57 protein-coding genes (1 of these 57 running past the window's edge) are annotated in these 57,373 nt (G+C 49.9%); 27 read left to right on the forward strand and 30 right to left on the reverse strand.

The features are described from left to right. Nucleotides 1–846 precede the first annotated feature (846 nt). Nucleotides 847–2,859 carry a hypothetical protein gene (locus CD05_RS0115315; RefSeq protein WP_028511218.1) on the reverse strand — a complete coding sequence of 671 codons (2,013 nt, stop codon included), beginning with the start codon at nt 2,857–2,859 and terminating at the stop codon, nt 847–849. A gap of 391 nt (nt 2,860–3,250) precedes the next feature. On the opposite strand from CD05_RS0115315, the gene CD05_RS0115320 reads away from it, so the two are divergent. The 3 genes from CD05_RS0115320 to CD05_RS19040 are packed head-to-tail and all read left to right on the forward strand — an operon-like array spanning nt 3,251 to nt 8,806. After that, entirely contained in the window at nt 3,251–6,955 is a 3,705-nt protein-coding gene (locus CD05_RS0115320) for a cache domain-containing protein (protein WP_028511219.1), read from the forward strand. Then, on the forward strand, nt 6,952–7,329 hold the full coding sequence (locus CD05_RS0115325) for a response regulator (RefSeq protein WP_028511220.1): 378 nt from the start codon (nt 6,952–6,954) through the stop codon (nt 7,327–7,329). The genes CD05_RS0115320 and CD05_RS0115325 overlap by 4 nt, the downstream gene beginning before the upstream one ends. 16 nt (nt 7,330–7,345) lie before the next feature. Next, the gene (locus CD05_RS19040) at nt 7,346–8,806 is read left to right on the forward strand and encodes an HD domain-containing phosphohydrolase (protein WP_037323082.1); all 1,461 of its coding nucleotides are present in this window, start codon (nt 7,346–7,348) and stop codon (nt 8,804–8,806) included. Nucleotides 8,807–9,015: 209 nt separating this feature from the next. Here the strand turns inward: CD05_RS19040 and CD05_RS0115335 are convergent, their stop codons facing one another. From CD05_RS0115335 to CD05_RS0115380, 10 genes are all read right to left on the reverse strand, one after another. After that, nucleotides 9,016–9,864, reverse strand: a complete 849-nt coding sequence (locus CD05_RS0115335; RefSeq protein ID WP_084262220.1) for a metallophosphoesterase — start codon at nt 9,862–9,864, stop codon at nt 9,016–9,018. Between the two features lie 17 nt (nt 9,865–9,881). Then, nucleotides 9,882–10,730, reverse strand: coding sequence for a DUF6363 domain-containing protein (locus tag CD05_RS0115340; RefSeq protein WP_028511222.1), 849 nt, complete (start codon nt 10,728–10,730; stop codon nt 9,882–9,884). Between the two features lie 295 nt (nt 10,731–11,025). After that, nucleotides 11,026–12,279: a folylpolyglutamate synthase/dihydrofolate synthase family protein gene (locus CD05_RS0115345; protein ID WP_028511223.1), complete on the reverse strand. Its 1,254-nt coding sequence runs from the start codon at nt 12,277–12,279 to the stop codon at nt 11,026–11,028. Between the two features lie 142 nt (nt 12,280–12,421). Then, entirely contained in the window at nt 12,422–12,874 is a 453-nt protein-coding gene (locus CD05_RS19045) for a hypothetical protein (RefSeq protein ID WP_051589070.1), read from the reverse strand. A gap of 21 nt (nt 12,875–12,895) precedes the next feature. Continuing rightward, complete coding sequence (locus tag CD05_RS0115355; protein WP_028511224.1) at nt 12,896–13,411, reverse strand: hypothetical protein; 516 nt, start codon at nt 13,409–13,411, stop codon at nt 12,896–12,898. Continuing rightward, nucleotides 13,408–13,926, reverse strand: coding sequence for a MotA/TolQ/ExbB proton channel family protein (locus CD05_RS0115360; RefSeq protein ID WP_028511225.1), 519 nt, complete (start codon nt 13,924–13,926; stop codon nt 13,408–13,410). The genes CD05_RS0115355 and CD05_RS0115360 overlap by 4 nt, the downstream gene beginning before the upstream one ends. Before the next feature lie 122 nt (nt 13,927–14,048). Next, on the reverse strand, nt 14,049–15,260 hold the full coding sequence (locus CD05_RS0115365) for a dockerin type I repeat-containing protein (RefSeq protein WP_028511226.1): 1,212 nt from the start codon (nt 15,258–15,260) through the stop codon (nt 14,049–14,051). A gap of 21 nt (nt 15,261–15,281) precedes the next feature. After that, the gene (locus tag CD05_RS0115370; protein ID WP_028511227.1) at nt 15,282–17,174 is read right to left on the reverse strand and encodes a dockerin type I domain-containing protein; all 1,893 of its coding nucleotides are present in this window, start codon (nt 17,172–17,174) and stop codon (nt 15,282–15,284) included. Between the two features lie 33 nt (nt 17,175–17,207). Next, nucleotides 17,208–19,034, reverse strand: a complete 1,827-nt coding sequence (locus CD05_RS0115375; RefSeq protein WP_084262222.1) for a dockerin type I domain-containing protein — start codon at nt 19,032–19,034, stop codon at nt 17,208–17,210. Nucleotides 19,035–19,066: 32 nt separating this feature from the next. Beyond that, nucleotides 19,067–19,561: a hypothetical protein gene (locus tag CD05_RS0115380; protein WP_028511229.1), complete on the reverse strand. Its 495-nt coding sequence runs from the start codon at nt 19,559–19,561 to the stop codon at nt 19,067–19,069. A gap of 204 nt (nt 19,562–19,765) precedes the next feature. Between CD05_RS0115380 and CD05_RS0115385 the strand changes: the two genes are divergently transcribed. Together CD05_RS0115385 and uvrC are read left to right on the forward strand one after the other, a co-directional pair. Continuing rightward, complete coding sequence (locus CD05_RS0115385) at nt 19,766–21,049, forward strand: Sapep family Mn(2+)-dependent dipeptidase (RefSeq protein WP_028511230.1); 1,284 nt, start codon at nt 19,766–19,768, stop codon at nt 21,047–21,049. A gap of 219 nt (nt 21,050–21,268) precedes the next feature. Then, the gene (uvrC, locus tag CD05_RS0115390; RefSeq protein ID WP_028511231.1) at nt 21,269–23,116 is read left to right on the forward strand and encodes an excinuclease ABC subunit UvrC; all 1,848 of its coding nucleotides are present in this window, start codon (nt 21,269–21,271) and stop codon (nt 23,114–23,116) included. Between the two features lie 49 nt (nt 23,117–23,165). Here uvrC and CD05_RS0115395 read toward each other — a convergent pair whose 3' ends face one another. The 14 genes from CD05_RS0115395 to CD05_RS19060 all read right to left on the reverse strand — a co-directional run bounded on the left by CD05_RS0115395 (nt 23,166) and on the right by CD05_RS19060 (nt 35,424). After that, a complete protein-coding gene (locus tag CD05_RS0115395) occupies nt 23,166–24,017 on the reverse strand; it encodes a prephenate dehydrogenase (RefSeq protein ID WP_028511232.1) in 852 nt (283 codons plus the stop codon). Nucleotides 24,018–24,026: 9 nt separating this feature from the next. Further along, nucleotides 24,027–25,115, reverse strand: coding sequence for an LCP family protein (locus tag CD05_RS20120; RefSeq protein ID WP_051589071.1), 1,089 nt, complete (start codon nt 25,113–25,115; stop codon nt 24,027–24,029). 55 nt (nt 25,116–25,170) lie between these two features. Then, nucleotides 25,171–25,662, reverse strand: a complete 492-nt coding sequence (locus CD05_RS0115405) for a shikimate kinase (RefSeq protein WP_028511233.1) — start codon at nt 25,660–25,662, stop codon at nt 25,171–25,173. Nucleotides 25,663–25,857: 195 nt separating this feature from the next. Next, entirely contained in the window at nt 25,858–26,706 is an 849-nt protein-coding gene (locus CD05_RS0115410; RefSeq protein WP_028511234.1) for a shikimate dehydrogenase, read from the reverse strand. Between the two features lie 56 nt (nt 26,707–26,762). After that, nucleotides 26,763–27,248 carry a GNAT family N-acetyltransferase gene (locus CD05_RS0115415; protein WP_028511235.1) on the reverse strand — a complete coding sequence of 162 codons (486 nt, stop codon included), beginning with the start codon at nt 27,246–27,248 and terminating at the stop codon, nt 26,763–26,765. A gap of 37 nt (nt 27,249–27,285) precedes the next feature. Then, on the reverse strand, nt 27,286–27,765 hold the full coding sequence (locus CD05_RS0115420) for a dCMP deaminase family protein (protein WP_028511236.1): 480 nt from the start codon (nt 27,763–27,765) through the stop codon (nt 27,286–27,288). Nucleotides 27,766–27,780: 15 nt separating this feature from the next. Further along, nucleotides 27,781–28,704, reverse strand: a complete 924-nt coding sequence (fabD, locus tag CD05_RS0115425; protein ID WP_028511237.1) for an ACP S-malonyltransferase — start codon at nt 28,702–28,704, stop codon at nt 27,781–27,783. 282 nt (nt 28,705–28,986) lie between these two features. Then, nucleotides 28,987–29,655, reverse strand: a complete 669-nt coding sequence (locus CD05_RS0115435; protein WP_028511238.1) for an immunity 42 family protein — start codon at nt 29,653–29,655, stop codon at nt 28,987–28,989. Nucleotides 29,656–29,948: 293 nt separating this feature from the next. After that, a complete protein-coding gene (locus tag CD05_RS0115440) occupies nt 29,949–30,878 on the reverse strand; it encodes a diacylglycerol kinase family protein (protein WP_028511239.1) in 930 nt (309 codons plus the stop codon). Nucleotides 30,879–30,912: 34 nt separating this feature from the next. Further along, entirely contained in the window at nt 30,913–32,295 is a 1,383-nt protein-coding gene (locus tag CD05_RS20410) for a D-alanyl-D-alanine carboxypeptidase family protein (RefSeq protein WP_242841278.1), read from the reverse strand. Between the two features lie 8 nt (nt 32,296–32,303). Beyond that, nucleotides 32,304–33,785, reverse strand: a complete 1,482-nt coding sequence (gene pap / locus CD05_RS0115450; RefSeq protein WP_028511240.1) for a polyphosphate:AMP phosphotransferase — start codon at nt 33,783–33,785, stop codon at nt 32,304–32,306. Nucleotides 33,786–33,818: 33 nt separating this feature from the next. Next, nucleotides 33,819–33,995: a hypothetical protein gene (locus CD05_RS20735; RefSeq protein ID WP_156947518.1), complete on the reverse strand. Its 177-nt coding sequence runs from the start codon at nt 33,993–33,995 to the stop codon at nt 33,819–33,821. Continuing rightward, a complete protein-coding gene (locus CD05_RS0115455; protein ID WP_028511241.1) occupies nt 33,982–34,644 on the reverse strand; it encodes a hypothetical protein in 663 nt (220 codons plus the stop codon). Before CD05_RS0115455 ends, CD05_RS20735 begins: the two co-directional genes overlap by 14 nt. 27 nt (nt 34,645–34,671) lie before the next feature. Then, entirely contained in the window at nt 34,672–35,424 is a 753-nt protein-coding gene (locus CD05_RS19060; RefSeq protein WP_242841279.1) for an alpha/beta hydrolase, read from the reverse strand. 478 nt (nt 35,425–35,902) lie between these two features. Here CD05_RS19060 and CD05_RS0115465 point away from each other — a divergent pair, with 478 nt between their 5' ends. The 14 genes from CD05_RS0115465 (at nt 35,903) to acpP (ending at nt 47,242) form a co-directional block, all read left to right on the forward strand. Continuing rightward, nucleotides 35,903–36,913 (forward strand): beta-ketoacyl-ACP synthase III, encoded by a 1,011-nt coding sequence (locus CD05_RS0115465; RefSeq protein WP_028511242.1) that lies wholly within the window; start codon nt 35,903–35,905, stop codon nt 36,911–36,913. Nucleotide 36,914: 1 nt separating this feature from the next. Further along, a complete protein-coding gene (locus CD05_RS0115470; RefSeq protein ID WP_028511243.1) occupies nt 36,915–37,322 on the forward strand; it encodes a hypothetical protein in 408 nt (135 codons plus the stop codon). 1 nt (nt 37,323) lies between these two features. After that, a complete protein-coding gene (locus tag CD05_RS0115475; protein ID WP_028511244.1) occupies nt 37,324–38,007 on the forward strand; it encodes a hypothetical protein in 684 nt (227 codons plus the stop codon). Nucleotides 38,008–38,011: 4 nt separating this feature from the next. Beyond that, entirely contained in the window at nt 38,012–38,950 is a 939-nt protein-coding gene (gene fabK / locus CD05_RS0115480; protein ID WP_028511245.1) for an enoyl-[acyl-carrier-protein] reductase FabK, read from the forward strand. Next, entirely contained in the window at nt 38,947–39,672 is a 726-nt protein-coding gene (locus tag CD05_RS0115485; protein WP_028511246.1) for a hypothetical protein, read from the forward strand. Before fabK ends, CD05_RS0115485 begins: the two co-directional genes overlap by 4 nt. Nucleotides 39,673–39,690: 18 nt before the next feature. Beyond that, nucleotides 39,691–40,539, forward strand: a complete 849-nt coding sequence (locus CD05_RS0115490; protein WP_028511247.1) for an SGNH/GDSL hydrolase family protein — start codon at nt 39,691–39,693, stop codon at nt 40,537–40,539. 39 nt (nt 40,540–40,578) lie between these two features. Then, nucleotides 40,579–41,313, forward strand: coding sequence for a 3-oxoacyl-[acyl-carrier-protein] reductase (gene fabG / locus CD05_RS0115495; RefSeq protein ID WP_028511248.1), 735 nt, complete (start codon nt 40,579–40,581; stop codon nt 41,311–41,313). Between the two features lie 165 nt (nt 41,314–41,478). Next, a complete protein-coding gene (fabF, locus tag CD05_RS0115500; RefSeq protein ID WP_028511249.1) occupies nt 41,479–42,717 on the forward strand; it encodes a beta-ketoacyl-ACP synthase II in 1,239 nt (412 codons plus the stop codon). A gap of 68 nt (nt 42,718–42,785) precedes the next feature. Beyond that, nucleotides 42,786–43,265: a biotin/lipoyl-containing protein gene (locus CD05_RS0115505; RefSeq protein ID WP_028511250.1), complete on the forward strand. Its 480-nt coding sequence runs from the start codon at nt 42,786–42,788 to the stop codon at nt 43,263–43,265. A gap of 107 nt (nt 43,266–43,372) precedes the next feature. Continuing rightward, the gene (gene fabZ / locus CD05_RS0115510; protein WP_028511251.1) at nt 43,373–43,804 is read left to right on the forward strand and encodes a 3-hydroxyacyl-ACP dehydratase FabZ; all 432 of its coding nucleotides are present in this window, start codon (nt 43,373–43,375) and stop codon (nt 43,802–43,804) included. Between the two features lie 27 nt (nt 43,805–43,831). Beyond that, nucleotides 43,832–45,175, forward strand: a complete 1,344-nt coding sequence (locus tag CD05_RS0115515; RefSeq protein WP_028511252.1) for an acetyl-CoA carboxylase biotin carboxylase subunit — start codon at nt 43,832–43,834, stop codon at nt 45,173–45,175. 75 nt (nt 45,176–45,250) lie between these two features. Then, entirely contained in the window at nt 45,251–46,129 is an 879-nt protein-coding gene (accD, locus tag CD05_RS0115520) for an acetyl-CoA carboxylase, carboxyltransferase subunit beta (protein ID WP_028511253.1), read from the forward strand. Then, a complete protein-coding gene (locus tag CD05_RS0115525; RefSeq protein ID WP_028511254.1) occupies nt 46,122–46,925 on the forward strand; it encodes an acetyl-CoA carboxylase carboxyltransferase subunit alpha in 804 nt (267 codons plus the stop codon). Before accD ends, CD05_RS0115525 begins: the two co-directional genes overlap by 8 nt. Before the next feature lie 86 nt (nt 46,926–47,011). After that, nucleotides 47,012–47,242 (forward strand): acyl carrier protein, encoded by a 231-nt coding sequence (gene acpP / locus CD05_RS0115530; protein WP_028511255.1) that lies wholly within the window; start codon nt 47,012–47,014, stop codon nt 47,240–47,242. A gap of 144 nt (nt 47,243–47,386) precedes the next feature. Here acpP and CD05_RS0115535 read toward each other — a convergent pair whose 3' ends face one another. From CD05_RS0115535 to rpsT, 5 genes are all read right to left on the reverse strand, one after another. Continuing rightward, nucleotides 47,387–47,791, reverse strand: a complete 405-nt coding sequence (locus tag CD05_RS0115535; RefSeq protein WP_028511256.1) for an NUDIX domain-containing protein — start codon at nt 47,789–47,791, stop codon at nt 47,387–47,389. A gap of 343 nt (nt 47,792–48,134) precedes the next feature. After that, nucleotides 48,135–49,673 carry a dockerin type I repeat-containing protein gene (locus CD05_RS0115540; RefSeq protein ID WP_028511257.1) on the reverse strand — a complete coding sequence of 513 codons (1,539 nt, stop codon included), beginning with the start codon at nt 49,671–49,673 and terminating at the stop codon, nt 48,135–48,137. Nucleotides 49,674–49,783: 110 nt separating this feature from the next. Continuing rightward, entirely contained in the window at nt 49,784–50,152 is a 369-nt protein-coding gene (gene rplL, locus CD05_RS0115545; protein ID WP_028511258.1) for a 50S ribosomal protein L7/L12, read from the reverse strand. 86 nt (nt 50,153–50,238) lie between these two features. Beyond that, the gene (rplJ, locus tag CD05_RS0115550) at nt 50,239–50,754 is read right to left on the reverse strand and encodes a 50S ribosomal protein L10 (RefSeq protein ID WP_028511259.1); all 516 of its coding nucleotides are present in this window, start codon (nt 50,752–50,754) and stop codon (nt 50,239–50,241) included. A 315-nt stretch (nt 50,755–51,069) separates the two neighbouring features. After that, nucleotides 51,070–51,321: a 30S ribosomal protein S20 gene (gene rpsT / locus CD05_RS0115555; RefSeq protein ID WP_028511260.1), complete on the reverse strand. Its 252-nt coding sequence runs from the start codon at nt 51,319–51,321 to the stop codon at nt 51,070–51,072. A gap of 209 nt (nt 51,322–51,530) precedes the next feature. On the opposite strand from rpsT, the gene gpr reads away from it, so the two are divergent. The 8 genes from gpr to CD05_RS20125 all read left to right on the forward strand — a co-directional run. Next, a complete protein-coding gene (gpr, locus tag CD05_RS0115560; protein ID WP_028511261.1) occupies nt 51,531–52,385 on the forward strand; it encodes a GPR endopeptidase in 855 nt (284 codons plus the stop codon). A gap of 302 nt (nt 52,386–52,687) precedes the next feature. Next, entirely contained in the window at nt 52,688–52,837 is a 150-nt protein-coding gene (rpmG, locus tag CD05_RS0115565; RefSeq protein ID WP_002848320.1) for a 50S ribosomal protein L33, read from the forward strand. A gap of 18 nt (nt 52,838–52,855) precedes the next feature. Beyond that, nucleotides 52,856–53,107, forward strand: a complete 252-nt coding sequence (gene secE / locus CD05_RS0115570) for a preprotein translocase subunit SecE (protein WP_028511262.1) — start codon at nt 52,856–52,858, stop codon at nt 53,105–53,107. Nucleotides 53,108–53,178: 71 nt separating this feature from the next. Continuing rightward, complete coding sequence (nusG, locus tag CD05_RS0115575; protein ID WP_028511263.1) at nt 53,179–53,706, forward strand: transcription termination/antitermination protein NusG; 528 nt, start codon at nt 53,179–53,181, stop codon at nt 53,704–53,706. A 108-nt stretch (nt 53,707–53,814) separates the two neighbouring features. Next, nucleotides 53,815–54,240: a 50S ribosomal protein L11 gene (gene rplK, locus CD05_RS0115580; protein WP_028511264.1), complete on the forward strand. Its 426-nt coding sequence runs from the start codon at nt 53,815–53,817 to the stop codon at nt 54,238–54,240. A 71-nt stretch (nt 54,241–54,311) separates the two neighbouring features. Next, nucleotides 54,312–55,007, forward strand: coding sequence for a 50S ribosomal protein L1 (gene rplA, locus CD05_RS0115585; RefSeq protein WP_028511265.1), 696 nt, complete (start codon nt 54,312–54,314; stop codon nt 55,005–55,007). A 64-nt stretch (nt 55,008–55,071) separates the two neighbouring features. Further along, nucleotides 55,072–55,398 (forward strand): MmcQ/YjbR family DNA-binding protein, encoded by a 327-nt coding sequence (locus CD05_RS0115590; protein ID WP_028511266.1) that lies wholly within the window; start codon nt 55,072–55,074, stop codon nt 55,396–55,398. Nucleotides 55,399–55,807: 409 nt separating this feature from the next. After that, nucleotides 55,808–57,373: the 5' portion of a cellulase family glycosylhydrolase gene (locus CD05_RS20125; protein ID WP_051589072.1), read on the forward strand. The gene runs 705 nt beyond the window's last position; only the first 1,566 of its 2,271 coding nucleotides appear in the window; its start codon is at nt 55,808–55,810; its stop codon lies off the right edge, out of view.

Consider the following 57,373-nt stretch of genomic DNA (forward strand, 5'->3'; position numbering starts at 1 on the left):
GGTGCTGCATTTTTGTTTTCAGATATGCAAAAAGCCCGGAGAGCTCATGCTCTCCGGGCAGTGTTTTCACATTAAGTCAAGCTATCCAATGACTGACTCAGTCGCCCTTGAAAATAATGGTGGCATTTTCTAAAAGGATGTCATTTCCCCGCCGGTGGGGTTCATTAGGGGGCGAGCAAACGCTTGACTTTTTTCAAGCTATTTTGTGACCGACTGCTATAAGGGGAACACTTGACAGGCCCGACGTCTCGGGACACTGCCGTCACCAACGAATAAAAGGAAGTCACGATAATACGGATTTGAACCATATTCCCCAAGCAACGCTTGAAATGCGTTTTGACTCGTTAAGCTATCATGCAGCAGACTCAGGCTATGCCGTCTAACCAGAACGTTAAAAGTAGACTGCATAATACGCATAGCCGAACGCTTAACTACAAAAACAACAGGCAAAATGACAGCAGACTGACTGCACACAAACATACGGCGTCCCAACCGGGACCTTCCGTTCGGAAATATGTAAAAGGAAGCTGCCACAAGGTGTGCGCAACGCCTGTTGTGTTTAAGGCAACACCGCACAAAGACCGCCTGAAGGCTTTGTACGCAACTTACTTGCATCTTTTCCGTCATATTACACATTTTTTCCTTGAAATACGGTAGTATTCCTTCGGAAAATCTGTGCAATCTGACGAAAAAGCTGACTGCGCAATTTGCGCACAATCTTCGTGCGGTGTTGCCTTAACATTATTATAGTACATCCTGACCTGAAAGTCAAGATGTAAAATGCGGGCTTTGCATAAAGCCGCAAGCCCGAATGGGCACATAACTATTAACTGTTAACTGATAAAGTCAGCTGTCCATAAAGAAGTTGTTATCTATCAGGCTTACTTCCTTGTCGTCGGCAGGCTTGCCCATAACAAGTACAACGTCTGCCTCCTCACGGGTATCGACCTTTGTTGCCCACTGACCCTTGAAAAGCACAGTGAGATACTTTTCCACGCTGAAGGCGTTGTTTCTTGTAAATGAGCGGTAGTAGTCGTTGCCGCCGGTCGAGCACTGCACGCCGTCAAATACGATGCACCTGTTCTGAACGTCAACGTAGCCGTAGTTTATAGCTCTGTATCTGCCGGTCAGGTAGTGCGTGAAGAAGCAGTTCTTCGGGTCGTATAGCTCGACCTCCCTGCCGACCTCGTTTACTGCCATAACGCCCACGAAGCACTCCTCGATATCCCCGAAGCAGGGCTTGCCCGAGAAAAGATTTATGTTCGCAGTCACGAAATTGACCGAGGTTGCAGCCTTTTCAAGGTCGATGTCTATGTACTCGGCAGCGTCGCTGTGGGTTATATCACCGCTGAAAACTATCTCGTCGGTCTTGTATTTTGAGTTCCAGCCGACGTTTATCTGCTTGCCTTCAAGGTCCTTTGCGGCACCGTGCAGGTCAACGTCTACCCTTTCCTTGTCGTTCCAGTAAACAAAGAAGCGTATCCTCTTTATGTCCTCAGGTATCCTGTATGCAAGGCCTGAGCGAATGTAGCCGCCCTCTGACGACTTGTCAGTCACCCGTAATGCCGACTGCTCAAAGTCAAATCCGCTCTCGTCTATGTATACCTTTTTGCCCTTTATGGGGGTGTTGCAGGCCATGAAGCGGCGCATGAGCAGCTGATTAAGAAGTATGCTGATGACCATTGCTTCCTTGAAGCGCTCATCGCTTTCCCATACCTCTGCCGGACGCTCAAAGTGCGAGGCAAGGCTCACAAGCGTCTGTATCCTGAGCGAGAATGCCTTGTCAAGCATCGTCTTGTATACGATGTCTGCCTTGTAGCCGTTTCGCAGCAGATATGTCAGATGCCTTAGCATTATGCCGGGGCGCTGTGAGTAGTAGGCGATAGCCTCGGGGCTCTTTACCGATACGAGATACTTCGCCCTTGACTCCCACGAGCGCAGCTCGCCGTTTCTGAAAGCCGCAACTGCTGCCTTGTGCTCATCGCTTCTTGAATACTCGTTGAAGTCGATGAATTTGAGCATGAGCAGTGTTCTCTCTCCCTTCTTGTTTGAGAGTATCATGTTCTCCTTGAAGTCAGCTGCAGGATAGCTCTCAAGCAGCTTGACTATGAGGCGCTTCTGCGAGGTCCTGAAATGGAAGCCTGCCCTTGTGAGAGCGTAGTCCATGCACTTCCACACATCGCCAGTGTGCTGGCAGACAGAGTGGAGCACTTCGAGCTTTCGCTTCTTGTCGAGCTCGGCTGATGTGAACACCGAGTTGAACACATCGAGCAGGTTCTGCTTGAAGGTGACTTTAACGCCTGTTATCTGCCCGGTAGTCAGGTGAGCAAGACACTCGGGTATCATCATCTTTTCCTTGTCGTCCATGCGCTCGGTCTTTGTGAGTATCCTGGTGTAGGGAACTATATACTTGTCCTTTTCATCAATAAGAGCCAGCACCTTGGCTTCGAGAAGTGCAGGGTTCTGCTCTGTCTTCCCGGTCTTTTCCATTTCAGGCAGCCAGCCCTTTGAGACCTTCTGCCCTGTGAAAAGCTCTATCCCGTAGGTCGAGAGATAGTGCAGCATCTGGTGGAAGCGGAATACCGCCTCGTCCATCTCCATTACCTGCTGCGGAAAATCAGGGTACATCGGGTCTGCCTTGACATCGCCTATGTATTCCCTTATCCTTGAAACAAAGCTGCCTATGTCCTCAGCGCAGGCAAGCACTGCTATATCCTTTGGAGCGAGGGTATAGCCGAGCGATAATAGCTCTTCGTTTACTGTCATAGCCCTGACGAGAGCCTCGTCATCAGGCGTGTTGTCTGTTATGCGCACAGCAGCGAGCCGCAGCTGTGAAAAAAGAAGCTGATCGTAATTCATTTTCTATCCCCTCCGTGTTTTTTCTTTTACCTGCCGTCAGGTGAGTATTTCAATATAACACAAACACACCGCTCTTGTCAACAGAAATCTGCAATGTTTACATATTGTTAACATATTTCAGCGGCATTTTCACGCCTGTATCTGCGGCAAAGATCGTGTATCATCGCCTGATCTGTTCAAAATTTCGTCATAATATCCAAATTTCCCTTGCCATAAGTCGCCAAAGATACGGTGATTTTAGGCAATCCGCCAAAAATCATTCCGGCGTGGTGTGACTGTTGATGTATAGCAGTTATTTCTTGATTTTATTAAAAAAATATGTTATAATAAAGCATTGAAGGCATTTTGTGAGAACCAAATGTCAGGATGTAACACTGTAAAGGTGAGGCCAATGAAAAGAAAAAGCAGTATAGTAACTGTTATAATAGTTATAGCGATCGCTCTGCTTGCGGCTATCGCTATGGAGATAGTCCTTGTGTTCAGGCTCACCTCGCAGCAGACGAAGGAGTCGGGCACAAACAAGCTCGAAGCTATAGGCGGTGAGCTTGAAGATACGATAAGCATAGCCAAGCAGGACGTTATGCGTCTTGCACTCGATGTTCAGCCGTATATGGAAATGAAAGCAGGCAGGCTCAGACTCATAGAGATGATATACGACAGGCAGAAGGAAAACTATGAGAGAACGAACGGTGTCTGCTTCAACACCTACGTCGGCAACCCGGACTGGTATATCATACCCGATTTCTCAGAGCCCGGCGACTATAAGGTGACAGACAGAAGCTGGTATAAGGGCGCTGTGAGAAGCGGCGGCGAGGTGTATGTCACCGACCCGTATATCGACGCTATGACAGGCAATGTCTGCTATACCGTGTCGATAGTGCTTGATGATAATGAGACGGTAGTCGCCAACGACTACACTATGGAGAGCATACAGCAGCATATAAACAGCCTTTATAATAACGGCAGCAAGAACGCTGTTATCGTAACAGAGGAAGGCATAATCGCCGGCTGCAGCGACGAATCGCTCGTGGGCGGAAGCCTTGCGAAGGAAATGCCCGACTATGCGGCTATTTTCTCGCTTGCAAAGAACAGCAGCGGCACAGTTACCTCAACGCAGGGCAATGAGAACCTTTTTGCGACGCACTCAGGCTTTGGCTGGTATCTTATAGTGAGCGAGAACAACTGGACGCTATATAAGACCTCGTATATGCAGATGTTTGCGATGATAGGCATATCCATACTCATCTTCGGCATAGTCATCATCATGTGTATATCCAGCGCACGCTCGGCAAGGCTTGCCAAGGACGCACTGGCATACAAGGAGGAGTTTTTGCAGAGCATAAGCTCCGAGCTTCAGGAGCCGCTTGCAAGGATAGTCTCGGCATCGAGCCATGGCAGCAAGCGAAGTACCTCTGACTATCAGCGTGACCTTGAAAGCATAAGAGAAGCCGGCACACGCCTTTCCGAAAAGATAGGCGAGATACTTTCCTATTCAAGCATCGTGCGTGGCGAGAAGGAGCAGCGTGACAGGCAGCAGCACCGTGAGATAAGGCTCAGCCGCCATTTCAGAACGATAATACTTTTTGCGCTCATGCTCGTTATGGGCATATGCATCTATATCAATATAACAGCCACCTTCCGCTGGGGCAAGGGCAGGATGCAGCGTGAGGTCGCAATGTATGAGACCCAGCTCTCAGAATGGGTGACTACGCAAAAGAGCATTCTTGATATGTTCAGCACCTATATCTCGACCGACCCTGATATGCTTGACGATTACTACGGCACGGTCGAATGGCTCAACAAGATAACCAAGCAGTACCCCGAGATATCGGTGTCATACTTTACAAACCCCGACCGTGAGCATACGGTATATATGAACAACGGCTGGCAGCCCGATAAGGACTGGCACGTTGAAGACAGACAGTGGTATAAGGATACCCTTGCATCAGACGACGGCTGGTGTATATCCGCCCCGTACTATGATGCGCAGACAGGCGTTTACTGTATAACCTTCTCAAAGAGGGTGTATAATGACACCACAGGCGAGTTTCTCGGCAACTTCGGTATCGACTTCTATATGGATAAGCTCATAGACATCATGGGCGACAGCTATTCGGGTACAGGCTATGCCTTCCTTGCAGATGCAGGCGGCGAGATAATCAACCACCCCTACGGCAGCTATCAGATGACCGATACCGACTCTACGAATATCATAGAGCTGCCATATAAGGAAGCCGACACGACAGGCGAGAACGTGCGCTTTATCAAGGACTACGACGACAGCTACCGCACTCTGCTCGCTACAAAGAACGAGCGCTCGGGCTTTACGATATATGTCGTCAAGAATATATGGGTGGTATACCGTGATGTGCTCATATACGGCACTATATGCCTTATCGTGCTGGTAGTGTGCATCGTGGTGGTATATAAGGTGATGACACGCCTGATAGCATTGCAAAACGCTGCGAATATCAAGCTCAGAGAATCGGCCGATGCAGCTATCGCTGCCGATGCGGCAAAAAGCAGCTTTCTCGCTCAGATGTCTCACGAGATAAGAACGCCCATAAACGCCGTGCTCGGCATGAACGAGATGATACTGCGTGAGAGCCGTGACGAGAGGATAAGAGACTACGCTTCCGACATCAGCAGCGCCGGCAGGACGCTTCTTTCGCTGATAAACAGCATACTCGACTTCTCGAAGATAGAAGACGGCAAAATGGAGATAATCAAGGTCGAGTATGACACGGCTGCGATGATACACGACCTTGTGACATCTATCGCACCGAGGGCAGATGCAAAGGGTCTTGAGCTTAGGATAAACGCCGACGGCAATATCCCATGCAGACTGTTCGGCGATGATGTGAGAGTAAAGCAGGTGCTCATGAACCTGCTGACAAATGCTGTCAAGTACACCGAAAATGGCAGCGTGACCCTTACTCTCAGGCAGGAGAGCACCGAGGAGGGCAAGGTAAAGCTGTTTGCCGAGGTGGCTGATACAGGTATCGGCATCAGGCAGGAGGATATAAAGTATCTCTTTGACAGCTTCAAACGAATAGAGGAAAAGCGCAACCGTAATATCGAAGGCACAGGCCTTGGCATGAGCATTGTCACAAAGCTGCTTGAAATGATGGGCAGCACGCTCGAAGTAAAGAGCGAATACGGCAAGGGCTCGGCATTCAGCTTTGTTCTGGAGCAGGGGATAGCCGACGATGAGCCCATGGGCGATTACAGCGCAAGAATGAGCGTTCACGGCAAGCCCGAGAATGCCTCCGGCAGGCTGTATGCCCCGGGTGCTAAGGTGGTCGTTGCAGACGACAACGCTATGAACCTTAAGGTCGCAGCGAGCCTGTTCAGAGTTTTCGGCATAGAGGCACAGCTCGCTCCTTCCGGCAAGAAGGCTATCGAGCTTGTTGCACAGAACGGGGCGGATATAGTCTTCCTTGACCATATGATGCCGGAGCTTGACGGCATAGAAACTCTCGACAGAATGCGCACCGAGGGTATACTCGACAAGAGCGTGCCTGTGATAGCGCTCACGGCAAACGCCATAGTCGGCGCCAAGGAGATGTATCTCTCGCACGGGTTTGATGATTACCTCACAAAGCCTATCGAGGTCGAAGCGCTCGAAGACTGCCTTGCAGAGCATCTTCCCAAGGAGTGCATAACCTTTGTTGAGGATATCTCGCAGGCAGAGCCGGAGCCCGAGCCGCAGGCTGATGATGACAGCTTCACGCTAAGTGAGCTGACAGAGCTTCGCCGCTCGCTTGACGGGGTAGACCTGCTGCTGGGTCTTTCCTACTGTATGGATTCAAAGGAATTCTACCTTGATACGCTAAGAGCATTCGCTGAGGACGACAAGACTGCACAGCTTAATGATGCCTACAGCAAAAAGGATCTTGAAAGCTACCGCATAACCGCCCACAGCATAAAGAGCAGCACCAGGACTATAGGGGCTGCTGTGCTCTCAGAAAAGGCGAGATTGCTTGAATTTGCCGCAAGAGACAACCACACGGCAGTTATTGATGATAACCACAAGGCATTTGTGGAGGAATACACCGCCCTGATATCCGGGGTAAGAAAGGTCATGATAGAATGAGCAGGATACTAATTATTGATGATGACAGCTTTGTGCATCGTATGGCAGGCTTTATGATGAAGAAGGCAGGCCACGAGGCAGAATGTGTCTCCTCGGGCGAGGAGGGGCTTCAGAAGCTGATGCAGCAGGCTGACAGCTCGGCACTGCCCGATATGGTGTTTATCGACAGCGAGATGCCGGGGCTAAGCGGTATCAGTACCATAGAGCGCATAAGGCAGCAGCAGAGCATCTCAGGGGTAAATGTATGCCTTATGACAGGCACGCTGACAGACGAGCTAAAACAAAGCGCAGCCTCGCTCGGCGCAGTAGGCTGCATAACAAAACCGCTTGATATAAAGGACGTAACAGAAATACTTTCACACGCACAGCAATAAGGGGGGCATAAGCATTATGACTAATCGTATCGTTATAGCAGATGATGACCGCTCAAATCTTAAAATGGCAGAAAGGATACTGACCTTCAACGGCTATGAGGTCATATGCCTGGGCTCCGGCGAGGAGCTGCTTGATTATGTCGAGAAAGACCATGCAGACCTTATACTGCTCGACGTACACATGGAGGGTATCGACGGCTTTGAGACTATGAAGCGCTTAAAGCGCTCAAAGACCGGCAGGAACATACCCGTTATATTCCTCACAGCAGACGATGATTCGGACACCGAGACAAAGGCGCTTTTAGCAGGCGCTATGGACTTTGTCGGCAAGCCGTTCGTGGCGAGCGTGCTGCTTATGCGGGTAAGGCATACTCTTGAACTAATAAGGCTGCAAAGCGACCTTAAGGCCGAGGTCAGCGAGCGCACAAAAGAGGCTCTCGCCGAGCACGAGAAGAACGAGCGCCTTTCGCTCCAGGTGGTGCAGACGCTTGCAGGCACCATAGACGCAAAGGACACCTACACAAACGGCCACTCAGCACGAGTTGCAAAGTATGCAAAGGAGATAGCAAGACGCTACGGCTTTACCGAGAAGGACCAGGAGGAGATCTATATGCTGGGCCTTCTGCACGACGTCGGGAAGATAGGCGTTGAGGACACTATCATCAACAAGAAATCCAAGCTCACCGATGTCGAGTACGACAAGATAAAGGAGCACCCGGTGGTAGGCTACAAGATACTCAAAAACATAACCGAGATGCCCAAGCTCGCAATAGGCGCAAGGTGGCACCACGAGAGGTACGACGGCAACGGCTACCCCGACGGGCTCAAAGGCGAGGATATACCCACCGAGGCCAGGATAATCGCCGTGGCAGATGCTTACGATGCGATGTCTTCAAAGAGAAGCTACCACAGCATCTACGCCCAGGAGTTTATCAGAAACGAGCTTATGAGCTGCAAGGGCACGCAGTTTGACCCGGTGTTTGCGGATATCATGCTTGAGATAATAGACGAGGACAAGGACTACCTGCTGCGTGAGCTCGAAGCCCAGACAGCTGCCGGAACTGCAAGTCTTGAAACAGGCGACGACGATATGGTATTCACATTCCTATCCACCCTCGAAGCAGGCGGCATAAACACAGCTATCGGTATGAAATACTGCGTGAATGACGTTGACTTCTATATCGAGATGCTTAGTGAATTCACCTCCGGCTCGGGCGAGAGAAAGCTCACGCTCGACAACGCCCTTAAGGAGAGAAACTGGGAGAAATACCGCATACACGTCCATTCGCTCAAATCATCTGCAAGGACTATCGGTGCGGCCGCACTCTCCGAGCTTGCCAAGAGCATCGAAAAGGAAGCTGCAAACGCAAACGAAACATATGTCATCAACAACCATGCATCGCTTATCGCAATGCTCAAATCGGTACACAGCTCAGTGCTCATGGCACTTGCTATCACCGGCCACAGCGGACTATAAACAGCGCAACTCAGATGCTGTATTCGGCATCTGAGTTGCTAAAATAATAAAGAATAAAGAAAAAAGAATAAATAATAATAAAGGTATCGGCTGCGCCGATGATATTTTAAATCATCGACCGTAGGTCGATACCTCTTTTATTATTTCTTATTTATTCTTTCTTCTTTATTCTTTTAGCCGGCGCATTGTTCACAATGCGCCGGCGCTTGTTATCCTTTGGTAAGTGTGCAGACGACTATCTCCGACGGGTTGTTTATCCTGAATTTGCCAAGGCCGGAGGTGACTATCATCTTTGAATCGTCCCTGAAATATGTGCCCTTGGTGTATTTCGGGAAGAACCTTCTCTCGGGCGAGAGCACTCCGCCGAGCAGCGGTATCCTTACCAATCCGCCGTGACAGTGCCCCGAGAATACAAGGTCTGCGCCCCAGTCGGCATAGCCCTCAAAGTAGAGGGGGTTGTGCGCAAGCAGAATGTTGAATTCCTCCCTGTCGCACTCGCCTAACAGCTCATCAAGACATTCCTTTGTCACGGGTGTAAGGTTCCTGTAGCTGCGCCCCTGGTGATAGCTCCCTACAGGCGGCAGCAGGCCTGTTATCTTTATCCTGTCGCCGTTTCGGCAGATGTATTCGCTCATGTTTCTCAGTATCTTTACGCCCATGCGCTCTATCCTGTCGCAGATGTACTGCGCATTTAGCGGATTGTCCTGCTCGTGGTTGCCGAGTATGAAGTATACATCGCAGATGTTTGTCAGCTTTTCTATCAGAAACAGCTTCGCATCAAAGAAGCGCCTGTCTTCGCTGCGTGAGATAAGGTCTCCGGTAAAGAATATGATGTCCGGGCGGCAGGCCTCGCATGAGCTTATGAGGTTGCCGTTTAACTCCCCGAAGGTCTTTGAGTGCAGGTCGCTCAGATGCAGTACCCTTGCCCCTTCAAATCCCTCAGGCAGACGCTCGTGTCTTACGGTTATGCGGTGAACATCGAGCTGCCTGTCGTGGATGTATATCCCTGCCGCCGTGAAGAAAGCAGCGGCCATGCCTATTTTTGCAATGTTTTTCAATGCCGATTACTCCGTTTCTATTTTTCAAGATATCTGATAAGGTTTTTCATCTCGTGTTCGGCGTGGGCGTAGCCGTAATCGTAGAGCCGCCTGAGCTTTGCACGGTCGTTCTCTGTGCGGTTTACGCCGAAGGTGTGCTTGGGGGAGAAGACAAAGACCTTGCCCTCACGCCGCAGCTGTTCAAGCTCGGCTATGCATTCGTTGTAGCGCTGCGCCCTTGTGCGCATTGTCTCTATCAGCTCAGGGTATTTTCTGTAGCGCTTTTCTATGAGCTTTAACAGCGGCTCGTCCTTTTTGACATAGCCCCTCGGACGGGTGAGTATCACGATGTTCTTGTCGCAGCCTGACTCTATCATGTGCTTAAAGGGTATAGAATCCGCAAGGCCGCCGTCGAGATATTTCTTGCCGTTTATCTCTATCATCGGAAAAAGCATCGGCAAAGCGCAGCTTGCACGCAGCAGCATGAAATCCTCATCATCTCTCGGGCATTCAAGATACTCCGCCTGCCCTGTCCCGACATTTGTGACAACTGCCTCGACGCTGCCTTTAAACTCCGCAAAGGCTTTCATGTCAAACGGCAGCAGCTTGCAGGGAATGTCGTGGAATGCGTAATCCAAGTTGTAGTAGCTCATATTCGACGGGCGCAGAAGATGATGTGCGCCCATGTATTTTTTTGTAGGCATGAAGTCAATTGCAAGCGAGAGATTGCGCCCCTTTTGTTTCGAGATGTATGACACCCCGAACGCTATGCCTGCCGATACGCCGATAAAGCGGTCGCACATTATGTCACTTTCTAAGAATCTGTCAAGTATGCCGCAGGAATAAACCGTCCTGCTCGCACCGCCCTCGCAGGTAATACCAAGCATAATACTGTCTCCTTTATGATTTTTCTTTGCTATGAAAGTGTTTCTGAGATGAATCGGAATTTGCAGCGGCGCAGCCGCTGCAAATTCAGGTAACAGGTAACAGTTGAGGTGTCCGCCTTTGGCGGACGATATGTCCATTCGGACTCTCAACCTAAGTATTTTGCTCATAATAGGAAATATCGTCACCCAAACAGCCCGAATGGGCATCTGTCGGCGCAAGCCGACACATTACCTGTTACCTGTTACCCGTTACCTGTTACCTGTTACCTGTTAAGATAAATTCCTATTTATCTCCTTAAATCTTCCCCTCGACTGCCGCCACTAAAAACAGGCTGCCGCAGATAAGCCCCTTGCTCTGGCTCTTTACTTCATCAAGCCCCTCGCTAAGCGACGATACCTTAGCTTGTGAGCCGAGAGAGACTATAAGAGAAGCAAGCTCGCCCTTGTCAAGCGCTCTGTCGCAGTAGTCGTCAATGCAGAGAAATCGGTCTATGTAAGGCATCACATACCGCAGGTAATCTGCGATGTTCTTGTCAGCTGACATACCTATAAGCGCTGTAAATCCGCCGCCCTCAGATGAAAGCACCTGCGCAAGCGCCTTGCCTGCGTCGGGGTTGTGGCCGCCGTCGAGGATAAGCAGCGGCTGCTTTGAGATGTACTGCGCCCTTCCGGGTATCGTGGCAGCAGCTATGCCGTCTTTTACAGCCTGCGCCCATATGTCGTATTCTTTGTCAGCATAGTAGCTTGCGTATATCACCGAAAGGGCATTTCTTATCTGGTGTTCGCCGGCCATGGCAGGGGAGTATTCGCCCTCAAAGCATCTCAGGCCGTCAAAGTAAAAGCCGTTGTCAAGCCCCTCTCCGAGCCGCCTGATGCTGCTCATATCAGGTATGATAAGTTCTGAGCCCTTTTCGCTCGCTGCCTTTTCAAACACCCTCACCACACGCTCGTCGTTGCAGGGGCTTAAGATGCAGGGGCAGCCGGGCTTGATTATGCCGGCTTTCTGAAAAGCTATCTCCTCGATCGTTTCGCCGAGCACCGCCGTGTGGTCGAAAGATACCGAGCCTATTACCGAGCAGACGTTTTTATCTATCACGTTCGTGCTGTCGAGCAGGCCGCCGAGCCCGGCTTCGAGAATGACTATGTCGCACTCCTGTTTTGCAAAATAGCAAAACGCCGCTGCCTGAGTTATCTCAAACTGCGAGAAGTCAGACATAAAGCCCGTGCTTTCTGCTGCTGCCTTTACTTTCGGCAAAAGTTTGGCCAGCTCCTCGTCGGAGATATTTGCGCCGTTTATCCTTATGCGGTCGTTGTATTCTCTTATGTACGGCGAGGTGAAAAGCCCTGTCTTGTAGCCCGAGCGGATAAATACCTCGCTTAGCATCTCGCAGATAGAGCCCTTGCCGTTTGTGCCTGTGATGTGTATAAAGTCAAGGCTTTTCTGTGGCTCGCCGAGGGCTTTCAAGAGCGCCGTTATCCGCCCAAGCCCCACCGCACGCTTGCCGAGCCGTGAAAATGTATCAAGAAACTGCTGCCATTCGCTGCACATAGTTTTTCCTTTCGTAAGCATGAGGGTATTAAATATCGTGCCCGAAGGGCACACCTCAATTTTGCATTCTGCATTCTGCATTATGCATTAAACAGTTTCCCCTCTCCCCGAAACGGGAAAAGGGGAAGAAATTATCAAGTATTTAAGAAGCCTCGCTGCTCGTGTCGTCAGATGTGTTGACTATCGAAAGGCCAACGCCCTCAACAGCAGCCTTTGCATCAGCCATAGCATTCTCAACTGCGCCGTCGTCCTTGAGCTCTATAACTGTCTTGTCCTTGTCGAGCTCCGAGAGCTTGGTCTTGAGGTCGTCAAGAGTCAGCTCTGCGCCGTCATAAACGTATGTCGAGCCCTTGACTGTAACTGTGACTGTTGTCTTTGTGGTCTCTGTGTTGCTGTCGGAAGTCGATGCCGCAACGCTGTCGCTGCCGCTTGACGAGCCGCCGCTGCCCTTGCCGAAGCCGAAGCCCAGGCCTAAGTAATTCATCAGCCATAAAAGTGCCAGTATCAGAAGTAAAAGTATCAGGAACAGTATCGGCCCCTTGCCCTTTTTCTTCTTGTCCTTTTTGCGGTCTCTTTCATCGTATTGCTTTGCCATTGTTTTTCACCCTCCTGATAATTATTTTATTGACGTATCAATATATCCTATGTATATATTGTCATTTTCCTTTGACAGCTTGTCAAGCGCTGCCCTTATGCTCTGCATATCACGGAAAAGCACCTTGTTGCCGTCGTAGATAACAGCCGCCAGCACCGCCGAGCCCTCGGGTATCTTGATGTTGGTGACAGCACGCTCTATCTCCTCGGTCTGCTCAAAGCCCAGTCTGTCAAGCTCCTCGCCTGCGAATGAGAGCACAAGCACATCTGATGTCTCGTCAAAGCTGATCTTAAGCTCGTAGAGCTCGCCGCCCTCAAAGCCTGTCAGCGCATCTGCAAGCATCTTTTCCTTTTTCTTTTCCGTTTCAAGCTCCTGCTTCATCTGCTCGGTCTGAGCCTGTGCCTGAGCTATCTCCTCGTCGGCCTTTTCACGGTAGTTCTCGCTCTGCTGGCTCGACTGCATCATCACGAAGAAAAGCATTATCAGTATGACATCAAGCAGCGAGGTGAGCTCGATGATTATGCCCTTCTGCTTCATGATACCGCTTCCTCGTCCCTTTTGGCCTTCCTGCCCTCCCAGTTGCGCTGGAGAAAGAGCGCCACGGTCTTTTCGTTATCCTCTATCTTGGCCGAGATAACGCCGTCAAGGAATTTGAATATGATAGCGAACACCAGCCCCCAGAAGGTGGAGGTGAGTGCTGCGTAGAAGTTGTTCTGTGCGTTTGACATATCGTCCATAACAGACAAAAGCGACGCCACAGTGCCTAAGATACCGAGCAGAGGGAAAATACCCGTGAGGTTTACAAACACGCTGTAGAGCTTGCCGCAGCGTGTGCGCATCTCGGTGAGCTCAGTCTCGGTGAGCCTGTTTACAGCTGCCTCGGCCTGCGCCTTTGAGTCGTCATTGTCGGGTACAAAAACGGTAAGATGCATTTTCCTGTAAAGCTCGTTTGCAGCAGCGAATGCAAAGTAGTAAACGACTGCGTTCACGATGCCTGCAAGGAATATCACAGCATCAAACCCTGCTATATTTGAAAAAATGACACTAAACATCTTTTATCACCTTCAGTCGGAATGATAATTCTCACATATCAATAATAACACATATTTCAGAAAAATGCAATAGTAAAATAAAGAAAAAGCCCTGCACAGTGCAAGGCTTTTTGAGCTTTTGGTTATCTGAGCGTTACCTTCCAGCCGGCAAGATACTGCTTTAACAGCAGACCGTCCTTAAGGTCTGCCTTGCCGTCGTTGTTTACGTCGGCATTGCTCTCGTTTATTGCGACCTTCCAGCCGGCAAGATGCTGACTTATGAGCAGGCCGTCTTTGAGGTCTGTATTCCCGTCACCGTTCAGATCACCCGGTATACGGCCGGGCAGCTGGTCGAAGTAGAATCTTACATACAGCTTCTGCATTCCCGAGGAATTCGTTACTGTGGCAGACACGCCGTTTACTGTTGCCGAGCCTTCCTTGCCCTCTGCCGTGCTGTCAAAGAATGTGTTCTCATCAAGAGTCATCTCAATGGACGCTGCGTATTTTCCGCCCGGCAGGAACTTATCGCCCTTGAAGGAAGTCACGCTGCCGCCTTTGTCCTGGTAGGTACACCACCTTACAGAACTGCTTGCCAGGCCGCCGCAGTTGAGCTTTATGCTTGCCGCAGTCGCAGGTGCTGCCCCGACAGTAGGTGCAGTAACGGTTATATCCGCCCTGTCCGGGAATGAGGAGGTGGTGTTTACATAATGCAGCACGACCGACCTTGATGATGCAAGTTCTGTGTATGTGCCGCCCGTGCTTAAGCCAAGGGCAGTCACGGATATGGTGTAATCGCCTGAGCGCATACCTTTCATGTGGTCGCTCAGCTCCTCGTAAAATGAAAATGCGCCGTCTGTTTCTATCAGATCATTTACAGTGAAGCTTGTGTGGGCGGAAGCCCCTATGTCGATGTTTATGCGGTATGCTTTAGCGCCTTCGTAGCCGTTCCAGTGAAGCGTGGTGCTGCGGAGTATCCTTACACCTGTCACCCTTTTGAGGGTAAAGGTCTTTGTCTGCGTGCCTGTGAGGGCTTTTCTGTTATTGTCGTAGGCTGTGAGCTTTGCTGTGTATTCTTTTCCGCCTGTCGCATAGTCTGAAAGATCAAAGCTCTGCTTGCTGCTGCCGGTGTCGGGTATGTCTTCTATGTAGACATCGTGCATATTGTTTTCTTCACGCAGGATAAAGCGGTAATACGCAGCACCTTCCACCCTGTCAAATGAGAGCACGCCGTCATAGCTTACCGTTAAGTTCTTTATCTCATCAAGTGCCTTTGCCTTAAGCACGCCCTCCGGCAAAAACGCCCCGAGGGCTATCACCAGCACGAGTGCTGTGAGCAGCGATAAAGCCTTTTTCATATCGTCTTTCCCCTTGTATCTTTATTTGAGCACTACCTTCCACCTTGCAAGATACTGCATAAGAAGCATTGCATCTTTGAGGTCTGCCTTTTTGTCGCCGTTTACGTCTGAATTCTCAGCTATTATCTTTACGTTCCAGTTTGCAAGATACTGCTTGAACATCAGCCCGTCCTTAAGGTCTACCCTGCCGTCGCCGTTCACATCGCCTGCCAAGCGAAGGTCAAAGGACACGCCGTTGACCTCAGCGAGGTTTCTGAGCATCTGGTAAAGCTCGGTGTTCGTTGCCTTGCCGAGGGGGTCTATCATCTGTTCTTCCCTGGGGGCTCCGGGCTCGCCTTTGCCCTCCATGATGTCGTATGTGGCCGACCAGCATATAGCCTCCCAGTGGTCAAAGTCTATGTCGTAGTAGTCAAGGTAATCATCGCTCCTGCCGAAGTCGATAGACCTCTTGTAGCCCATGTACTCGGAAAACCTCATCAGCATGAGCGCTGCGTCCTGCCTTGAAAGCCATTTGCCTGCGCCGAAGGTGTCTGCCGACTTGTAGGGGTAGCCTACACAGATGTTGTGTGCCTCTCCCCACAGCAGCGCTGCCTCATACGAAGCGCCTGCCTTTACGTCTGTGAACCTTGTCTTCAGGCCCTTGACACTCGGGCTGCCTGCCAGCTTGTAGAGCCGCTGAACGAATTCCTCTCTTTTCACAAGCTCCCTTGTGTCAGAGGGCTCCTTCTCCTCAGGGTAGGCGGGCACAGGCTTTGTGGCGGTCGTGCTCAGCTTTACCTTGTCGTCAAAGCACAGGAAGAATATGCTGTCGCCCTGCGTCGAGTCGTCCTCGCCGTAGTCTATCGTCCACGAGTGACCGTCGCAAACGTCGCCCTCGTATACCTTGACACCCTCCTTGTAGGTCTTTACAAGATATGGGCAGTCGCCTATGTTAAGTGTTGTGAATGGGTTTGTGAATGCCTGTAAAAAGCGCAGATTGGGGTTGTTTGATACATCGAGCTTGCCAAGGCCGTTGCAGGCGCAGTCAAGATACACCAGCTTCGGGTTGTTTGAAAGGTCAAGCGTCTTTATCTGATTGTAGCCGCAGCTTAATTTGTTGAGCTCCGGGTTGTGGCTTACATCAAGGCTCTTGACACCGTTGTATGCGCAGTTGTAATACTGCAAGCCTGTGTTCTTGCTTATGTCTATCTCGCCGAGCTCTGTGTTGCCCCATATGTCAAGGCGCTTTAGCTTTGTAAGCCCTGTCACGTCGAGCTTTGTGAAGTGGTTGTACATAGCATCAATGTGCGTGAGCTTTTTGTTGTGTGTGAAATCGAGCTTGTCGAGCTCGCAGCTTGCGCATATCAGATGTTCAAGGTCTTTGAAAGGTGAAAGGTCGAGCTTTTTTAAAGGGTTGTCGCTGACTTCAAGGTATGACATTTTGGTGTTTTGTGCTATGTTCAGCGTGCTTATGTTGCAGTCAAAGCAGTAAAGCCATAAAAGCTCCTTGTTCTTTGAGAAGTCAAGGCTTGTGAACTTGTTGCCCGAGCACCATACGCCACGCAGCTCGGTGTTCTTGCTTACATCGAGCGTCGTCAGCTCGTTGTCGGTGCAGTATAGCCCCTGCAGCTCAGTGAACACCTCTATGCCCTTCAGCGACTTGATGTCCATGCCGTCGCAGTATATGTTGCGTGCAAGAGTTATCTCCTCATCGTCAAGATAAGTGTCGCCGTTGCGGTCGTAGTCTCTGGTGGATATCAGCTCCATGAATGTTTTATCGGGGAAAGTCTTGCTGTCGATCTTTATGCGTGCTGCGGCTTTGGCTGTGAATGTGTCAGCCACACCGTCAAGCGGCACAGAGCTGCTGCCAAGCGCCATGAGCATCGCCATGCCGCCGGCGATCACCTTTGAGATCCTGCTGCCTGCTTTTCTCACTTTTCATACTCCCTTTCGGTTTTCTTTTGTCTGTCAGACAAGCTCTACCTTCCAGCCTGCAAGGAACTGCTTAAGCAGCAGGCCGTCCTTAAGGTCTACCTTGTTGTCGCCGTTTACATCGGCGCTGCTAAGGTTTATCTCTACCTTCCAGCCGGCAAGGTGCTGACTTATGAGCAGGCCGTCTTTGAGGTCTATCTTAGTGTCGCCGTTTAAGTCGCCGGGGGTGCGGGCTGATGCTTTCTTCCATACAGCCTTTATCGTCCTGTCGGCGGTTATGCTTACCTTGTCGCCGGGCTTGCCAGGCTCCCACTTGTCAAATACCATGCCGTCAGGCGCTGTGTAGCCGCACTCGGGCAGTGTCAGCTTGTCGCCGGAAGCTACATATTCCTCCTCCATGTAGCCAAGGCCGCCGTTTGCATCATATATAACGGTGTATACTGTCTTGTATTCCGCCTTTATCTTTACATCGCCTGCCGGCATTGTGAATGTAGTCACTTCCGAGGTGGCATCATCAAGCTTTACATTGCCGCTTACCACATTCCACTTCTGGAATACCAGTCCCGAGCTTGGCGGCGGGTCTGCTATTATCTTCATCTTAGTGCCCTTGGCAGCTTCGTATTTGCGCTGCGAGCCGTTTGTTGCTGCATAGGGTGCGCCGCCCTGTACTACTACCGCATATGACGAGCGGTTTGCATCAGTTTTTCTGAATACAGCCGTGTAGGTCGTGTTGCCATTGACGGAAACTCTAATGTTTACCTGATTGATGTACTGCCTCTGGAGCTGCGTGTCCTCTATCCAGTAAACAAACTCGTAGCCCTCGTTGGGGTCGGCAGTGAGCATGGCTGTCTCGCCGGGCTTGTAGTACCAATCGTCATAGTGGCTCGTTTCCATAGCAATGCCGCCCTCAGCAGGTGATGCTACTACATTTATCTGATACTTAGCGCCCGAAGCCTTGTACTGCAGATAAAGGTCGGTGTTCTTTGTGATAGGTGTCGAGAAATCGAACAGGTCATCAGCGCCGTTGCGCTTGTAAAGGCTCCAGCCTACGCCGACATAGGGCTTGTAAGTCTCGCTGATGCCGGGTGTGTCGGTATAGGGCTTGACAGTGTCGCCGTGTTTTACGGTCACCTGGTTTTTGTAGTCGTATTCGTACCCTACAGAGCTGTTCTCAGCAGGCACTATGTCGTGGAATGTCACGGTATATTCGTTTATCGCAAAGTGTGCCGTGTATGTGCCCGAACCGTTTGCTTTTCCGGAAAAAGAGGCGATCATTCCGTATTTCGGCGGGTATGCACGGTTCTGCTCATCAAGGCGGTCATCTTCTGCATTTGTCACGGGGTACTGCCAGTAGTCAAAGTGATAGCCGGTGTTTGCTTTCTGATAAAGCCTGAATGTGTGTCCTTTCTGAGCGCCTATGCATATCTTCGTGCCCCAGAAGCTGTTGACACCTTCGATATCTGTGCTTATCATGCCGTTGCCGGCAGTTGTGATAGTCTGCTTTAAGTAGCCGCTCTTTAGTTCAAAAACAGCCGTGTATGTGGTCTTTTCGACACAAAGGTTGCGTATGCTCTTTGATGTGCTTATGATCGTGCTGCTGCTTCCCTTGCGCCAGCCCTTGAACTCATAGCCGTTGCACGGAGCTGCATATATCGTGACATAAGCTCCCTCTGAGTATGATGAGAAGGCGCTCGTGTAGTAGTTCTCGTTGTCAAAAGATACCACACCGCCGTCAGTCGCAGTCAGTATCTGCATATATGATACCGCTGCATCAGCCTTTATGCCGAGCACGCCCTCAGGCAGGAACGCCCCGAGTGCCAGCACCAGCACAAACGCTGTCAATAGTGACAATATCCGCTTCATATCCTTAAACCCCTTTGATCATAAATAGTATCTTATGCCCACGGGTCATCGCAGGGGCGTATGCCTACTAAAACGTGCTGCTCCCATAAGAAGTATTTGCCCGTGCTGCCCTGCTTTCTGAGCACGATGTCACGGGGGCTGTCAGCGCCCGATGAGCGTACCCACAGCTTTACATAACCCTCGTCATCGTAGGAGTAGGGGTTTGTCTCGAAGGTTATCGTGTAGGGCTCGGTGGGGGTGTATTTGTTCTCGGGCGATGAGCCTGCAAAATACGACCTCGGCACATAGTCTGCGTCCATAAACCTGTCCTTGATGAACGACTTGTCATAAGCCGAGAGAGGGCGAGGCCCACGCAGAAAGTCTATCATCTCGTATGTTGCCTCCCTGTCATTGGGGAAGTTCGCCACTGCTGCCACAAAAAGTGCTGCTGCAAACTGCGGCTCTGAAAGGCTTGCTTCGGGGAGAGCTTTGAGCTCGTCAACGTTTTTGGGTAAGCTGCCAAATGTAACTGTGAATTTCTCTGCCATGATAATTACCTCCTGAGTGTCTGTTTATTGCACGTCGAGCGTGCGCTGTTGCCTAAATTATAACATATTTTAACTAACTTGTAAACACCCGATGTATAAAAAAACCACCAACGTTTTTGTGGGATATGCCAAAGCGATTGACTTTGTGAGCGGTAGTGTGATATAATAGTTCTGTAAGATATTCTGATATTAGGGGGCTTTGATATGTCACAGATAAAAGAAAGAATAGCTGAGTATTTTGAGCAGCACAAGGAGCAGATGATAAAGTCGCTCGCAGAGCTCGTGGCGATAGATTCGTCATTTAAGCCGGGCAATGATGAGAAGCCTTTCGGCGAGGGCTCGGCAGCAGCGCTTGCCTGGGCGCAGGCCTTTGCAAGGGAAAACGGATTTATTACCACAAACTACGATAACTACGCTATAGATATCGACTTTGACGATAAGGAGCAGGTGCTTGCCATTCTCTCGCACCTTGACGTGGTGCCTGCATCTAAGGACGGCTGGCACAGCGACCCGTTCACTCTTACCGAGCGTGACGGCGTGCTCTACGGCAGGGGCACTATAGACGACAAGGGCCCGAGCATCGCTGTGCTATATGCCATGAAGTGTATAAAGGAGCTCGGCATACCGCTTAAAAAGGGCTTCCGTGCTGTCATGGGCGGCAATGAGGAGAGGGGCTGCAACGATATCGTCTACTACCAGCAAAAGCGCCCCTTCCCGAAGAATGTCTTCACGCCTGACGGCTCTTTCCCGGTGCTCAACTGCGAAAAGGGGCTTTTGCATATCAAATTCTCAAAGCCCTTTGCCGATGAGCATATAAGCAGTATCAAGGGCGGTATCTCTCTTAACGCTATCCCCGAGCGCTGTGAAGCGGTAGTTGACGGCAAGACGGTCGTCTCGGCAGGCAAGGCAGCTCACGGCTCACGCCCCGAGAACGGTGATAATGCGATAACCAAGTTCCTCTCGGTATACGATAAGGACGGCAAGATAGGCCTTGGCAGGCTTTTCCCTCACGGCGAGTGCGACGGCAAGAGCTGCGGCATGGGCTTTTCCGATAAGGTGTCCGGTACTATGACCTGTGCGCTGACACTCCTTAATACCGAGGGCGGCAGGCTGCACGGCGGCGTTGATATAAGATACCCCATAGACAAAACTCTTGCCGAAATAACAGAGATGATCACCGCAGCCTTACAGAGCGCCGGCTTTGAGGTGGACAGCTGCGAGGGCTTTGAGCCACACTATGTCGATGAAAAGAGCGATTTCGTGCAGAAACTGCTCAAGGTATATGAAGACGTGCTCGGCGAAAAGGGCGAGTGCATCTCAGAGGGCGGTATAACATATGTGCATAACACCGAGGGCGGCGTTGCCTTCGGCGCAGAGTTTCCCGACGAGCAGAACAATATGCACGGCGCAGATGAGCATATCAGCCTTGAAACATTTATGATAAACTGCAATATGTACGCAAATGCAATAGTTGAGATATGCGGATAAAAGCTATAGGCAACACCGCACAACCAACGGCTTACGCCTTTGTATGCCATATGCTTAAAATTTTCCGTCATATCGCCCAAATCCACCTTGTCTTACGCCAGTAAAACTGCGGCGGATATAGGCAATCTGACGAAAAATTTGTCAGCGCATCTGACATACAATGGTCGTGCGGTATTGCCTATACAATAAAGCATTGATAAAAGAAAGGAGGCCGGCCTGATGTACGTCACCGAGGAGCAGAACCCACGCCTGCCGTATCTGCGTGATAAGACAAGTAAGCTCACCCTGAGCCCCGGGTGCTATATCATGAAAAACGCACAGGGCAAGATAATATATATCGGCAAAGCCAAGAGCCTGCGCAAGCGTGTGACGAGCTATTTTCGTAAAAGTGCCGACCACCTTCCCAAGGTCGCAAGAATGGTATGCTGCGTCAACGACTATGACTTTATCGTGACCGATTCCGAGTTTGAAGCGCTTGTGCTCGAATGCTCGCTCATCAAGCAGTATAAGCCAAAGTATAATATCCTGCTAAAAGACGATAAGGGCTATAGCTATATCCGTGTCACCAATGAGGATTTCCCAAGGATATCAGGTGAGCTGCAAAAGCAGGACGACGGCGCTGAGTATATAGGCCCTTATACTTCGTCATTCGCAGTAAGACAGGCAGTCGATGAGGCAAATAGGGTCTTCCGCCTGCCGACCTGCAAAAAGAAGTTCCCGCAGGAGTTTTGCAAAGAGCGCCCCTGCCTTAACTTCCATATCAAGCAGTGTATGGGTGTCTGCCGTGGAAAGATATCCAAAGAGGAGTACCGCTCGGTAATAGACGAGGCGATAGATTATATCAGGGGCGGCTCGGGCCATAGCATAGAAAAGCTCACCGCTCAGATGGAAAAGGCCGCCGAGGAGCTTGATTTTGAGCTCGCCGCACGCCTGCGTGACCGTATCAGGGCTATAGAAAAGGCCGCCGAGAGCCAGAAGATAATAGATGAGCATATAAAGGACTGCGACTGTATAGCCATAGTCGCAAACTCCGAAAACGCCTGCGCAAGCGTTATAAAATACCGTGGCGGCAGACTCTACGACAAGGCTGATTTCTTCCTTGAACAGACTGACGAGCCGACGGCTATGCTCACAGGCTTTCTTATGCAGTATTACAGCGCAAGCGAGGATATCCCTGCTCATATCCTGCTCGCAGACGGCATAGATGAGCAGGAAAGCGAGGATATCACACGTTTCCTGCGTGATAAGACGCAGCACGCAGTCTATATATCCGTTCCCCAGAAGGGCAGCCTGCTAAGACTCACGACCCTTGCAAAGGCCAATGCTTCCGAGTATCTTTCTATCCGTATGGGGCGCACAGGCCGTGAAGCCCAGGCGCTTGATGAGCTTGCCAAGGCTCTCGGAATGGAAAAGGTGCCGAAGATAATCGAGTGCTACGATATCTCAAACCTCGCATCGTCTGATATGGTGGCAGGAATGGTCGTCTTTGAGGACGGCAGGCCGCTTAAGAAGCACTACAGGCGCTTTGCCATAAAGAACGTTGACGGCCAGAATGACTACGCATCAATGCAGGAGGTGCTAAAAAGAAGGTTTGAGAACTACTTCAAGGGCGAGGACGAGTGCTTTAAAACGCTGCCCGACCTGATATTCCTTGACGGCGGCAAGGGTCATGTCAATACCGTCACACCCGTCATCAGGAAAATGGGCATAGACGTGCCGGTCTACGGTCTTGTCAAGGACAGCCGCCACCGCACCCGTGCAGTCGCCACAGGCGGGGGAGAGATATCGCTCACAAAGGCAAGGAGTGCTTTCAATCTTGTGACGGCCATTCAGGACGAGGTTCACCGCTACAGCGTGGCTTTCATGACAAAGCGCCACAAGAAGGCGAGCTTTGCATCGGCTCTTACCCGGGTAAACGGCATAGGCCCCAAAAAGGCAGCAAAGCTCATGGGCGAGTTCAAGACCACCGAGAAGCTCAAAGCAGCAACGCTTGAGGAAATAAAACGCACAGCAGGCGTTAACGAGCAGACAGCGCAGGAGCTTAAAAGGATAATAGATGAGATGTAAGCGTTAAGATGCAAAAAAAGACTGCCGAAGCAGTCTTTTTTTTATGCCTTTATGCCTTTTTAACATCATTTCTGATAGACTGCTCCTTGAGCTCTCTGCCTTCTTTAAGCAGCTCGTGCAGCCTGTCTGAGTCACCGTCTCTTATCGCATCACGGTAATCGGTCAGCGCTTTGATAATGTGGTCTATCTCAAAAAGCAGCGGCTCACGGTTTAGCAGGAAAAGGGAAGTCCACATATCCTCGTTCAGCTTTGCAACACGGGTCAGGTCCTTGAAAGACCCTGCCGAGAAGCCTGCCTGCTTGAATAAGCTCGGGCTCTTGATGTATGCACTCGATACAACGTGTGCCAGCTGTGAGGTGAAGGCTATGACTTCGTCATGCTCTCTCGGAGTTGCCGTCACACAGCCTGCAAAGCCTATCTTAAGCGCAAACCCCTTGACCTTCTCGACTACCTCGGCAGGAGTTTTCTCTGTCGGGGTCATTATAAAGCTCGCCCTGTCAAAAAGATTGTCAAGAGCATACGCAAAGCCCCAGAACTCACGCCCTGCCATCGGGTGGCAGCCAAGGAAGGATACACCTGTGCCTTCAAGTGCCGTTTCCGCTGCTTCGACTACCGACTGCTTGATGCCGCAGGTGTCGATGACAATGCTGCCCTTTCTGAAATAGCCTTTGTTCTCGTTTATAAAATCGATGGTCGCCTGAGGGTAAAGCCCCAGTATCACCATGTCGCAGCAGCCAAGCTCCTTTGGGGTCAGCTCGCCGTCAATGGTCTCCTGTGCGAGTGCGCTCGCTATCGTCTCACGGTTTATGTCAAGACCGTATACTGTTTCGTCTGTGTTTTTCTTTATGGCCTTTGCAAGCGAGCCGCCTATCAGCCCGAGGCCTGCAACGCATATCTTCATTTTTTTAACTTACTCCCCGTATATCGTTTTTCTCAGTTCTTCTATGTTCTCATCAAAGTTTACGTCAATAACGCTCATCTGTCTAACGGTTATAAAGCTCCATGTGCCGTCAGCCGGTATGCGGTTCTGAACGACATCGTATTTGAGGTAAACAGGTGAGTCAACCACGAATGAGAACATCTCGCCCTGTGTCATGTTCGTTGCAAGCTGCGGCAGCAGTACATCGAGCAGGTCAGAAAGCTCGCTTAAGCTCAGCTTCTTCATCTTGTTTATGAGGTTCTGTAAAACAGTCCTCTGACGCTCGCTTCGTGCAAAGTCGGTGCCGAGATAACGTATCCTCGAATAAGCAAGAGCCTGCCTGCCGTCAAGCGTCTGTAACCCCGAATGTGTCACAAGATCGTCGTTGTCGGGATAACCCTTTAACTGGTTTATCAGCGGCATATTGCTGTTGAGGTAGGATATCTCCTCATCCTGAACGTCAATGTCAACGCCGCCGACAGTGTCTACAACATCGCAGAAGGAGTAGAAGTTTACTCTTACATATCTGTCTATCCTTACCTTGAAGTTGGATTCAAGGGTCTTTATCAGAAGGTCAGGGCCGCCGTATGCGTATGCGTGGTTGAGCCTTGTGTTCTCGATGTCGGGAATGTTGCAGTAAATGTCACGCAGGAAAGATGTCATTATCACCTGCTTGGTGTTCTTGTTTACCGATACGAGTATCATGCTGTCAGAGCGCCCACGCTCCTCCTTGCTTCTTGCGTCAGTGCCTATGAGAAGAATGTTTACGACATTGTCGTCGCTTATTATCTCGGTGGCATTCTTTGCAAGGTTCTCGTCTATCTTCTTGTCTGCCTTTTCAATTACCTCCGGCGGCGAGTCGGGCTCGCTCGTCAGGTCGTCGTCAACTATCGAATCGACTATCGGGAAAGCCTCCTTCGGGTCTTCGACCTCGACCTTGCCGATGTAGTGGAATATGATAGCCACAGCCGTAATGCAGGCAATGATTACTATTATAACTACTATCAGCAGAGCTATCAGCAGCTTTTTCTTTTTGGTCATCTTCTTTTTCTTTTTCTTTCTTATCGCTTGTTCAGCCATTTTATCGTCTCCTATACGTTAAGGTGATCCTGCACAAGGAACGTGCGGTGTTACCTTATATAACTTCAAGTATCCTGTCTGCTATCTCGTCCGGTGTGCCCTCGCCGCTTATTTTCACGGCACTGTTTGCCTTGTATTTCGGGTACCTGTCATCAAACCGTGCCTTTAGCTGCTCCTTAGTAGAGGAAGCCGCTATCGGGCGGTGCGGGTCATCACATATTCTATCATAGCACATTTCAAACGGCGTGTCAATAAAGATCACAAGACCGTTTTTGCTTGCTATGCAAACATTTATCCCGTCAAGCAGCGCTCCGCCGCCTGTGGCTATCACCGAGTAGCTGTGACTCAGCAGCTTCAAAGCCTCAGTTTCAAGCTGTCTGAAGTGCTTTTCACCGTATTTTTCAAATATCTCGGGAATGGTCATTCCTGCGGACTGCTCGATGTATTCGTCAAGGTCTATAAATGCCCTTCCTGTCTTCTCGGCAGCTATCCTGCCGACAGTAGTCTTTCCGCAGCCCATAAAGCCGCAGAGAAATATTGGTATCATTGGTTCTTCTCCTTTTGTATGATTTCAATGCATAGATGCGGTGTGCGAAGGGGTGTGGGCGACCGCAAAGCCCCCATATAGCCGCCGCAGACGGCTCGCCCGAATGGGGCTTGTCAGCTTGCGATCATCGGTGTAAGCCGACACCTCAACTCTTAACTCATTTGCGGCGACACGCTGCAAATGCTGACCTGACGGTCAGCAAAACTGCTCCTCCACGAGCCTTTCCATGTCAGAGATAAGCTGTGCTATGTCGGCATCATCGTAGCTGTCGCCGTCCCATATCTCGTGAGCGGAAACTGCCTGGTAAACAAGCATAGCCATTCCGCCCGAGGCTTTCTTTCCGAGAGCTTTGGCTTTCTTTATCAGTACAGTCTCACGGGGGTTGTAAATAACATCAAATACCGCACCGCTTGCCTCTATCACGCTGTCAGGCACAGGGCAGGCATCTGTTTTTGGAAACATTCCCACAGGTGTCGCATTCATCAAAAGCGTGTAGCTCCTGTCTGTCGGTATCTCAGTGTTGAGCACGATGTTTATGTCGGCGTCAGGCTTCATTGCCGATATCTCGGTCTTCACCTGCTCTGCAAGGGGCATATCGCTCTGTAAAACGGCTATCGTGAGCTTGGCTCCCTTGAGTGCAGCTTCAATAGCCATCATTCTGCCTACACCGCCGCAGCCTATCAGCAGCACATCGCCCGAAAAATCCACACCCATAGCCGCAACAGTTTTTAAAAAGCCGTCGCAGTCGGTGTTGTAGCCTGTGTGTACGCCGTCCTTGTTGTCAATGCAGTTTACCGAGTTGTAGCGCTTCGCCGAGTCAGCAAGCGTGTCACAGTAGGGGATAATGCCCATTTTGTGCGGTATGGTTATGTTAAAGCCGGTAAGTGCCATGAGTCTGTCTTTGTTTGCTTCAAGCTCGTCAGCTTTGAGCTCTATCACCTCGTAGGTGAACTCCCTGCCCTTAAGCTCGAAAAGGCGCTTGTGTATCGGGGGTGACATCGTGTGTTTAAGGCTCTCGCCTAAGAGTGCATAGTTGTGTGACATAGTGTGTCAGATCTCCTTTTTACATATAGTGTTTCCATGATAAAGCGGAATTCAGGTTATAATGTCTTTACCATATAACCGCAAGCAAATGGAAAAAAGTCGTATTTTTTTGTGCCAATATGAGTAAAGCCTTTATCCTCATACCATTTTCGTAATATCTTATTCTCTTCAACAATCCCGATATTGATTTTAACGCACCCAAGTTTTTCAGCTCGAATAAAAGCATCATCTAACAATGCGGTACCGATGTTTTTATGCCTATGATCCGGAAGAACGCTCAGATTGTTCAGCTCACATTGATTATCTTCCTGCAAAAGCAAGGAATAATACCCAACTATCATCTTGTTATCAAGATAGTATGCAACCATTATTCGGTGCTCGTTATCCAATTGGTAATTCAGTCTATCGTCCGATATGGCGAATGCTGTAAATCGAGGGGCGTTTTCAGAAGTGAATCCAAAGTCATCAGCAACAGTCATAAAGCTGTCTTTAATAACAGAAACACATTCTGATATATCACTTCTATCAATTTCCTTGATCATCTTATTCACCTACATATTCCGATTTGTCGATCGGGCTTTACACATCAAATTTTACTTCTCTCCCCGAGGGTGTATACTGCCGCAGCGTCACGCCTGCCATGCGGAACATCATCTCGCTTGCCTTTACCCCGTCCGTGCCTGCGTATTTGTTCTGCCAGTAAACGACCTCTTTTATGCCGCTCTGGATTATCGCCTTTGCGCACTCATTACACGGGAAAAGCGATACATATATCCTCGCATTCTTAAGGCTCACAGTCGGGCGGTTTAGTATGGCGTTGAGCTCTGCGTGCGCCACAAATGGGTACTTTGTATCTAAGAAAGCTCCCTCTCTTGCCCACGGCATGGCGTCATCATCACACCCTATCGGCATTCCGTTATAGCCGACAGACAGTATCTTGTTGTCCTCCGAGACGATGCACGCCCCTACCTGAGTGTTGGGGTCCTTGCTCCTCATAGCCGAGAGCAGCGACAGCCCCATAAAGTATTCGTCCCACGAAAGATAGTCCTGTCTTTTCATATTATTCCCCATTTCTCAGCCGAGGGCTTCAAGCGCCTTGGCAAGCGTTTCGGCGTTTTCTATGTTGAGGGCGTTCTTGCCCTTGAGTGTCTTTTTAACGAGTCCTGTCAGCACCTTGTTAGGCCCCAGCTCTATGAAGTTCTCATAGCCTGCCTTTTCCATCTCGGCAAGCTCTGATGTAAACTTAACAGGGCTTACTATGTGCTTGGCTAAAAGTGTTGGCATATCCGAGAAATCAGTCAGCTTTTCGCCCAGTACGTTTGAGTAGAACTCCACCGCCGGCTCGCTGAATGTAACGCCCTTTGCAGCTTCGATAAACTCATCAGCCGCACTCTGCATCAGCTTGCTGTGGAAAGCAGATGCCACGCCGAGCTTTATAGCACGCTTTTTCATTCCTGTGAATACTTCTGCTGCTCTCTCGCAGGCATCTGTCTCACCGGCTATGACTGTCTGTACAGTGGAATTGTAGTTTACAGGCACTACATAACCTTCCGTCTCCTCGCATACCTTCTCTACCTCAGCAGCATCAAGGCCGATTATCGCATACATAGCGCCGCTGTTTGCTTCTGCTGCCTTCTGCATTGCTGCTGCACGAGCCTTGATGAGCTTGAAGCCGTCATCTATCGTCACAACACCCGCAGCCACCATAGCCGCATACTCTCCGAGCGAGTGGCCTGCCACGCCGTCAAAGGCTATGCCCTTCTCCTTTGCCGCTTCAAATGCAGCCAAAGAGCAGGCCATGATAGCCGGCTGTGAGTTGAGCGTCTTGTTGAGCTCCTCCTCAGGGCCGTTGAAGGTTATGTCAGCTATGTCGTAGCCCAGCACTTCGGAAGCCTTGTCAAAGACTGCCTTTGCGCCCTCGCAGCTGTCATAAAGCTCCTTTGCCATGCCCACATACTGCGAGCCCTGCCCCGAGAAAAGAAAAATGTTTTTTGCCATGTTTGTAATACCTTCCTTTGTAATGTAATATTCCTTTTTGCAGATGTGTTACTGCGATATATAGGAATTGATCGATATAATAAGACCGACTATATTTATAAGCAGAGCTGCTATAGAAATACTATATATGATCTTCATTTCTTTTTTTCGTTCTTTCCTTTCGACTTCTGAAAAGCGTGAAAAACGAATTGTACTGCTAAATATAGTCAACAATACTGAAACGATCACAAGTGTTTCAGTAATAATATGATTCATTATTGTTGCTCCTCCGAAGCTGCGGATTTATTTTTTCACCCTGCGTACCGCCGCCTTGCCGCTCTTTGGCTTGTCAGCAGGCTTTCTGACAGCTTTTTTGCCCTCTGTCCCGGGCTTTGTCTCTGCCTTTTTCTTTGAGGCGGCCTTTGCTTTAGCCTTGGGTTTTTCCTTGGCCTTCTCCTCCGGCTTTTCCTCCTCAAACGGCGGAATGTTCAGCGAGTCGCAGTATTCCTTCAGCTGCGCTATCACGCTCTCGTATTCGAGTATGTCAACTATCCGCTCATCAGTCTGCAAAAGCTTGCCCTCTGACCATTCGCCGACCATTATTATGACCTGCTCCTCGTCTGTCACCGTGAACACCGCTATACCTGAATCATTTATCTCGTGAAACGGCACAAGGTATGAAAAGTCATTGTTCTTGTCAATGTCCTCCGGGAAAGTGAGCGCTGCTATCTTTTCAAATCTTGCCGTACCGTCGAGCTTGCATAGCCGCTTGTTGCGCTTAGGCTTTAAAAGCGGCGACTTGTCGTCAAGAAGCTCCGGCAGCTCGATGCTCAGCGTCGTCGTGCGCAGATCCTTCGGGTAAGCCTTCTTGTTCAGATAGAAAATCATCAGCCCGTTTATATACGGCGGATATTCCCAGTCGCCGACCCTGTCTATCAGAAAACCGAATTTGTACGGGTCTCCTATAACCATTGTTTTCACCTCTTATTGTAATGCATAATGCAAGATTAAGAATGCATAATTGTGGTATCCTGCTTCGCAGGACGGGATTTTTAAACCCCTCCACCACCGACCTGCGGTCGGCGGTCCCCCTCCCCTTAGCAGGGGAGGCTTTTTTGCGCTTTCCATAGCTTAAACTGTGGGGGAAGGACAATGCGAAGGGGCGTGGGGGCGACCGCAAAGCCCCCACATATGCGCCGTTAGGCGGCTTGCCCGAATGGGCATACGTTCTGCGTAAGCAGGACACCATAACTGTTCACTATTAATTAAACTAAAAGCCTCAGCTTCTCCCCCGTCACCCTCATCTTAACACGCCTTGCCTGTCCAAGCACCTCGCCGTCAGTGTGCGCCCATAGGGGGATGTCTGATATCATCTCGACCTCTTTGGCCTTGTGTGAGTAAATGCCCCTGAGTTTGAGATGCCTGCCCTTGTATGCAAGCGGCAGCATTCTTAAAAAGCCCAGCTTTGTGAGCCCCGTGCCGACTACGATATCAAGCAGCCCGTCATCGTATTTCGCATCAGGGCAGAATTTGAAGCCGCCGCCCTCGTGGCAGTGATTCATAGCAATGGCGCTCAGACACTTTCTGTATCTACACCCCTTGCCGTCGTAGCGTATCACTACATTTGCAGGCTTTGCGGTAAAGCATACCCTCACTGCGTGAACAAGATATATCAGCCGCCCGAGCCCTAAGCGGTTGAGTATCGGCTTTAGCGGTGACTTGTCTGCAAAAGAGCAGGTCGCCGCCCCGAAGCCTATGTCGCTGCTTATATTGAAGCGCCGTACCTTGCTGCTTCCGTCTTCACCGTAAAAGGTCAGCTCTCCCACATCAGCCGTGCGCTTTACCTCGCCGTCAAGCAGCCGCTTGATGAGAGCCTTTCTGCTTTTTGGCAGTCCCATGTCACGCTGCATATCATTGCCCGTGCCGCAGGGGATAAAGCCAAGGGCAGTGTTTTCAAAATCCTTTATGCCGTTGACTGTCTCGTTGAGCGTGCCGTCGCCGCCTATGACTATCAGGCGTGTGTATTCTCCCCTTGAGGTCAGCTCGCTCACAATGGCCTCGACACCCTTTTTCTCAGACGACTGGTGCAGCGTGTATTCGCAGCCCTGCCTGGTCAGCGTGTGTTCAAGCCTTTCCCATAGCATTATCGTCCTGCCCGATGCACCGGCAGGGTTTAATATTATATCAAAATGCATTTTTATCTCCTACCATTTGTCAGTTGGCGGCCTGTCAGCTGTATCTCGAGCTCAGCCCGTAGTATTCCTCCAGCGTCAGGCCGCTCTCGGTGAGTATCTTTGCAAGCTCCTTGCCTACATATCGGCAGTGCCAGCTCTCGTAGTTGTAGCCTGTCTTGCTCTCCTTGCCGTATGGGTAGCGGATAATGAAGCCGTATTTGTAGCAGTTGCCCGCTATCCACTGAGCCTCTCTCGTGCCGTTGAAGGCTGTGCCTGCGAAGTTCAGATCAAACGCCAGCCCCGACTGGTGCTCGCTGTGCCCCGGCCTTGCGGAATACTGGTCTGCCGACCACTGGCTGCCGTCACGGTTGACGTAGCTCCAGTAAAGCGAGCTCTGCACCGCATAAGAGCGGAAGCCCGATGTTATCCAGAGCGATATGCCGTCATTTGCAGCGCCCCTCTGCATCTCGTAGAATGCATCGAGCGTCGTCTGCGTCAGCCCGTTGCCGTAATCGCTCGGCAGGCTGTAGGTCTTGTTGACAATCTGTATGCCGTCAACGTATGTAACGCCGTTTTCCTTGTAAAGATATGGGAAGGCGCTCGCATGAGCCTTCTCGCTGTAGACCTTTTTGCCGTTAGCATCAAGCCTGTATGCCTTTACGCAGAAGGAATAGTTCTTGTTCCTCGGCTCTTTGAGCTGGCAGGAGGTGTTCGTAGTCTCCTTCCTGCGCTCCCACTTGCCGTCCTTGCTCCTCTTTATCCATACGACGTATCCGTCAGCCCCCTCAACGGCTTTCCAGCTGAGCTTTGTCTTTGTGCTTGTCGTGCTCACCCTGAAATCCACCGTTCCCGGCGCTTTTACAGCAGCCGGAGGGTTCTCCTTTTTCTTGGTGGCAGTCGTGGTGGTCGTAGTCTCTTTTGGCGCCTCTGTCACAGCAGCAGTCGTCTTCTTCGGAGCCTTTGTCGTCTGCTCGGCAGCGGCCGTTGTGGTCGTGGCCTTGGCGGTCGTCATGGCAGATGTTGTTGTGGTGGCCTTTGCAGTCGTCGTCGCCGCAGTCGTTGTCACCGCCGCCGTGGTCGTGGTAGTAGTCACCGGCGGAGCAGTCGCGGTGGTGGTAGTGACCTCCTGCGTCGTGGTCGTCTCCTGAGTGGTGGTCGATGCCTGCGTGGCAGTGGTCTTCTTTGTCTTCTTTGAAGTCGTCGTGGCCTTTGCAGTCGTCGTGGTAGTCTCAGTCTCTGTCTCAGTCTCGGTCTCGCTCTCTGTCGCCTGCCCGGCGGTCGTTTCTTCCGGCTGCTCTGTCTGCGTTTCGCTTGCTTGTTCAGTTACGGCAGATGTCTGCCCGGCAGTCGTCACCTTGCCCTGCGAGCTGTCCGTCTCACCGCATGAGGTCAGCAGCGCACATACGCACAGCAAAAGTATAGCAGTTTGCTTTTTCATCTTTTTCTTTACTTTCTGTCTTTCAGCTCGGCTTTCAGTCTTTCGGTAACTGTCTCCAGAACTTTGAGCCTTGCGTATTTCTTGTCATTTCCCTCGACTATCGTCCAGGGTGCAGCCTCGGTCGAGGTCTTCTGTATCATCTCGTCAATCGCCGCCTCGTACTGGTCCCACTTCTCACGGTTGCGCCAGTCCTCGTCGGTTATCTTCCAGCGCTTTTCGGGGGTGTTCATTCTGTCGGTAAAGCGCCTCAGCTGCTCGTCCTTGTCTATCTGCATCCAGAATTTGAGTATCACGACACCGCACTCTGAAAGCTCACGCTCAAACTCGTTTATCTCCTTGTATGCCATGGCGCAGCGCTCTACAGGGGTAAAGCCCTCTAACCGCTCGACCATTACACGCCCGTACCAAGTGCGGTCAAATATCGTTATGTGCCCGTCCTTCGGCAGCCTTGTCCAGAAGCGCCATAGGTAGTGCCTGCACTTTTCCGCAGCCGACGGTGCCGCTATCGGCACAGCCTCGTAGCCTCTCGGGTCGAGCGCCGAGCCGACACGCTTTATAGCGCCGCCCTTTCCTGCTGCGTCCCACCCCTCAAAGGCTATGATAACGGGTATCTTTTTCTTGTATAGCTTGCCGTGTATCTTTGCAAGCTCCTTCTGCAGCTCTTTGAGTTTAGCGCTGTAATCCTCAGGCGCTGTCTCCTTGTCAGTCAGCACTACCTCCGAGAGCCTGGGTGTCTTTTTCATGTCAAAGAGCTTTGCAACGTCTTCCTCAGGCGGATAAACGCTCTCCTTGTCAAGCGCCTGCGATAGCCTTGTCGTCACCAGCTCAAACAGCGCATACCTTGCATACTGCTTGTCTGTCGCATCTATCACTGCCCACGGAGCGTTGTCGGTGTTGGTCTTGCCAAGCATATCCTCAAAGGCCTTGTAGTAGTCGTCGTAGTGCTTGTTCTGCTTTAAGTCCTTCTGTGTCACACGCCAGCTCGTCGAGCCGCTTTCCTGCAGCTTCTCGTAGCGCTTTTTCTGCTCGTTCTTTGATATGTGCAAAAATATCTTTATTATCACATATCCGTCGTCAGTCAGCTGCCGCTCAAAGACCTTTACCGAGCGTGTCCTTCTATCATATTCCTTGTCGGATATCCCTTCCTCTATCCTTGCTGCTGCAAGCTCTCTGTACCAGCTCCTGTCCATGACAGCGAGCTTGCCGTATTCGGGAATGCTCTCAAAATACCGCTTCATTCTCGGATAGCGCTTTTCTGCCTCAGTCGCCTCAACGGTGGAGACTACCCTGAAAAATCTCGGGTCGAGCAGCTTTATCGTGTCAGCGATGAGCGTGCCCTTGCCCGATGCGCCCCACCCCTCGAAAACTATCATCGCAGGCAGGCTCTTTTCCTTCATTTTAAGCTGTAATGTACACAGCTGCTCTCTGAGCTCCTTTGCTCTCTCCTTGTAGTCGATGCCTTTCTCAGCGTGCATGGCGTTCTTTAACATGGGTATTCCTCCTTTTTATCAGTCGTTGATCTTTCATTCGTTTGTGATAATGCCTGCTCTTGATGTGCCTGCGTTTATCTTGGACAATACCGCACAACCACCGGCGGATACCTTTGTGTGCCATCTACTTGCGCATCTGACACACAATGGTCGTGCGGTATTGCCCTTGAAATCCGCCCCAAACATTCTCTCGCAGTCAGAAAGCGGCATTTGACCGCTTCACCAGCCCGGCCTCTTTAGTTATCTTTGCCCTCTGGCAGCGCTCTGTTATCCATTCATATGCCCCGGCCGGCAGGTCAGCCTTCATCATGCAGAAGCTCCGGTCGTCCTTGTCTATAAGGGCTAAGAATATGTCGTTTGTGTATATCTTGCAGACGGCGGAGTAGGGTATCACCTCGATGCCCTTTGCAAGCATCGGCCACCGCCTCATACGGTCGTGATAGGTGAACTCTCCCTCATAAAAGGATATCTCGCATATCCTGCCCCAGTCCTCACCGTATTTGCGGCCTATGTGCCTGAAAAACGCCGCACTTTTGAGATATGACTTAAGCCCCAGCGCCGCAGCGACCCCGAGCGGCACGCAGGCGTATATCGCCGTCATGTAGGCATCGTTCTCGTTCGCCCACCTTGTCGAGCCGAAAAACGCATATGTCATTATTGCCGCACCCACCGCCGAAAACAGTAATATCGGCAGCACCCTTTTTCTGCGGAACTTTGCATATGCGCTCAGAAAGACTTCGGCATCAACAGCCGATACCACACTTGCATACGGCTGCTCGCTGCACGATGAAAGGAAGTCCTTTTCCTCGCCTATGGTGTATCTTGTGTTGAAATAGAAAGCCCTCTCACGCTCCGGCATCGTCATGCTCCTCTTTTTGCTGCGGCGTTATAGCACCTTTTCTAAAAACGCCTTGTATATCCCGGCCATTTTGTCGGGTGTTTTCGTGTACATCATGTGCCCTTCGTTTTGCAGATGTATCTCAGCGCCGCACTGTGCAGCATAGTCCTTTGCGGCCTGCTGCCACGAGAGCGCCTTTACAGGCACTTTCATGTTGCTCACTATCAGACACGCAGGGCAGCTGAGCACCCCTGTGCTCTCTGCTTTCAAAGCATTCTCCTCTGCGAGAATGGATTCCTCAAACACAGCCTCGCTCGCAATGTTTTTGTAGTAGACCTCCTCGTAGGTCTGCTTTTCCTCGGCAGTCAGCTCATCGCCTGTCATCAGCCCCGATGCATTCACCGTCTTGTTTCTAAGCAGCTTATCAAGCAGCCCACGCTTTGCTATTTTCTGCATCAGCGCTTTTGACTTTGCTGCCATTGCACGCTTTTTCTCGTCAGGTATCTCTTTTGCCTGCGCTTTCATCATGTTCGGCAGCCCCATGTCTATCCCCAGCACGGCCTTTACTTCATCAGGGTAGGTGTTTGCCCACCATATCGCCTCAAACCCCGAGTAGGAATGCGGCGCAAGTATGTAAGGCGGCTCTATCCCCAAAGCCTTTAGCGCCGCCCTGCTCTCGTTGACAAGGTTCTCGACCGTTCTCTTTGTCTTTGCCGCTCCGCTCAGGCCGTAGCCGGCTTTTTCTACAACGGCTATCCTGTATTCTCCCAAAAAGCCTTCTGTACAGCGGCTTGTATTCAAGCCCCGGACACCCGACGCCCGAGCCTGCCATGAATACTATCACAGCCTTGCCCTGCCCCTCGGTGTATATGTTTATCTCAGTCTCTCCTGCCTTGGCAGATGTTCCGTATCTTTTCATGTCTTCTCTCTTTTCAGGCAGGCTTTTTTCAGCGTCAGAACGCCGGTAAAAGCCGCTTGCCAATGTTTGCCAAACCTCAATCTTTGCCCCAAATCAAGGGTGTTCGTCATATTTATCTAAAAAACCTCCTCTTTGTCATTCCAAAGCTGTTTTTTAAGAGGATAATTTCATTATGTTCATAAATTTTACTTGACGAAATCAATTTTTGCGGTTATAATAGTAATGTTATGATGCCAGGAATGCCCGATATCGTTAAATCATATTACAATATGCGGTCAGGCAAGCCCTGCAGATACATTATAACACATTATAATTATAATTACAAGAATATTTTAATAAAGGTATTGGAGGAAACAGAAAGTGCCGACAAACAACACTTACGGAATACATATCAAGGGCATTGGCAGCTATGTGCCTGAGCTTATAGCCGATAACGAGATGTTCTCAAAGATAGTTGATACATCTGATGAATGGATAACCCAGCGTACAGGCATCAAGACACGCCATATAACAAACGGCGAGCCTAACTACTTCCTCGGCGCTGAGGCTGCAAAGAAGGCTGTAGCTGATGCGGGCATAAAGGCAGAGGATATCGACCTTATAATAGTTTCTACCTGTACGCCCGATTTCTATACCCCCTCCGAGGCAGCCCTTATCCAGCGTGAGATAGGCGCGATAGGCTCTATGGCGATAGATATCAACTGCGCCTGCACAGGCTTTGACTACGGCCTTGATATGGCAAAGCGCTACCTCCAGAGCGAGGACGGCGTAGATACCGTGCTTTTGGTCGCTACTGAGGAGCTTTCAAAGTTTGTTGACTATACCGACCGTTCGAGCTGTATCCTTTTCGGCGACGGTGCTGCTGCATTCGTGCTTGAAAGAAATAAGGATACCCTCTGGTCGTCCTACCTCGGAGCAGACGGGTCAGGTGCAAAATTCCTCGTTTCCCGTGCTCTTAAGAGCGAGAACGTCTTCCGTACCAATAAGGAAGATTTCGATATGGCAATGCCGCAGACAAAGGATCATTTCTTTGCTCAGGACGGTAAGGAGGTCTATAAGTTCGCTACCCGTGCGCTCCCCGATGCAGTGCTCCACGCCTGCGAAAAGGCCGGCATGACCCCTGACGAGCTTGACTGTATAGTTCCTCACCAGGCAAATGTAAGAATTATAGAGACCGCCGCTAAGAACCTCGGCGTGTCTATGGATAAAATGGTAGTTTATATCGACCGCTACGGCAATACCTCCTCGGCATCTATCCCGATTGCATTCTGCGACGCAGTGGCCGAGGGCAGGATAAAGCGTGGCGATAAGGTCTGCTTTGTCGGCTTCGGCGGCGGCCTTACCTTCGCAGCGGTTATATTTGAATACTGATATGGATATAAAGTATTTCCCCGACAGGCAGAGCACAGAGCAGCTGCTTTTGGCAAATGAGCCTGTGCTGGTGCTGGTGTCCTTTGACGGAAAAGACGTGATAGTGGGCGATATCGACAGATATTTGGAGCACCATATACTCCTTGCCGAGGCAGGACACGACAGCAGAGATACTGATAAATACTTCCGCCTTGTCGCCGACGGCGAGGGCGCTGACTGGACGTTTGTCTGCCCGCCCGACTATAAGGGCATAGACGATAAGCAGCGCCGTATCGAGTGCTTCTATAAAGACGGGCTTTCCGTGTGTGCCGATGCTCTCAGGGCGATAGGCATAGAAGGCGAGATACAGATCTCTGAACGCTATAAACGTCACTTCGACTTTATGAACGACCAGACATCGGGTAAATGATATGGCATCACGAGTTATACACCTGGCAGTTGCTCACGAACTTGTAAAAAGGCTCGGTATAGATGATACAGAGCGCTTTTATTTCGGGCACGTCCTGCCTGATATGATCCTCGGCGAGTATGAATACCGCCTTAAGACAAAGAAAGCCACCCACTTTTATACGCTCCTGCCAAACGGCCGCAAGACCTATGATTTTTTGCGGTTTTATGATGAGTATAGGGATAAGCTCGGCGATATGCTCTATCTCGGCTACTATGTCCATCTGATAGAGGATAATATCTTCCGCCAGTACCTTTACTATAAGGTCGGCCTGCTCTACAGGCGTGGGCAGAAAGAGCTGCTCGATGAGCTTTATGCCGATTATCACCTGCTGAATCCGCTCCTCAGAGAGCGATATGATATCACCCTGCCGGCAGTGCCGGAGGGTATTGAGAGCGAGCCTGTGTTTAAACGCTTTGAGTTTATGATGAGCGACTGGCTTGATGATATGAAAAGCGACCTCACGGAACACCCTGACGGCGAGCTTCTGCACTTTACAAAAGAGCTTATATTTGAGTTTATAGACGAGTGCGCAGATGTCATAACCAAAGAGGTCAAAGCACTTGGCAGGGGAGAGCACTTCCTCACATTAGATGATTATTCGATAGAGAACTATAACTCTACTAAAGATAATAAAGGAGAATAAGAGCATGAATATCCAGACAACACGAGTAACAGAGCTTTTAGGCATCAAGTACCCGATAATCCAGGGCGGTATGGCATGGATAGCAGAGCATACGCTCGCATCTGCCGTGTCAAATGCAGGCGGCCTCGGCCTTATAGCAGGCGGCAGCGCACCGATAGACTATCTCCGTGAGCAGATAAGGCTCACAAAGGCAGCAGTCGGCGATAAGCCCTTCGGCGTGAATATAATGCTCATGTCACCCAATGCAGAAGACCTCGCACAGCTCGTTATCGACGAGGGCGTTCCGGTAGTCACAACAGGTGCAGGCAACCCCGGCAAGTTCATGGCTGCATGGAAGGAAGCAGGCATCAAGGTGATACCCGTTATCCCCTCAGTAGCTCTTGCAAAGAGAATGGAGCGTGCAGGCGCAGACGCTGTAGTTGCAGAGGGCACAGAGAGCGGCGGCCATATCGGCGAGAATACCACAATGTGCCTTGTTCCGCAGGTCGTAGATGCTCTTGAGATACCCGTTATCGCAGCAGGCGGTATAGCAGACGGCAGAGGTATAGCCGCTGCATTCATGCTCGGCGCAGAGGGCGTTCAGCTCGGCACAAGGTTCTTGGCAGCCGATGAATGCCAGATACACCCCACATATAAAGAGCTCGTAGTAGGTGCAAAAGACACCGACAGTATAGTAACAGGCAGAACGACAGGCCACCCCTGCCGCAATGTCAAGACAAAGTTCTCAAAGCGCCTCGCAAGCGGTGAAATGAACGGCACTCTTACCCCCGATGAGTTTGAAAAGATAACCCTCGGGTCTTTAAGAAAGGCTGTTCAGGACGGCAATCTGGAGGAGGGCTCCTTCCTTTGCGGCGCTATAGCAGGCCTTGTTAAAAAGACCGAGCCTGCTAAGGATATGATAGAGGAAATGTTCACTCAGGCTCAGGAGATTCTCGCTAAGTGAGCGAGCAGCCTGCTGCAAAAAAGCGCATACGCCTGACCAAAGTGCATATCATCGCCCTTGCGGTGATAGCTATGCTGAGTGCATTGTGGTATGTGCTTCTGGGCGACTTAAAGCTGCTTTTGGTTTCGACTATACTTTTCTGCTTGTGGGGCTTTTCAAAGAAGTCGGGCAGGAATGTTATCCTGCTGATACTTGCAACGGCTATGACACTGTGGCTCGGTCTCGGCATAGCGCCCCTTTCGGTAAGCTCTCAGACCCTTTGGAAATATCCCTTTCAGAGGGCATACATAGGGCTTTATCAAAACATAGCGGAGCCCGATTGGTTCCCGGATTTTGCAGGTGATGTAAAGGGCGGCTATGAATTTGACTATATGGCATCTATGCTGCAGGGCACAGGCCATTACAGCGTGTATTTTGAGACTGACGGGGAGACTGTCAAGCGCTATGTGCAAGACTTCTCAAAGCAGGCGAAATACAGCTTTACCTTTGCAGAATATGCCGCTTCCAAAAGAACGTCAGACGCTCCGGCAGGCACAAAGCAAGAGCAAAAAAACAGCATCGGCGATATATCAATGTATGTCGGCTCAAGATATGACGGCTGCTCATCGGCTGATGTTCAGGTATATGTGCTCGAAACGAACTTTGACTTCAACCACCCCCATACCTCGGCGGTGATGATAGATAAAAATAACAACACAGTGTTTCTTTCACGGCTCGGATAATTATAAAGGAGAAGACTTATGAAAAAACTCAGCATTATCACAGCATCCGTCCTTGCGGCGGCAGCAGTTCTCACAGGCTGTAACGATTCATCATCAAGTGTTACGAGCGTTGACAGCAGCGCTGAGATAAAGCTCGACACAGGCTCTGCCGCAGACAGCAGCAGCGAGGAGGAAACAGCTCCTACATATAAGAGCATAAAGCTCATGACCTGCGGCGACTCGATAACCGACGGCTTTTGGCTAGAGGGCGGCTACAGGAAGTTCCTCTGCGACAAGCTGGAGGAGAACGGGCTCTCGCAGTATGTTGACTTCGTGGGCAGCAAAAAGGGCGGCGAGTGCTATGATAACGAGCACGAGGGCTACACAGGCTGGTCGATAGACAGGATAGAGGAGTCGATAACAGGCTCACGCATGGGCGTTTCAAACATTCTGCCAAAGAGGATAGAGAAGTTCCAGCCTGATGTGGTAACGCTTATGATAGGCACGAACGATATTCTCTCAAACTATGAGCTCGACACGGCGGGCGACAGGCTCTCGGCACTCATAGATGCTATGCTTGAAAAAATGCCCGAGGGCTCGGTGCTTTTCCTTGCCACCCTGCCTGATATGGACGCCACGAACAACACATATATCGACAAGGACACCTTCACGGTAGAGTATATGGATAAATGCATATCCGATTACAACTACATGGTAAAGGGACTTGTTGACAAGAAAAAGCAGGAGGGCAAGAACATAAGGCTCGCAGACGTGAGCACAGTTTTGGTCAAGTCAGACCTCTACGACGGCGTTCACCCGAGCGAGGAGGGCTATAAGAAGCTCGCCGATTTCTGGTATGATACTATCACAGCATATATGGCTGAATAACAGACTATTCGACAAAAAGAAAAAACGGAGGAAAAAATCATGGCAACAGCACTTATAACAGGCTCGGCAAGAGGTATCGGTGCGGCAATAGCACTCAGACTTGCCAAGGACGGCTACGACATCGCTCTTAACGACATCAGCGAAAAGAGCTTTGAGGATAACGACATCGTTGAAAAGATAAAGGCAACAGGTGTCGAGTGCGAGGTCTTCATCTGCGACGTATCCAACTTTGAGCAGGTGGAAAAGACAGTCAAGGACGTAAAGGAGCGCTTCGGCAGCATCGACGTGCTGGTAAACAACGCCGGCATCACCCGTGACGGCCTTCTTGCAAGAATGAGCGAGGAGCAGTACGACACAGTCATCGCTGTAAACCAGAAGAGCGTGTTCAATATGTGCCGTTTCGCAGGCGCTGTTATGATGCGTCAGAAGTCGGGCAGGATAATCAATCTTGCATCAGTTGCAGGCCTTTACGGCAACCCCGGCCAGATGAACTATTCAGCAACAAAGGCTGCTATCATCGGCATGACAAAGACAGTAGCCAAGGAGCTCGGCTCCCGTGGGATAACCTGCAACGCAGTTGCCCCCGGCTTTATAAAGACCCCCATGACCGACAAGCTCACAGATGAGCAGAAGGCTGCTATGCTTAACCAGATAGCTATGAAGCGCTTTGGTGAGGTAGACGATATAGCAGGTGTTGTTTCCTTCCTTGCATCCAAGGATGCAGCTTATGTGACCGGCCAGGTCATCGAGATATCCGGCGGAATAATGATGTAGTCGCTTAATGCCTTCGGCATCAAGCACTAAGTTTCGTTTCGGCTTTGAAAAGCCGATCTCGCAAAGCGAGACCACGGAACCTGCCGCAGCAGACAAAGGGCACCTGCGGCATTAAGCATCAAACAAAACTAAAAGATTATAAATACTTATTAAGGAGCACTATATATGAGCAGAAGAGTAGTTATAACAGGAATGGGCACAGTAAATCCCCTCGGCAAGAACGTTGAGGAATACTGGGAGAATATCAAGGCAAACAAGCTGGGCGTTTCCTACATCGACCAGTTCGATACATCTGATTTCCCCGTAAAGATAGTTGGCGCTGTCAAGGACTTTGACCCGAGCGAATACATCGACAAGAAGGAAGCCAAGAGACTTGACCGCTTTACTCAGTTTGCAACAGTTGCAGCAAAGCAGGCGCTCGCTCAGGCAGGAACTGACTTTTCCGACATAGTTCCTTTCCGTGCAGGCGTTATAATAGGCGTAGGCATCGGCGGCCTTAACATGACAGAGGCCGAGGTGACAAAGTTCAACGAGAAGCCCGATAAGGTATCGGTGTTCTTTATCCCTATGATGATAGGCAATATGGCAGCAGGCACAGTTGCTATGCAGACAGGCTTCAAGGGAGATAATTTCTGCACCACGACTGCCTGTGCATCGGCTACTCACGCAATAGGCGAGGCTTTCCGCAAGATAAAGGACGGCTACCTCGATGTAGCTCTCTGCGGCGGTTCCGAAGCCTGCATTTCACGCTTTGCATTAAGCGGCTTTAACAATATGAAGGCTCTTTCCCGTGCCGAGAAGCTGGAGGAGGCTTCCACTCCGTTTGACCTGAACCGTCAGGGCTTTGTGCTCGGCGAGGGCGCAGGCGTTCTCTGCCTGGAGGAGTACGAGCACGCAAAAGCAAGGGGCGCAAACATCATCGCTGAGATAGCAGGCTACGGCGCAACAGGCGATGCTTACCACATGACAAGCCCCTCACCCACAGGCGAGGCTGCTGCATACGCTATGAAGTGTGCATACGAGGAAGCAGGCCTTAAGCCGGAGGAGGTAAACTACATAAACGCTCACGGCACATCTACAGGCCTTAATGACAAGTACGAGACAACAGCTATCAAGCTCGCTCTCGGTGAGGAGGCTGCAAGAAAGACAGTCATCAACTCCACCAAGAGCATGATAGGCCACCTGCTCGGCGCTGCCGGCGGTGTTGAGGCTATAGTCACAGCTCTTTCGGTAAAGGAAGGCTTTATCCACAGGACTCTCGGCTACAAGACCCCCGACCCCGAGTGTGACCTCGACTATGCAACAGATGCAAACAGACACGTCGATATCAAGGGTGCGCTCTCAAACTCCCTCGGCTTCGGCGGCCACAATGCAACTATCTGCATCAAGAAATACGAGGGCTGATTTTATAGAACAAGTGTTCCACGTAGAACATTCATTAAAATATACGTAAATACAAGGAGAAAAGCTATATGGCAAAGTTTGATCTTGATTTTACATTCGAGAATATCGAAAAGCTCGCAGATCTTGTAAACGGCAAGGAGCTTTCGGAAATAGCAATTGAAGACCAGAACGGCAACAAGCTGACTATCAAGGGCAAGAAATGTCCTCCGCCCCCTCCGCCGATGCCGCCTATGGGTATGCCGGCTGTTCAGGGCGTTATGCCCGCACCGCAGGCAGCTCCTGCTGATGTGAAGGCCGCAGCTCCCACAGTATCCGGCAAGGAAGCTAAGGCACCTATCGTCGGCACATTCTATGCCTCTCCCTCGCCTGATTCGGCACCGTTCGTTTCGGTGGGCGACAAGGTTAAGAAGGGTGATGTTATCTACATCATCGAGAGCATGAAGGTAATGAGCGAGATAACCTCCGATTTTGACGGCGTAGTCAAGGAGATACTCGTTTCAAACGGCGACAGCGTTGAGTTTGACCAGACGGTCATGATAATCGGGTAAAACCGATCATCACAGGTAACAGGTTACAGGTAACAGGTAACAGGTGAGGTATCCGCCTTTGGCGGATAATATGCCCGTTCGGGCGTTATATAAGAGAGGTTTTTATTATGGCAGTAGTTCTTGACAAGGAGCAGATAAAGGAAATAATCCCGCACAGAGACCCGTTTTTACTGATAGACGAGGTAAACGAGCTCGAAGTCGGCAAAAGGGTAAAGGCAACAAAATACATAAAGGCTGAGGATTTCTGGTTCAAGGGGCATTTCCCTGAGTACCCCGTTACTCCCGGCGTGCTCATGGTAGAGATGTGCGCTCAGGCAGGTGCGGTTGCACTGCTTGCTATGGACGAGAACAAGGGCAAGATAGGCTTTTTCGGCGGCATCAACAACTGCAAGTTCCGCAGGCAGGTAGTGCCGGGTGACAAGCTCGACATCGAGGTCGAGATAATCAAGGTAAAGGGACCTATCGGTGTCGGCAAGGCAGTAGCCTCTGTTGACGGCCAGAAGGCAGTTTCGGCGGAGATAACATTTGCGATAAAGTGATTCTTACTGTAAAGGTGAAGGAATAGTATGTTTAAGAAAGTTTTGATAGCGAACCGTGGAGAGATAGCTGTGCGCATAATCCGTGCGTGCAGAGAGTTAGGGCTGCACACTGTGGCCGTTTATTCGACTGCCGACAAGGGTGCGCTCCATGCACAGATAGCTGACGAGGCTGTATGCATAGGCTCTGCCCCTGCAAAGGACAGCTACCTCAATATGAAGGCTCTCATTGCGGCCTGCGAGGTGACAGGCGCTGATGCTATACACCCGGGCTTCGGATTTCTTTCCGAGAATGCGCAGTTTGCAAGATACTGCGAAAAGTGCGGCATAACCTTCATAGGCCCCCGTGCTCAGGCGATTGAGATGCTTGGCGACAAGGCTCAGGCAAAGGAGACTATGAAAAGCGCAGGCGTGCCGGTCATCAACGGCTCTGACGGTGCTGTGAAAAACGAGTTCTACGCACACGACCTTGCAAAGAGGATAGGCTACCCCGTTATGATAAAGGCATCAGCAGGCGGCGGCGGCAAGGGCATCAGGATAGTACACAGCGAGGCCGAGCTTGATGAGCAGATGAAGGTCGCAAAGACCGAGGCGCTTGCCTGCTTCGGCAATGACGAGGTGTACATAGAAAAGTTCATAGAAAACCCCAAGCACATAGAGATACAGATACTTGCTGACAACTTCGGCAACGTGGTGTACTTAGGCGAGCGTGACTGCTCGATGCAGCGAAGAAACCAGAAGGTGCTTGAGGAGACCCCCTCACCCGTAGTAAATGAAAGCTTACGAAAGAAAATGGGCGAGGCAGCTGTAAGGGCTGCAAAGGCAGCAGGCTATACCAATGCAGGCACTATAGAGTTTTTGCTTGATAAGAACGGCGACTTCTTCTTTATGGAGATGAACACCCGTATACAGGTCGAGCACCCGATAACCGAGGAGGTCACGGGCATAGATATAGTATCCCGCCAGATACGCATAGCAGCCAATGAAAAGCTCGACATAACCCAGGACGATATAAAGATGACAGGCCACGCCATTGAGTGCAGGATAAATGCCGAGAACCCCGAGCAGGGCTTCCGTCCGTCGCCCGGTGTCATCACATCACTGCACACTCCCGGCGGCTTCGGCGTGAGAGTTGACAGCGCCGCTTATCAGGGCTACGAGATAACGCCCTACTACGATTCGATGATAGCAAAGCTCATAGTCCACGCTGACACAAGAGAGCAGGCGATAAAGCGCATGAACTGGGCGCTCTCGGAATTTGTCGTGGGCGGTGTGAGCACCAACATAGATTTCCAGCTCAAGCTCATAGCCACCGATGCCTTCAAGGCAGGCGACTACGACAACGGCTATCTTAACAGGAACCAGCTTGTTTGAACAATGCACAATTAAGGTGTTCGGCTGCGCCGGACGGTTTTTACAGTCAACTCGAATTATTCGGAGGAAACAAAAATGCTTGATGATATTTTCTCGGTAGTAAGGCAGAGGTGGGGTTCTTCCTCGCCCGAGGATAAGGACTCAAAAAAGCCCGACATACCAAAAGACCTTATGTTCAAGTGCCCCAGATGCGGCACAGTGTCCTTCTCGGAGGATTTCAACCGAAACGGCAAGGTCTGCCCGAGCTGCAATTATCACTCACGCCTGAGTGCCAAGGAGAGGCTCGACATAACTATAGACAAGGGCAGCCTTGTGGAATTTGACAAGGACATGGTGTCAAAAAACCCGATAGATTTCCCGGGGTATGAGGTAAAGCAGCAGGCTCTGCGTGCAAAGACAGGCCTTAAGGACGCTGTGATAACAGGCAAGGCCACCATAAGGGGCAGGGAGATAGTCATAATAGTTATGGACTCGCACTTCCTCATGGCATCTATGGGCTCGGTAGTAGGCGAGAAGATAACAAGAGCATTTGAGTATGCTACAGAGCAGAAGCTCCCTGTGATAGCTTTCACAGCATCGGGCGGCGCAAGAATGCAGGAGGGCATAGTTTCTCTTATGCAGATGGCAAAGACGAGCGGCGCAGTTGCAAGGCACAGCGAGGCAGGGCTTTTATACATAACAGTCATGACCGACCCGACGACAGGCGGCGTAACGGCTTCCTTCGCATCGCTCGGAGATATAATAATCGCAGAGCCGAAGGTGCTCATAGGCTTTGCCGGCAGGAGAGTCATCGAGGGAACTATCAGGCAGAAGCTGCCGGACGAGTTCCAGAGTGCTGAATTCATGCTTGAAAACGGCTTTGTCGATATGATAGTCGAGCGCAAGAAAATGAGAAGGACGCTCGCACACCTTCTTGCACTTCACGAGCAGAACGGGGGGGCTTTCAATGAGTGATACACCTGCAAGCAAAAAGCTGGATATAATAAGAATGAAGGGCAGGCCGACCGTCAACGACTATATCCCGATGATATTTGATGATTTCTTCGAGATGCACGGCGACAGGCTCTACGGTGACGACGGCGCAATAATGGGCGGTGTTGCTTACTTTGAGGGCACACCTGTCACAGTCATAGCGCAGGTCAAGGGCAGGAACTTAGAGGAAAACAAGGCTTCAAACTTCGGTATGCCACACCCAGAGGGCTACAGAAAGGCTCTGCGCCTTGCAAGGCAGGCAGAGAAGTTCCACAGGCCTGTTATATGCCTTATAGACACAGCAGGTGCTTTCTGCGGAATCGAGGCAGAGGAGAGAGGCCAGGGCGAGGCGATAGCAAGGGACATAATGGAGTTTATGACGCTGAAAACGCCTGTTATCTCGATAATACTCGGCGAAGGCGGCTCGGGCGGTGCGCTTGCTTTGGGCGTATGCGATGAGCTCGCAATGCTTGAAAATGCAATATATTCGGTAATATCTCCAAGAGGCTTTGCAAGCCTTCTGTGGAAGGATGCAGGCAGGGAAAAGGAAGCTGCCGACATCATGAAGATAACCGCCGAGGACTTAAAGGCTTTAGGCGTGTGCGACTATGTCATAAAAGAGCCTGCTGAGGGAGCTCACACAGACATGGAAGCGACCGCAGCAGCTATAAGCAAATATATTTTTGGTGCTTTACAAAGAAAATTTCAAAAAGGGCTTGACGAATTGCTAAATGAACGTTATAATAAGTTTAGGGCAATCGGAGAGTTTACCGAGTAGCGGTCAGAGCCCGTTTGATAATGATTAAGACAAAGGGCGACCTTTGCTTAATATACAACAACCTATGGAATGGAGGGTGCTTAGAAATGATATTTGACAAGGTTAAGGAAATCATTGTTGATCAGCTCGACGCTGATGAGAACGATGTAACACAGGACGCTTCTATTACAGATGATCTCGGTGCAGATTCTCTTGACGTAGTAGACCTTGTAATGTCTATCGAGGAGGAGTTCGACATCGAAGTCCCCGATGAAGAGGTAGCTAACATGAAGACTGTCGGTGACATCGTTAAGTACATCGAGGCTAACGCTGACTAATTATTGGTAACAACTAAATCGCCTTTCGGGGCGATTTTTTTGTTTTGGGGAGATACCGGCTGGAATGTCGAGTTTAAACAATAACGGCATAACACACAAAACGAGGCCTGTGCAAGCGCACAAGCCTCGTTTTTCAAGATGTAATTAGCGTATGAATTTCTTTGCCTTGTTGACGATGCTCCTGTCATTGTCATAGGCAAGTACACTGCCTGCACGGTCTATCTCGACCCACTTGATCTCGGCTATCTCGTCCTCCTGCGGAACATAGTCGGTGTTTTTGGCCTTTGCCACGAAATACACAACTATCTTCTGCGTATCCTTCTTCGGCGAATAGCTCACCGTTTCCCTGAATGTCGGGTCAAGGTTGACTTCGATGCCTGTTTCTTCAAGTATCTCACGCTTTGCAGTTTCTACCTCTGTTTCATCACCCTCGACATGGCCCTTCGGGAAGGACCAGTGTCCGCTGTTTACATGCTTGATCAGTAAAATTTCCGTGTTGCCGTGGTACTTTCTGTACACTATGGCGCCACAGGATTTTTCATGCAGCATATAAAAGTTCCTTTCCTTTTTAGTTACATTAAACTTATTATATCACATTTTTTGTCAGTTGTCTACACTCTAAAAAGAATTAAGGGTGATTTTGTATATTTTGCACAAAACAACAACTCCCGTCTGACGTGACGGGAGTTTTAGGCAACACCGCACGACCATTGTGTGTCAGTATGCGGTTGTTCAGCTTTGCTGAACACTCCGAATTTTCGTCAGAATGCCCATTTTTGCCGCAGTTTTACTGGCGTAAAACAAGGTGAAATTGGGTATTATGACGGAAATTCGGCAAGCAGATGGCACACAAAGGCCAGAGCCGGTGGTCGTGCGGTGTTGCCTTTATTCTTTATTTGAGCGTCACCTTCCACCCGGCGAGGAACTGCTTAAGCAGCAGGCCGTCTTTCAGGTCTACAGTCTTGTCGCCGTTAACATCAGCGTTGCTCTCATTTATTGCTACCTTCCACCCGGCGAGGTGCTGACTAATGAGCAGGCCGTCTTTGAGGTCAACTGTCTTGTCGCCGTTGAGGTCGCCGGGGGTGCGGTCGGAAGCTACGGTGATATCTGCTGTGTATGTTACCCAGTATTCATTTTCATTGACACCCGTGTCGCTTGAAACGAACTTGCCCTTTACGCCGCCTATGGTCACAGTCAGATCATCGGCTAAAGCGTAGTTCCCAAGTGCCCGGAACCTTATCCTTGCGGTGTAGGTGTGGCCTTTTTCAAAAACCGCATTGCTTGCGAGCTTTTTGCCGTTTTCATATAATGAAAAATACTCTCTTGTTCTGCTGCTCAGACCTTCCTGAACACGCACGCCCTCTGTGCAGCCGGTTATTCTCGTGTAGTCTGTATCATCATTTACGACTGTATCGCCTGCCTGCGGCGTGTTTATGCTTATCTGCACCTCGCTAAGCGTAGTGGGGATAGTCATTTCAGCACATATTTCATAGTTCTGCTTTCCGTAGGTGTGTGCAACATATGTGTCTATGCCGTTTACAGACGAGGTAACATATTTATAGTATCCTGTATCAAAGTCAAGAAATATTCTGCCCACAAGTGCAACACTTAATGTTGCGGTATATTTTTTTCCGGCTTCAAACTTGTCTGTAGCTTTCAAAGCGCTGCCGTTTTCGTCTTCCCACGAGAGAACTGTTCTCTTTACGGCTTCGCTTGCATTTATATCGCCGTCATTGAGCACAAGGCTTGTGACCTTTATGTCGTCAGGTGTCATACCCTCCTTCGGCTGAGTAATGGTCGCCTTTGTTGATGTTACAAACAAAGCCGTGCTCTCATAGTCTAAATAAATGTAGTCGGAATAAAGCGTGTTATCATATTCTACCTTAGCGACTACCCATATCTGATACCTTCCTGAAGGCTCGTTATCTAAATAGGGTTTAAGGTCTGCGCCTGTGGTAGTTCCTGCGACTGAACCTGTCCTGCCGTTGATACTGATGTTGACGTGTATCTGTTCATAATCGCCGGTAAACTCGTCCCAGGTCATTGTCAGGTCGTCATTTATCTTCATGTTGGTGAGGTTCGCCGAATAACAAACCTTTTTGGACTTAGCGCTTGTCAGTGCATTGTTGCCGCTGTCGTAGGCAGTTACCGAGCAGGTGTAGATATAGCCCTTTTCTGTGAAAATATCCTCGAAAACAAATTCCGGGTCTGTGACCTTGTAGGTCTTGTTGAGCACACGGCTTGTGACAGCAACCTTGTAATAGGCAGCACCGCTGTATGAGTTCCAGTACAGACGATCCTTGCCTAAGTAATCGCTTGCCAGTCCTTCTATGCTGCCAAGTGCCTTTGCTTTGAGCACGCCCTCCGGTAAAAACGCACCGAGCGCCAGCACAAGTGCCATAGCTATGAGTAAAGAAAGTATCTTTTTCATTTACCTACCCCCATTTCGTTAGTTTTTATAATTATACAACAAAGCATGAGTTTTGTCAACAAAAAGACCGCCCATAACGGACGGTCTTTGAAAAAGCTATAAGTATTAAATTACTTGAGCTCAACAGTTGCGCCAGCAGCCTCGAGCTTAGCCTTGATGTCCTCAGCGTCAGCCTTGGAAGCGCCTTCCTTGATAGCCTTAGGAGCACTCTCAACGAGTTCCTTAGCCTCCTTAAGACCAAGACCGCAGATCTCCTTAACAGCCTTGATAACGCCCATCTTAGCGTCGCCGAAGGAAGCGAGGATTACGTCGAACTCAGTCTTCTCAGCTGCAGCAGCAGCACCGCCAGCAGCAGGAGCAGCAGCGATAGCAGCTGTAACGCCGAATTCCTCCTGGATTGCGTCTACGAGCTCCTTGAGCTCGAGAACGGACATTGCTTTAACTTCTTCAATGATATTTGTGATCTTCTCAGATGCCATGATAATTAACTCCTTTTCTGAATATTTTAAATAGTAGTGTGTTGCGCAAGGGCGTTTTCCCCCACCTTTACGCTGCTAAGCTGCAATTAAGCAGCCTCGCCCTCCTTCTTGTCTGCAACAGCCTGGAGTGTAGCTGCGAGCTTCTGGATAGGACCCTGAAGCGAGCCAACGAGCTGTGCGAGAAGAGTCTCCCTCGAAGGGATCTTGGAAAGAGCCTGAACGCCTGCAGCGTCATAGATCTCATCGCCGATGTAGCCTGCCTTAAGAGCAAAGATCTCTCTCTCCTTAACGGACTCTGCGAACTTGCCGAGTATTCTTGCGGGAGCTGTCTGATCGTCGTTAGAGATAGCGAGAGCAGTTGTACCCTCGAGAACGCCTGTGATATCGTCAAGACCAGCGTTCTTGAATGCGAAACGGAGAATAGAGTTCTTCTCTACGAAGTAGGTGATACCAGCCTCACGAAGCTCTTTACGGAGCTTTGTATCCTCCTCAACAGTGATGCCCTTATAATCAACGAGCACGCCTGCAGCAGAATTCTTGAGGAGCTCGGTGAGCTTATCGACCTTTTCCTTCTTAGCGGCTAAAACCTTTTCACTTGCCATTTTTGATTTCACCTCGTTTGTCTGTGATCTACAAACGCACTAAAAAATCTCTCTATGCACAAAAAGACATAAAGAGATCACAAAGCTATTTAAAGCGCCTTTGTTTCCTCGACAGGACTTCCACCCTTTATCCGGGCCGCCTGTTGTCTTTAGATACGAATGCGAGATATATTATAGCACACATTCCTTTCCTTGTCAAGCGTTTTTACGTCCTGCGGAAAAGTTTGTGTATTTTAAACAAAGCAGCCGGTGCAGCCGTGCGCTTTGATAGTAAAAAAGACGCTGCAAACAACAGCGCCTTTATATACTTTATAATCAGTTGAGCTTAAGAGCGAGCTGGCTCTTCTTTCTTGCAGCCTTGTTCTTGTGCATGATGCCCTTGGAAGCAGCCATGTCTACCTTCTTGATAGCAGCTCTTACGACCTCTACCTTGTTGTCTGCGTTGTTTGCAACAGCAGCGTCTGCCTTCTTAAGTGCTGTCTTAAGGTCGCTCTTGATAGCCTTGTTTCTTGCTGTCTTGGTAGCTATTACCTTAACTCTTTTCTTAGCGGATTTGATATTTGCCAATTAAAGCACCTCCCTCATAAAATGAATAATCTAACTTATTCAGGTAAACCTAATTGTACGACTGAGAGGGAACGTACAAAACGCTCACTAAACAAGTATTGGATATATTATACCACATATCACCGCATTTTGCAAGGGCGTTTTACTAAATTTTTTAACGGAATTGCCAAGCCGCTATTGTACATATTAACTAAATAGGGGGCTTTATCATGTCTGCAAGAACAGATCTGGCGAGCGAATCGCAATATATCACCGGCGGCGAAACGCCAAAGGGAGTCGATGTTAAGGAAGAACGCTCTGATGCTGCAAGGCTTAGCATAACAAGGATAGAGATAAAGACCGATGAAGCATCACGCAGGATAGGCAGGCCGAAGGGCAGATATATGACCCTGAGAGCATCAGACAGCAGCTTTGAAGCCGAGGCCGACTGCTTTAACGAGCGTGCGGCACTGCTTGCCCGTGAGATAGCCGCACTGCTGCCTGCGGACATGAGCAGGGGAGCGCTCTTTGCAGGGCTTGGCAACAGGCAGATAACCCCTGACAGCGTAGGCCCTCTTGCCGCCGACAGGATACTCGCCACACGCCACATTGAGAGCCATATCCTCAAAGAGCTCGGCGAGCTTGCGAAGATGTCGGTCATCAGCCCGGGCGTGCTCGCACAGACAGGCCTTGAAAGTGCTGAGATAATAAAGATGATAGCGCAGAGCATTGACCCTTCTGTTATAATAGTATGTGATGCCTTTGCCTGCTCCGACCCTGAGAACCTCGGCACGACCGTGCAGCTGTGCGATACTGGCATCTCCCCCGGAAGCGGTGTGGGCAATTCAAGGGCGGAGATATCTCTGCGCACTATGGGCGTGCCGTGCATAGCCGCAGGGATACCTACTGTCGCTGATATAGACGCAGTTGCCGAAAAGCACGATGCAGCCCTCGACGGCATGGTGATAACTCCCGGGCGGATAGATACTATTGTAAAGCACGGATCAATGCTTATATCGCTTGCAGTCAACATGGCGGTACACTCATCGCTCACGGCGGAGGAGATAAATGCCCTTGTGGGTTGACATAAGGGCAAAGCGGTGATATACTATATATAATATAAAAAAGAACACCCGGAAAAGTTTACAAAATGTTCATATAAAGACTTGACAAACGTGTGCCGGGTGTAGTATAATAGATATACCTCTTATTGAGGTCTATTTTTTTGCGCCGTTTTTTATGGCGTGAAGCATACGTTTTGACCTCAAATCTCACAGAAGGGTTCTGAGGGAGTGCAGGGAGATGATCGCACCTGCATTATGAGGGAGGCAGACTGTTTGCCCTTTTCGTTCTAAGGGTAAGCAAATTTCGTCAGGAGGTGCCGAAAATGAGAGTTAAGATCACACTCGCATGCACAGAGTGCAAGCAGAGAAACTACAACACAAAGAAGAACAAGAAGAACGACCCCGACAGGCTCGAGATGAACAAGTACTGCAAATTCTGTAAGAAGCATACTCTTCACAAAGAGACTAAGTAATTGCGGGAGGGCTTAGAAATGGCTAAGGACACAAACGCAAAAAAGGGTAACTCCAAAGAGGTCGCTGCCAAGAAGAAAAAGGGCGGCATCTCGAAGTACTTCAGAGATCTCAAGAGCGAGCTGAAGAAAGTCGTATGGCCTTCAAGAAAGCAGGTAGTCAACAATACAGGCGTTGTTCTTGTTACTATGACTACACTTGGTCTTTTCCTTGCAGGTATAGACTTAGGTCTTGGTAAGCTCCTTGACCTTATCCTGAAGATCGGCAGCTGATATGCTGCACAGCGTCGGCAGCGGCCGGCACACGGGTTTTTGATGACTTATTTTAAGAGGAGGCAGGCTTTATGTCACAGGCTAAATGGTATGTTGTTCACACCTATTCGGGTTATGAGAATAAGGTAGCTGAGAATATTGAAAAGGTCGTTGAGAACCGTAAGCTGCATGAGCTTATCGAGGAGGTAAGGATACCTACCGAGATGGTTTCCGAGATCAATAAGGACGGAAAGACAGTTCAGGCAGAGAGAAAGCTCTTTCCGAGCTATGTGCTCGTGAAAATGGTGATGACAGATGAGAGCTGGTACATAGTAAGGAACACCAGAGGTGTCACAGGCTTCGTAGGCCCCGGGTCAAAGCCCGTTCCGCTCACCGAAAAGGAAGTAGCGGCGCTCGGCGTTGACAGAGGCGGCTCGGCAGTTGAGGTGACATTCAAGGTAGGCGATTCCGTTAATGTTATCGGCGGCTCGTTTGACGGTTTTGTGGGCAGAGTTACTGCAATAGACACCGAGGCACAGACCGCAGAGGTCGTTGTTTCGATGTTCGGCAGAGAGACACCTGTTTCGCTCCCGCTTTCACAGATCAAGGCAGAGGAATAAAGAGCTCAAGACATAGGCAAAGAGGAAGGCGAAGAAGGTCTTCCGTAAAGTGGGAGAGTTGTACTTACCACACAGCTCGCCTTACCACAATTTATGGAGGTGCGTAAAATGGCACAGAAGGTAGTAGGCTATATAAAGCTTCAGATTCCCGCAGGAAAGGCAACACCTGCTCCGCCGGTAGGTCCTGCACTCGGACAGCACGGCGTTAATATCATGGCATTCACAAAGGATTTCAACGAGAGAACAAAGAACGATATCGGTCTTATAATCCCTGTTGTTATCACAGTTTATGCTGACAGATCATTCACATTTATAACAAAGACTCCGCCTGCAGCAGTCCTTATAAAGAAAGCCTGCAAGATAGAGAGCGGTTCGGGCGTTCCGAACAAGACAAAGGTAGCTACGATCACAAAGGATCAGGTAAAGGCTATCGCAGAGCAGAAGATGCCCGACCTTAATGCAGCAAGCATTGAGACAGCTATGAGCATGATCGCAGGTACCTGCAGATCTATGGGCGTTGTAGTAGAGGACTAACAGACAACTTCGTTTTTTAACGGAGCGTGGGAGGAAATTTCCGCTATCACCACTTAAAGGAGGATTTTTTAATGAAACATGGCAAGAAGTATGTTGATTCAGAAAAGCTGATCGACAGAGCTAAGTTATATGATGCCCCCGAAGCACTTGATCTTGCAGCTAAGGGCGCAAAGGCAAAATTCGATGAGACAATAGAAGCTCATATCCGTCTCGGCGTTGACTCCCGTCACGCTGACCAGCAGGTAAGAGGCGCTGTTGTTCTTCCTAACGGTACAGGTAAGAGCATCAAGGTGCTCGTATTCTGCAAGGAAGATAAGTTCGAGGCTGCTCAGGCAGCCGGCGCTGAGTATGTAGGCGGTATGGATCTCGTTGAGAAGATCCAGAAGGAAAACTGGATGGATTTCGACGTAGTTATCGCTTCCCCTGACATGATGGGCGTTGTTGGTCGTCTAGGTAAGGTGCTTGGTCCCCGTGGCCTTATGCCTAACCCGAAGGCCGGTACTGTTACTCCCGATGTTGCAAAGGCTGTAACAGATGCTAAGGCTGGTAAGATCGAGTACAGACTTGACAAGACAAACATCATCCACTGCCCTATCGGCAAGGCTTCCTTCGGTGCTGAGAAGCTTGAGGAGAACTTCAACACTCTTGTTGAGGCTATAGTTAAGGCTAAGCCTGCTGCTGCTAAGGGTCAGTACCTCAAGAGCATCGTTGTTGCTTCAACAATGGGCGTTGGTATCAAGGTAAATACTGCTAAGTACGGCGTATAATAACGTATATAAAAAGAGCTGCTGCGGCGGCTCTTTTTTTAACTATTTATATGGGGGCATAAGAATGACCAAGGACAACTACCTCGAATGGTGTAAAAGCATCGCAGGTGCATCTCAGGACAAGCCGTTTAAAAACGACTTTGACACGGTCGTGCTGCGGCATACTGACAACAGAAAATGGTTCGGTATCGTGATGTGTGTCAAGGGCAGGTGGCTCGTTGACCTTAAGACTGACCCGATGGAGGGCGATGTGTACAAGTCCGCCTACGAGGGCGTGACCCCTGCATACCACATGAACAAGCGCCACTGGATAACTGTCTACTTTGAGAGCGATGTGCCGGACGAGCTGCTCTGCGGCATGACACTTGCGAGCTTCGGGCTGACAAAGTAGCTTTGCATTATTTGTTCAGTTTGCGTATTGAAAACTATTCAGAAATATGTTAAACTTGTATGAGGAAAAGTTTGATTTTTTTCGTTTTCGCAGAGGTCTGAAAATGGCCTGAGAAAAAACGTCGAATCAAATTTCGGAGTATAATAACGGACAGTTAACGGTGACATTCCAAACATCGAAAATGTTGAAAACTCTGTTGAAATTGTTAAAAAGTCGGGCTTCAAACACCGGTTTTTCACAGAAAGCGGCTCAAACTTTCAACAATGGTACTAAAAAACGGCTTTTGGTGTACCGTTTTGTAACCTTTATTACACGGTTGATTATAAGCAAAATTTGCATTTTAAGGGTAAAATTTCAGACAATTGACGTGTTTAGTGACCTATCTTTAACAAAAACGGAGGGGATGAAGTTGACATTCAGAGCTAAGGCAGCGGCGGCTATTGCAGCGGCTGTGATGTGTGTTTCGGTAGGGTTTGCAGGGCAGACGGCTATGGGTACTTTCATAACTGCACAGGCTTCGCAGACCGAACAGCAGTTAAGGAGCATATCGGATATCCAGAGCGATTGGATAGGGAATATCTTCTACACAGGGCAGGCGATAGAGCCTGAGCTGACACTGCACGACTACAGCCAAAACTATGTGCTCGTAAAGGGCACAGACTACAGTGTGACCTTTGAGAACAACGTAAACGCCGGCAAGGCAAAGGCTTTGATAACCGGCAAGGGGCTCTATCAGGGTCAGAAGACGATAGAGTTCGACATAGGCAAGAGGCCTTTCTATTCCGAGACAACGGTGACGGCCGCCAAGAAGGAGTATGACTTTACAGGGTATGAGATAAAGCCTGATGTAAAGGTCGTTTCGGCAGGCAAAACGCTTGTAAAGGGCACAGATTACACGGTGTCCTATCAGGACAATACAAACATAGGCACAGGCCGCATAATCGTCAAGGGCATAGGCAACTGCGAGGGCGAGCTGCAGACTACATTCTCGATAACCGCCGGGCAGATAACGGCTTCAAATGTTACTCTTGCAAAGACGAGCTATGCATACACCGGCAAGGCGATAACCCCCGGCGTGACTGTGAAAATTGGCTCCAGGACGCTCGTTAAGGATACTGATTACACAGTGTCATGCTCATCAAACACCAAGGCAGGCACTGCTAAGGTGACAGTTACAGGCAAGGGCACATTCAAAGGCACGGCGACAAAGAGCTTTACCATAACCAAGACAAGCATTTCAAACCTTAAGCCGACGGCAGCTGCTTCAAAGTATGCATACACCGGCAAGGCTATCACTCCTGATGTAGTTATCAAAAACGGCGGTGTGAAGCTAAAGAAGGGCACAGACTACACCCTTTCTTACAAGGCCAACAAGGCGATAGGCAAGGCAACGATAACCGTTACCGGCAAGGGCAGCTACACAGGCAGTGCAAAGTGTACTTTCCAGATAGTTCCCAAAAAGGTGACAGGCGTAAAGGCGGCTGCTGCATCAAAGACCGTCGGCAAGCTGAGCTGGACAAAGACCGGCAATGCAAGCGGCTACAGGATATATCAGTATAACACATCTACCAAGAAGTATGTGAAGCTAAAGACGATATCCTCAAACGCAACTGTCAGCTGCAAGCTCACAGGGCTTAAGGCAGGCGGCAGCTACAAGTACAAGGTAAGAGCATACAAGAAGATCAAGGGCGTTGTTTACTGGGGCACACCGAGTGCGGCTGTTACACTTAAGCTCGCAGCGAACGGCACACCTGTTGCAAACCACGGCAGGCTGAAGGTAAGCGGTGCGAACATCGTTGACGCAAACGGCAAGAAGTTCCAGATGATAGGTATGTCTACCCACGGTCTTATGTGGGAGGATTTCTCAAACATCACCTCAAAGGCATCTCTCAAAGTGCTGCGTAATGACTGGGGCGTAAACACCATAAGACTTGCTATGTACACAGAGGAGTACGGCGGCTACACAACTGGCTCG

It is taken from the genome of Ruminococcus sp. NK3A76, assembly GCF_000686125.1.
Classification (GTDB): Bacteria; Bacillota; Clostridia; order Oscillospirales; family Ruminococcaceae; genus NK3A76.

Excerpts from the sequence above, each read along its gene's own strand:
- CD05_RS0115315 (WP_028511218.1), bottom strand. The coding sequence starts at position 2,859 with ATGAATTACGATCAGCTTCTTTTTTCACAGCTGCGGCTCGCTGCTGTG.
- CD05_RS0115320 (WP_028511219.1), top strand. The coding sequence starts at position 3,251 with ATGAAAAGAAAAAGCAGTATAGTAACTGTTATAATAGTTATAGCGATC.
- CD05_RS0115325 (WP_028511220.1), top strand. The coding sequence starts at position 6,952 with ATGAGCAGGATACTAATTATTGATGATGACAGCTTTGTGCATCGTATG.
- CD05_RS19040 (WP_037323082.1), top strand. The coding sequence starts at position 7,346 with ATGACTAATCGTATCGTTATAGCAGATGATGACCGCTCAAATCTTAAA.
- CD05_RS0115340 (WP_028511222.1), bottom strand. The coding sequence starts at position 10,730 with ATGCTTGGTATTACCTGCGAGGGCGGTGCGAGCAGGACGGTTTATTCC.
- CD05_RS0115345 (WP_028511223.1), bottom strand. The coding sequence starts at position 12,279 with ATGTGCAGCGAATGGCAGCAGTTTCTTGATACATTTTCACGGCTCGGC.
- CD05_RS19045 (WP_051589070.1), bottom strand. The coding sequence starts at position 12,874 with ATGGCAAAGCAATACGATGAAAGAGACCGCAAAAAGGACAAGAAGAAA.
- CD05_RS0115355 (WP_028511224.1), bottom strand. The coding sequence starts at position 13,411 with ATGAAGCAGAAGGGCATAATCATCGAGCTCACCTCGCTGCTTGATGTC.
- CD05_RS0115360 (WP_028511225.1), bottom strand. The coding sequence starts at position 13,926 with ATGTTTAGTGTCATTTTTTCAAATATAGCAGGGTTTGATGCTGTGATA.
- CD05_RS0115365 (WP_028511226.1), bottom strand. The coding sequence starts at position 15,260 with ATGAAAAAGGCTTTATCGCTGCTCACAGCACTCGTGCTGGTGATAGCC.
- CD05_RS0115375 (WP_084262222.1), bottom strand. The coding sequence starts at position 19,034 with ATGAAGCGGATATTGTCACTATTGACAGCGTTTGTGCTGGTGCTGGCA.
- CD05_RS0115380 (WP_028511229.1), bottom strand. The coding sequence starts at position 19,561 with ATGGCAGAGAAATTCACAGTTACATTTGGCAGCTTACCCAAAAACGTT.
- CD05_RS0115385 (WP_028511230.1), top strand. The coding sequence starts at position 19,766 with ATGTCACAGATAAAAGAAAGAATAGCTGAGTATTTTGAGCAGCACAAG.
- uvrC (WP_028511231.1), top strand. The coding sequence starts at position 21,269 with ATGTACGTCACCGAGGAGCAGAACCCACGCCTGCCGTATCTGCGTGAT.
- CD05_RS0115395 (WP_028511232.1), bottom strand. The coding sequence starts at position 24,017 with ATGAAGATATGCGTTGCAGGCCTCGGGCTGATAGGCGGCTCGCTTGCA.
- CD05_RS20120 (WP_051589071.1), bottom strand. The coding sequence starts at position 25,115 with ATGGCTGAACAAGCGATAAGAAAGAAAAAGAAAAAGAAGATGACCAAA.
- CD05_RS0115405 (WP_028511233.1), bottom strand. The coding sequence starts at position 25,662 with ATGATACCAATATTTCTCTGCGGCTTTATGGGCTGCGGAAAGACTACT.
- CD05_RS0115410 (WP_028511234.1), bottom strand. The coding sequence starts at position 26,706 with ATGTCACACAACTATGCACTCTTAGGCGAGAGCCTTAAACACACGATG.
- CD05_RS0115415 (WP_028511235.1), bottom strand. The coding sequence starts at position 27,248 with ATGATCAAGGAAATTGATAGAAGTGATATATCAGAATGTGTTTCTGTT.
- CD05_RS0115420 (WP_028511236.1), bottom strand. The coding sequence starts at position 27,765 with ATGAAAAGACAGGACTATCTTTCGTGGGACGAATACTTTATGGGGCTG.
- fabD (WP_028511237.1), bottom strand. The coding sequence starts at position 28,704 with ATGGCAAAAAACATTTTTCTTTTCTCGGGGCAGGGCTCGCAGTATGTG.
- CD05_RS0115435 (WP_028511238.1), bottom strand. The coding sequence starts at position 29,655 with ATGGTTATAGGAGACCCGTACAAATTCGGTTTTCTGATAGACAGGGTC.
- CD05_RS0115440 (WP_028511239.1), bottom strand. The coding sequence starts at position 30,878 with ATGCATTTTGATATAATATTAAACCCTGCCGGTGCATCGGGCAGGACG.
- CD05_RS20410 (WP_242841278.1), bottom strand. The coding sequence starts at position 32,295 with ATGAAAAAGCAAACTGCTATACTTTTGCTGTGCGTATGTGCGCTGCTG.
- pap (WP_028511240.1), bottom strand. The coding sequence starts at position 33,785 with ATGTTAAAGAACGCCATGCACGCTGAGAAAGGCATCGACTACAAGGAG.
- CD05_RS20735 (WP_156947518.1), bottom strand. The coding sequence starts at position 33,995 with ATGCCGCTTTCTGACTGCGAGAGAATGTTTGGGGCGGATTTCAAGGGC.
- CD05_RS0115455 (WP_028511241.1), bottom strand. The coding sequence starts at position 34,644 with ATGCCGGAGCGTGAGAGGGCTTTCTATTTCAACACAAGATACACCATA.
- CD05_RS0115470 (WP_028511243.1), top strand. The coding sequence starts at position 36,915 with ATGGATATAAAGTATTTCCCCGACAGGCAGAGCACAGAGCAGCTGCTT.
- CD05_RS0115475 (WP_028511244.1), top strand. The coding sequence starts at position 37,324 with ATGGCATCACGAGTTATACACCTGGCAGTTGCTCACGAACTTGTAAAA.
- fabK (WP_028511245.1), top strand. The coding sequence starts at position 38,012 with ATGAATATCCAGACAACACGAGTAACAGAGCTTTTAGGCATCAAGTAC.
- CD05_RS0115490 (WP_028511247.1), top strand. The coding sequence starts at position 39,691 with ATGAAAAAACTCAGCATTATCACAGCATCCGTCCTTGCGGCGGCAGCA.
- fabG (WP_028511248.1), top strand. The coding sequence starts at position 40,579 with ATGGCAACAGCACTTATAACAGGCTCGGCAAGAGGTATCGGTGCGGCA.
- fabF (WP_028511249.1), top strand. The coding sequence starts at position 41,479 with ATGAGCAGAAGAGTAGTTATAACAGGAATGGGCACAGTAAATCCCCTC.
- CD05_RS0115505 (WP_028511250.1), top strand. The coding sequence starts at position 42,786 with ATGGCAAAGTTTGATCTTGATTTTACATTCGAGAATATCGAAAAGCTC.
- fabZ (WP_028511251.1), top strand. The coding sequence starts at position 43,373 with ATGGCAGTAGTTCTTGACAAGGAGCAGATAAAGGAAATAATCCCGCAC.
- CD05_RS0115515 (WP_028511252.1), top strand. The coding sequence starts at position 43,832 with ATGTTTAAGAAAGTTTTGATAGCGAACCGTGGAGAGATAGCTGTGCGC.
- accD (WP_028511253.1), top strand. The coding sequence starts at position 45,251 with ATGCTTGATGATATTTTCTCGGTAGTAAGGCAGAGGTGGGGTTCTTCC.
- CD05_RS0115525 (WP_028511254.1), top strand. The coding sequence starts at position 46,122 with ATGAGTGATACACCTGCAAGCAAAAAGCTGGATATAATAAGAATGAAG.
- acpP (WP_028511255.1), top strand. The coding sequence starts at position 47,012 with ATGATATTTGACAAGGTTAAGGAAATCATTGTTGATCAGCTCGACGCT.
- CD05_RS0115535 (WP_028511256.1), bottom strand. The coding sequence starts at position 47,791 with ATGCTGCATGAAAAATCCTGTGGCGCCATAGTGTACAGAAAGTACCAC.
- CD05_RS0115540 (WP_028511257.1), bottom strand. The coding sequence starts at position 49,673 with ATGAAAAAGATACTTTCTTTACTCATAGCTATGGCACTTGTGCTGGCG.
- rplL (WP_028511258.1), bottom strand. The coding sequence starts at position 50,152 with ATGGCATCTGAGAAGATCACAAATATCATTGAAGAAGTTAAAGCAATG.
- rplJ (WP_028511259.1), bottom strand. The coding sequence starts at position 50,754 with ATGGCAAGTGAAAAGGTTTTAGCCGCTAAGAAGGAAAAGGTCGATAAG.
- gpr (WP_028511261.1), top strand. The coding sequence starts at position 51,531 with ATGTCTGCAAGAACAGATCTGGCGAGCGAATCGCAATATATCACCGGC.
- rpmG (WP_002848320.1), top strand. The coding sequence starts at position 52,688 with ATGAGAGTTAAGATCACACTCGCATGCACAGAGTGCAAGCAGAGAAAC.
- secE (WP_028511262.1), top strand. The coding sequence starts at position 52,856 with ATGGCTAAGGACACAAACGCAAAAAAGGGTAACTCCAAAGAGGTCGCT.
- nusG (WP_028511263.1), top strand. The coding sequence starts at position 53,179 with ATGTCACAGGCTAAATGGTATGTTGTTCACACCTATTCGGGTTATGAG.
- rplK (WP_028511264.1), top strand. The coding sequence starts at position 53,815 with ATGGCACAGAAGGTAGTAGGCTATATAAAGCTTCAGATTCCCGCAGGA.
- rplA (WP_028511265.1), top strand. The coding sequence starts at position 54,312 with ATGAAACATGGCAAGAAGTATGTTGATTCAGAAAAGCTGATCGACAGA.
- CD05_RS0115590 (WP_028511266.1), top strand. The coding sequence starts at position 55,072 with ATGACCAAGGACAACTACCTCGAATGGTGTAAAAGCATCGCAGGTGCA.